This is a genomic window from Desulfobacterales bacterium (assembly GCA_021647905.1).
Taxonomy (GTDB): Bacteria; Desulfobacterota; Desulfobulbia; order Desulfobulbales; family BM004; genus JAKITW01.
This window is the reverse complement of record JAKITW010000005.1, coordinates 1-55,906: the sequence shown is the minus strand read 5'-3', so window position 1 is coordinate 55,906 and position 55,906 is coordinate 1. Positions and strand designations below refer to the sequence as shown.

The window sequence follows — 55,906 nt, the reverse complement described above, 5'->3', positions numbered from 1 at the left end:
GAACATATAGGTCAGGCACATGATCCCGGTCCAGGCACCGCCCGCGGCGCTGGGGCCTGACTTGACAAACTGGATCACCCCGGGAATGGCGATGTAATGACTGTAACCGTCCGGGGTCCGCTTGGTATCCAGCGCGGCAAGGTGGGCAATCCCTTCATTCAGGGCGCTCCAGCCGCCGACCGCGTTCAGGGTGATGATCCCGATGGCCAGGATACCGCCGGCCAGCAGCAGACACTGCATGGTGTCAACATAGGCCACGGCGCGAAGCCCGCCGGAGGCCACATAGATGATAACCACCAGGGAGAGCATCCACATCCCGGTTTCGACCCCGAGCAGGCCGTCGGTGAGAATGTTGAATAAAAAGCCCGAGGCGCGGAGCTGGACCCCGAGATACGGAACCGAAAAGACCAGGGCCACGACCACGGTGAGAATCCGCATGGCGTCGGACTTGAAGTATTCGGCGAACATCTCGCCCGGGGTGACGAAACCGAAGCGCTTGCCCAGGATCCACTGGCGCTTTAAAAACATGACCCCGGTGAACGGAATGGTGATCGCATAAAATGATGCGTAGGCATATTGGAACCCGTCACGGTAGACAAGCCCCGGATGCCCCATGAATGTCCAGCCGGAAAAGCTGGTTGCCGTTGCCGCCAGCACAAAGACCCAGATCGGAATCTGGCGGCCGGCGATAAAGTAGTCGGAAGCGGTCTTTGCCGACCTGGCGCCCTTGATGCCCCAGAAAATGCAGTAGGCCCAGTACATGGCGACAAAGACAAATAGCCATACGGTTGCAGCTGTCAAAATTCCCCTCCTTGTTTGCTAAGGCTTGATCAACTCTTTAAAGAAACAGATCTCCCTTTCTCCCGGCCGTCCGGCGCATCCTCTTCACCTCCTCACCGCCCGGGTCCAGCCTTTTGCTTGACAGTAGAAAAAAAATAAATTCCCCAACCAAAATAAAAAAGAAACCGCGGGAATTTAAAAACGCGAAGCAGAAAACGCTTTCAGCAACCAAAGACCGGCAGGAAACCAACCACCCCGGTCAACTACCACATTGTGGTATTAATGCCAATGCTGCATGATGGCATTATGCCTGTCCGGGGCCAGGGGCGCTATAGGGCATATCCTTATATTGCCCGCTCCTTTCCCTGATATTCAAAAAAGGATCGGCTGAGGGGGGGGAATGTGAAATGTGAAATGTGAAATGTGAAATGTGAAAGGGGGAAGGGGGACATTGACAAACAATCGAACATTCGAGTTACGAACAAAAAAAATGAAAAACAACTGATTCGATAAGGCCCGTTACAGCCCTTTATTCGTCACTCGATTGTTCGCCATTCAGAACTATATCAACTACCAGCAGAGCCGACCAGCACTGACCCGGCCCTGAGCACGGGGTTGGGTTCGCCTCAAGAACAATCACGACTCCAGCGAGGTAAGCCCCTCCCGGATGGCGTACTTGGTAAGGTCGGCCACGGAATGGATATCCAGTTTTTTCATGATCTTGCGGCGATGGGTCTCCACGGTTTTGACGCTCACGTACAAGCGGCCGGCGATCTCCCTGGTGGCCCAGCCCTCGGCAATGAGCTGCAGCACCTCCCGCTCGCGGGCGGTCAACACCTGGGTGGTGGCATCGGCCACGGCAAAACGATGCACATAGTCCTCGATCATTACCCCGGCGATTTCCGGGCTCAGATAGTTCTTGCCGCTCGCCACCGCGTTGATCGCCCGGGCCAGATCCTGGGAGGCGCAGTCCTTTAAAAGAAACCCGGCGGCCCCGGCCTGGAGCATGCCGACCACGAACCGCTTGTCCGAATACATGGACAGGGCGATTATCCTGGTTCCAGGGACCGCGGCGACAATCTGCCGGGTGGCCTCAATCCCGTTCAGTTCGGGCATGCTCACATCCATGATCACCACGTCGGGTTTATGTTCAATGGTCATCTGCACGGCCCGGCGGCCATTTTCCGCCTCAGCGACCACCTCCATGTCCGGTTGTTTTTCGAGCAGCGAGCAGAGACCGGCCCGCATGATCTTGTGGTCATCGGCCAATAGTATTCGGATAGTCATGAGCTGTAATTCCCGCCAGGATTCGATTTACAGGAAAGAGGCCTGTCGCAACACTTACCACTCGGTTTTCAAGGGAGCGCTGAGCGTGACCCGGGTTCCCCGGCCGGGCCCGGATTCAAGGGAGAGCCGGCCGCCGAGCCGGCCCAGCCGCTCCCGGATATTGAACAGGCCGAAGCCGCGGTGGCGAATGGTCCGGTCATTGATCTCATTGGGGTCAAAGCCGACGCCCCGGTCAACCACAACCACCACCACCCGGTCCTCCCGCCGGTACACCGACAGGTCCACGGACCGGGTCCGGGCATGTTTGAGAACATTGGCCAGCAGTTCCCGCACCGAGCGGAACAGGACGATCCGCAGGTCCTCGTCCAGTGGCTTCGGTTCCCGGTCAACGGTGACAACACAGTTAATCCCGTGCTGTTCCTGAAAAACCTCGCCCAGCCATTCCAGGGCCGCTTCCAGGCCCAGTTCATACAGCATCGGCGGGCTTAACTCAAAGGTCAGGGAACGGGCCTCCCGAATGGCCTGTTTCAGGAGTTCCATGGCCTCGGCCAGGGGCCCGCCCAGATCAGGGTCAAGACACCGTTCCCGGACCTCGAAGAGCTTCATCTTGATCACCGACAGGGTCTGACCGATCTGGTCATGGAGATCGGTGGCGATACTCCGCCGTTCACGCTCCTCGGTCAGGCAAAGCTCGGAGGTCAGGTCCTTCAACTGCTCCTGGTAGGCCAGCAGCTTCTCCTCGGCCTGTCGCCGCTTGGTGATATCCTCGTAGACATCGATGATCTCACCGGAAGGGAGCCGGTAGATGTAGTTCTCCTTCCAGGTCCGCAGCCGTCCGTGCCGGAAGATCGCCACCGGGTGGTGTTCCGGCTCGCCGGTGCGCCACACCCGGCGAAACACATCCGACAGACCGCGCTCCTCGGCCGCAGTGAAAACCGCTGACACGCTCCGGCCGACCACCTCGTCCCGATACACCCCCTCGATCCGCTCCGCGGCCCGGTTGAAATCAACGACCACGAAATCGTCGCCATCCTCCAGGGCCTTGAATACCGCCACCCCATTACTCATATTGTTGAAGAGTTCACGAAACCTGGCCTCGCTGACGGCAAGGGCCTCTTCGGTTTTCTTGAGAACATCGATATCCCGGATAACGGTAAGGACATGGGGCGTGCCCTGGAGGTTCATCACCATGGCACACACCGTGCCGGTCCGCAGTTCACCGGTACGGCCCCGGAACCGGACCTCCATGTTCATCAACGAACGTTCCTGCTTAAGCGCATCAATTATCCGGGCCCGGGTCTCCCCGTCACCCCAGATATCAACCTCCGCGCTGGTTTTGCCAATCACCTCGGCCCGGCCGAAACCGGTTATCGCGGTAAACCCCTCATTGATGTCCACATAGCAATCATCCTCGAGCCGGTTGATCTGAACCGCGTCGAGACTGGTCTTAAATGCAGCGGCGAACCGTTCTTCGCTCAACCGCCGGGCCTCCTGCCGGCGGGAAAAATCCGCGTCCGGCGCGGCCGGGTCGGCCCGGCCCCTGAACTTCCAGCGCAGCAGATTATGAACCGATTCCTTGACCCGCATTTCTCACCAGCGATTCGCGGCATCAGCGCAATGACCTGCGTCTGCCGCTTTGTGCTCGAAAAACGTCCCGGCAATCCAGCAACGGTCGCCGGGGCCCCATCTTCGGCCCCCGTTCCCCTCCGGCCGGATCCGGCAACCGATGCCCATGATAAAAATACCACAATGTGGCATAGCTGTTTCTCTTTGCCGCTTCATGTCCATATCCTTGCATAACCGTGTCCTTTCGGCTACCATTTTATAAGTTTAACGGAAAACTCCGCGCCCTGCGACCTGTTCCCGGCGTTGGCCAGCGGCCTTTCGACAACATGCCGCCGGTTGGCGCCCGGATTCTTTGTCCGGGCATTAACGACCATTTCTTAAAAAAAGGGGGGGGTGACCCGTGGCACACAGTATTCTGGTGGTGGACGACGCTCCGAACATCATCCTGTCCCTGGACTTTCTCATGCGCCAGGCAGGATACAAGGTGCGCACCGCTACCAACGGTGAGGAGACGCTTCTGGCGGTAAGAGAAAACCGGCCCGACCTGATCCTGCTCGATGTAATGATGCCCAAGCTGGACGGGTATGAGGTATGCCAGGCCATCCGCGCCGACCCGGCCCTGGCGGACATACGGATAATCATGCTCACCGCCAAGGGCCGGGCGATTGAGCAGGAAAAAGGACTCGCCCTGGGCGCCGACGCCTACATCACCAAGCCCTTCAGCACCCAGGAGGTGCTGGATACGGTCAAGGCGCTCCTCAAGGGGGAATAGAAGTAATCCCTATGTATTGTCTCGTCTTCCATCGATGCCCTCAAAAAACATCTCCGGTCCCTGTCCATGCCGGCTAGCCGAAAAAAATTCTGGGGCCTGGTGGCGGGAATCATCCTGGCCGTGCTGCTGATCTCGGCCGGCGCGCTCTGGCGGCTGAGCTTTTTTTTTCCGGCCCTTTCCCCGCAACAGGAGGTTGCCCTGGCCTTCTACCTGGGCGGGGCGGTACTGTTGCTGATCACCGCGATGGCGATATTCGGGATCCTGCTCGACCAGGCCCTGTTCCGGCCCCTTGGGGCCGTAATCCGCGGGGTGGGAATAATCACCGAGTCCAACCCCACCCACCGGCTGGAAATCCCCGGCTTCAACCTTCTCGATGAACTGCCGGATGCCCTGCACCGGTTAGGCGACCGGCTCCACAACAGCCGGCGCGAGGTCGGCGAGGCCCTGGCAACCGGGGCCACCAGGGTTGAGGAACAGAAGGCCTGGCTGGAAGCAGTGGTCCGGGAGATCCACGAAGGGGTGGTGGTCTGCCACCACCAGGCCCGGATCCTGCTCTATAACCCGGCGGCCCAACGACTGCTGGACAATCACGAGGCCCTCGGCCTCGGCCGTTCCCTCTATGCGATCTGCGCCCGGGGACCGATCGAACATACCCTGGGCATGCTTCTCCAGCACCGGCGGGACAACCTCTCCCAGCCGGCCGCCGGCATTGAGGGCCGTTTCCTCTGTCCCACTGTCAACGGCGCCAAGCTCCTGCAATGCCAGATGGAGTTGATCCCCGGCCGCTCGGCGGCCGGGCCGGTTTTTGTAATCACCTTTGACGAGGTAGCCTTGCAGACCGAATCGCCCGGACTGACCGACATCTCGCTCCGCGGGCCGATAGAGGCCCTGCGCGGACCGCTGGCCAGCCTGCGGGCCGCGGCCGAGAACCTGGTCGCCTTTCCCGACATGGCCCCGGTCATGCGGAGCGCCTTTGAGAACGTCATTGCCCAGGAAAGCTCGGAGTTGACCGACCGCTTTGAAAAACTGGTCCGCGACTGCCGGCTCTTGACCTCGACCCACAACTCCTTAACCGATATCAACTCCGGGGATCTTTTCAAGTTCGTCTCCCGCCGGCTGCGGGAGACCGGCGGACCGGAACTGGCCAGCAGCGGGATGCCGCTCTGGTTCCGCGGCGACAGCCATTCCCTGATGCTGGTCCTGACCTTCCTGGCCCAACGGATAAAGGAGTCCAGCCAGGTCACCTCGCTCAGCGCCGAGGCCCTGCTGGGCGACCGGCGGGTCTACCTCGCCCTTGCCTGGCCCGGCAAACCAGTATTGCCGGCCGAGATCGATAAATGGCTGCAACAACCACTGCCCGGCAGTGTCGGCGATCTTAAGCTGGCCGACATCCTGGCCCGGCACGGCAGCAATCTCTGGAGCCAGTCCCATCGCCGGGAGGGCTGGGCCACCTTGCGCATCCCGGTGCCAATCTCGCCCCGTCAGTGGCGGCAAACAACAGAGCAAGCGCAGCCGGCCCGGCCGGAGTTCTACGATTTCTCCCTGGCCGAGATGCACGGCGGCCTGGGAGAGTTGGCTGATCGGCCGCTCAACCAATGCACCTTTACGGTTTTTGATACCGAGACCACCGGGCTTGAGCCCTCGGCCGGCGACGAGATCGTCTCCCTGGGCGCGGTCCGGATCGTCAACCAGCGGATCGTCAAGGGCGAGACCTTCACCCGGATGGTCAACCCGGGCCGGACGATCCCCAAAAGCTCGGTGCGCTTCCACGGCATCACCGACGAGATGATCAAGGACCAGCCGTTGATAACCGAGATCCTGCCCCTGTTCAAAAACTTTGTCGGCGAATCGGTGCTGGTGGCCCACAATGCCGCCTTTGACATGAAGTTCATCCAACTCAAGGAAGACGCGGCCGGGGTCCGGTTCGCCAACCCGATCCTCGACACCCTGCTGCTGTCGGTCTTTCTCCATGACCACACCCGGGACCATTACCTGGATGCCATTGCCGACCGCCTGGGGGTGGAGGTCCGCTTCCGCCACACCGCCCTGGGTGACGCCACGGTCACTGCCGAGATATTCATCCGGCTGCTGGACCTGCTGAAGCAGCGCGGCATCCTTACCCTGGGCCAGGCGATGGCCGCGGCAGACAAGATGATCGCGGTGCGGAAACAGCAGACCATGTTCTGAAAGACCCGCACCCGGATCGCGGACCGGCCAGGCCCCCGGCCATCGCCATAAAAAAAACAACATTCCGCCATGCCCGCGCCCAAACCTAAAAAAGAACTGCTTATCGCCCTGTTCATCCTGGGCTGCCTGGCGTTCAATTATCCGCTCCTGGCCCTGTTCAGCAGGCCGTCCATCTGCTTCGGCCTGCCGACCCTGTTCCTTTATCTCTTTATGTTCTGGGCCTTCTTTATCCTTGTCCTGGCCCTGGTAATGGAAAAAAGAAAAAAAACCAGGCCCGTTCCATCGGCCGAGGCCCAATCCTCCGATCCCAGGGACCCGACCTGACATGCTGCCCGACTGGCTCATCATCCTTATCGCGTTCAGTTACCTGAGCCTGCTGTTCGCCATTGCCTATTTTGCCGACCAGCGGGCCGATGCCGGCCGCTCGGTAACCAGCAACCCCTATGTATACACCCTGTCCATCGCGGTTTACTGTACCGCCTGGACCTTCTACGGCAGCGTCGGCCGGGCCGCCTCCACCGGGGTCGGTTTTCTCCCCATCTACATCGGCCCCACCCTGATGGCGGCCCTGTGGTGGTTCGTGCTCCGCAAGATCATCCGCATCTCCAAGGCACACCGGATCACCTCGATCGCCGACTTCATCGCCTCCCGCTACGGCAAATCCACCCGGATCGGCGGACTGGTCACGATCATCGCCGTGGTCGGAATCATGCCCTATATCTCCCTGCAACTCAAGGCGGTGTCCACCAGTTTCCAGGTGCTGCTCCACTTTCCGGCGGTCCAGTTTCCCCAGGCCCACACCGGCCTGTCCCTGTGGTCGGATACCGCGCTCTGGGTAAGTCTGGCCATGGCCCTTTTTTCCATTCTCTTCGGCACCCGGCACATCGATGCCACCGAACGGCACGAGGGCATGGTGGCGGCCATTGCCTTCGAGTCCCTGGTCAAACTGCTCGCCTTTTCCGCGGTGGGCATCTACATCACCTTCTTCCTGTTCGACGGACCCGCCGAACTGTTCAGCTGGATTCCCCAATACCCGAAACTGGGAGAGCTGCTCCAACTGGAAGCGCTGCCCGGCGGCTATGCCAACTGGCTGTCACTCACCTTTCTGTCAATGATGGCGATCCTCTTCCTGCCCAGACAGTTCCAGGTCCTGGTGGTGGAAAACGTCGACGAACAACATCTCAAAAAAGCAATGTGGCTCTTCCCCCTTTACTTGCTGGCCATCAACATCTTTGTCCTGCCCATCTCCTTTGCCGGGCTGATGCTGTTTCCCGACGGCAGCATCGATCCGGACACATTCGTGCTCATCCTGCCGCTTACCGAGGGCCAGAACCTTCTCGCCCTGTTTGCCTTTCTCGGCGGCCTCTCCGCGGCAACCGGGATGGTGATCGTGGCCACGGTGGCCTTGTCCACCATGGTATGCAACGACCTGGTGATGCCGATCCTGCTCCGCACCCCGGCCCTGCAGCAGCGCAAGGAGTTAAGCGGGCTGTTGCTCGCCATCCGGCGGGGCAGCATCGTTGCCATCCTCTTCTTGAGCTACCTCTATGTCCGGTTGATCGGCGAGTCCTATGCCCTGGTCTCCATCGGCCTGGTCTCTTTTGCGGCGGCGGCCCAGTTCGCGCCGGCGATCCTGGCGGGCATCTACTGGAAAGGCGCCAGCCGCCAGGGCGCCATTGCCGGGCTGATGGCCGGCTTCATCGTCTGGGCCTATACCCTGCTCCTGCCGGCATTTGCCAAAACAGGCTGGCTGCCCGGCTCCTTTCTCGAACAGGGCCCGCTGGCAATCCAGGCCCTGCGGCCCTATGCACTCTTTGGCCTGGATATGTTCGATCCGATTACCCATGCGGTGTTCTGGAGCATGCTCGCCAACATCGGCCTGCTGGTGGGAGTCTCCCTCTTCACCCGGCAGAACACCATCGAACGGATCCAGGCAACCCTGTTCGTCGACATCTTTGAACAGGACATTGACAGCGATGACGTCTTTCTCCATCGCGGTACCGCGATGGTCGCTGATCTCAAGGGGCTGGTGACCCGCTTCATCGGCCGGGGCCGGGCGGAAAAGGCCTTTACCGGCTACGCCCGGACCAGGGGCATTGAACTGCCCGCCGACGTCCAGGCCGACGCCAACCTGATCGAGTTTGCCGAAAGGTTACTCTCCGGCGCCATTGGCGCGGCCTCGGCCCGGATCATGGTCTCCACGGTAATCCAGGGTGAAGCCGAGGCCTTGAGCATGGAAGGGGTGATGAAGATCCTTGACGAGACCTCCCAGGTCATTGAATACAGTCACCGGCTGGAGGAAAAATCCCGGGAACTGGAGGCAGCCACCCGCAAGCTCCAGGCAGCCAACGAACGGCTCAAGGAACTGGACCGGATGAAAAACGAGTTCGTTTCCACGGTGAGCCACGAACTGCGGACCCCGCTGACCTCGATCCGGGCCTTTTCCGAAATCCTGCAGGACAACCCGGATATCTCTCCGGAGGAGCATGGTAAATTCCTGGGGATCATCGTCAAGGAGAGCGAACGGCTCACCCGGCTGATCAACCGGATCCTGGACCTGGCCAAGCTCGAGGCCAACCGGGTCGAATGGAATCCCGAGTCCACTGACCTGCGCGGGGTGGTGGAAGAGGCCCTGTTGGCCACCAGCCAGTTGTTTCAAGAAAAATCGGTCCGGCTCGACAAACAACTGCCGCCCTGGCCGGTGCCCATGCTGGTGGACCGGGACCGGATCATGCAGGTGGTGATCAACCTGGTCTCCAACGGGGTCCATTTCTGCCCGCCGGAAAAGGGCCGGGTGCTGGTCCGGATGTATGAGTTGAGGGAAACAGTGCAGGTGGAGGTCACTGACAACGGCCCCGGCATTCCGGCGGAGGAACGGAAGCGGATCTTTGAAAAATTCCACCAGCTCAAGGACCGGGATGACGGCAAGCCCAAGGGCACCGGTCTGGGCCTGGCAATCTGCAAGGGAATCGTTGAACATCACCAGGGCCGGATCTGGGTAAGGAACCGGCCCGGCCCGGGGACCACCTTTGTCTTCAGCCTGCCCCGGCCGACCGGGGAGCAGGGCGACGGCAGCCCGATCACTTCCCCGGAAACAGTGATGCCGGCCTGACTCCCCTCCCTCCCTTCGACCCGGGTGATCACTCATCCATCAACAGATGCCAGCTGGTACAGCATCCGGGACCACTCCCTGCGGTCCAGCCGAATGAGGCCCGCCTCCCGGGCCAGGGCCAGGGCCTGTTCATACTCCTGTCGGCTGGTGCGCCGGTCCAGGGGCGGGAACTCATCGGCCCGGCCGCAGGGACGGTACTGGTCCATCACATTGACATAGGTGTTTTTTGAAATGTCCCGGGCCAGGAAACCAAGGATCGCCCCGGTCTGGTCAAGCCCGCCGGGCATGACCAGGTGCCTGACCAGAAGCCCCTGCACTGCCAGGCCCCGGTCATCGATAACCAGATCGCCCACCTGGCGGTGCATCTCCCTGATCGCGGCCCGGGCCCGGTCCGGATAATCAGGTGCCTTGGTGTAACGCATGCCTGTGGCTGGATCCCAGAACTTGAAATCCGGCATGTAGATATCAATGACCCCGTCCAGAAGCCGCAGGGTAGCCACCGAGTCATAGCCGCCGGAGTTGTAAACCAGGGGCAGCGACAGGCCGTGCTCAGCGGCAATAACCAGGCTGGCCAGGATCTGGGGCACCAGGTGGCTGGGGGTAACGAAGTTGATATTATGGCAGCCCTGTTTCTCCAGGCTGAGCATGATCGCGGCCAGTTGGCCGCTGTCAACCTCCACCCCTTCACCGAGGTGGGATATCTCGTAGTTCTGACAGAAGACGCAGCCCAGGTTGCAGTTGCTAAAAAAGATGGTTCCCGAACCGCCCGTTCCGACCAGGGGGCCCTCCTCGCCAAAGTGAGGAGAATAGCTGGCAACCTTGGCCCGGGAACCGGTGCAACAGAAGCCGGCCTCATCGGCGACCCGGTTCCTGCCGCAGGCACGGGGACAGAGGCGGCACTCCTTAAGCTGTTCAAGGGCCGCATCCCTTCTTGCGGCTAATTCCCCGCTGGCATACAGTTGGCGGTAACGTGGCTCGGATATTGTCATTTTTTCTCTTGTCTGTTAGGCTTTGCAACGGTAATCACAATTCGTAACCGTTCACCGGGGGTATGGATTTACGGTAATCTCATGCCCGTAAGCGTTTACCAGTGGCTTAGATTCGTTCATTCGGGACTGCGAAGCATACTGGTGCTATTCGAGCAGGCCGGAATGGGCGAAGATGAGGTGCTGGTGAACGCTTACCACAATTCCATAATCCAGGGAGCGATCCTTCTGGCAACTTACTTCAAAATCAGACCGATCTGCAAGGAATGGTATGCTGCGGCTCCTTAGGGGGATCATCTCCACCCCGCTTGGCAAAAAAGGGTTGATGGCGCTTTCCGGCGCTGGTCTCGGGTTTTTTTTACTGATCCACCTGCTCGGTAATCTCACCGCCTTCATGGGCCGCCAGGCCTTTCTCTCCTATGCCGAACACCTGCACCGCCTGGGCCCGCTGATCCAGCTGTTCGAGGCAATGCTTGTTTCGCTGTTTGCGGTCCACGTCATTCTGGCCGCGCTCCTCTATCTGGAAAACCTCAGAGCCCGGCCGCAACGCTATGCCGTCTACAAACGGCAAGCCGGCCACTGGGGAGCCCGGACCATGCCCTACACCGGACTTGTCATCCTGGTCTTTGTGCTGGTCCATCTTGCCAATTTTCACTTCACCAACGGAGAGGTGGAGATCGCCGACCTGGTCCGCTCGACCCTGCACCAGCCCGGCTACGGACTCTTCTATATCCTGTCCATGGCCGCGCTGGGGCTTCATCTCAGCCATGGTTTCTGGAGCATGTTCCAGAGCCTCGGCCTCAGTCATCCCAAGTACGAGCCGCTGGTAAGAAACGGGGCCCTGGCGATCAGTCTGCTGATCGGCGCGGTCTTCATCCTGATCCCCACCCTGGCCATGCTGTCGCAACGGTTTCTTTTGGAATAGTTCCGGAATAAACCGTGGAACCGGCAAGTACCGCTATTCACAAGACTGGAAGACAAAGAAACAAATGATACTGGATGCCAAGATACCCGCCGGCCCGCTGGCTGAAAAATGGGACAGCCACCGGTTCGCCAGCCGGTTGGTCAGCCCGGCCAATAAAAGAAAATTCAAGATCATCGTGGTGGGCACCGGCCTGGCCGGGGCCTCGGCCGCGGCCAGCCTGGCCGAACAGGGCTATAATGTCAAGACCTTCTGTCTCCACGACAGCCCGCGGCGGGCGCACAGTATCGCGGCCCAGGGCGGGATCAACGCGGCCAAGAACTATCCCAACGACGGCGACTCCATCTTCCGCCTGTTCCACGATACCATCAAGGGCGGCGATTTCCGGGCCCGGGAGGCCAATGTCTATCGGCTGGCCCAGATCAGCAACAACATCATCGATCAATGCGTGGCCCAGGGCGTACCCTTTGCCCGGGAATACGGCGGCCTGCTGGCCAACCGTTCGTTCGGCGGGGCCCAGGTGTCGCGCACCTTCTACGCCCGGGGCCAGACCGGCCAACAACTGCTGCTCGGGGCCTACGGTGCCCTGATGCGCCAGGTGAAAACGGGCCGGGTCCGGCTTTTTCCCCGGCGGGAGATGCTGGAACTGGTAAAGGCCGGCAACCGGGCCCAGGGGATCGTGGTCCGCGACCTGCGCACCGGACGGTTGGAATCCCATGGCGCCGATGCAGTGGTCCTGGCCACCGGCGGGTACGGCAACGTCTATTTCCTGTCCACCAACGCAATGAACTCCAATGTCTCGGCCTGCTGGCGGGCCCATAAACAGGGGGCCCTGTTTGCCAACCCCGGCTTTGTCCAGATCCATCCCACCTGTATCCCGGTGCATGGCGACTACCAGTCCAAGCTGACCCTGATGAGCGAGAGCCTGCGCAACGACGGCCGGGTCTGGGTGCCGAAACAAAAGGGCGACCGCCGGCCCCCGGACGAGATCCCGGAGGAGGAGCGGGACTATTACCTGGAGCGGAGATATCCCGGTTTCGGCAACCTGGTGCCCCGGGACGTGGCCTCGCGCAACGCCAAGGAGCAGTGCGACCAGGGCAAGGGGGTGGGCAATACCGGCCGGGCGGTGTACCTTGATTTTGCCGAGGCGATCCGCCGGCAGGGCGCTCCGGAGATCGAACGGCAGTACGGCAACCTCTTCCAGATGTACGAAAAAATCACGGCCAGCGACCCGATGCGCGAACCAATGCTGATCTATCCGGCGGTCCACTACACCATGGGCGGCCTTTGGGTGGACTACAACCTGATGACCACCATCCCCGGTCTTTTCGCGCTGGGCGAGGCCAACTTCTCCGACCACGGGGCCAACCGGCTGGGCGCCAGCGCCCTGATGCAGGGGCTGGCGGACGGCTACTTCATCATCCCGGCCACCCTGGGCAATTACCTGGCCGAGGCCGGGCCCGCGCCCCGGGATGTTGAGCAGGATGAATTCAGCGCGGCCCGCAGATTCGCTACCGAGATGACCGACAGACTGCTGGCAATCAACGGCAGTCGCACGGTGGACGATATCCACCGGGAATTGGGCATGCTGCTCTGGGACCACTGCGGCATGGCCAGAAACGAACAAGGCCTCAACCAGGCCTTGAAAAAGATCCCGGAGATCCGCGCGGAGTTCTGGCAAAACGTCCTGGTGCCCGGCCGCGGCGAGGAGCTGAACCAGTCCCTGGAACGGGCCGGCCGGGTGGCTGATTATCTTGAGTTTGCCGAACTGATGGTGCGGGACGCCCTGGCGAGAAAGGAGTCCTGCGGTTGCCACCTGCGGGAGGAGAGCCAGACCGAGGACCATGAGGCCCTGCGCAACGATGAAGAGTACGCCCATGTCTCGGCCTGGGAATATACCGGCGTTGACCAGGAGCCGACCCTGTACCGGGAACCGCTGGTCTTTGAAAACGTCCGGCCCAGCCGGAGGAGTTACAAGTGAGCACCATCCGCTTAACCCTGAAGGTCTGGCGGCAGCCGGATCCCGGGGCCAGAGGCTCCCTTGCGACCTACGAAACCGGCCCGGTCTCCACTGACATGTCCTTTCTGGAGATGCTCGACGTGGTCAATGAACAGCTGACCCTTGAGGGCCGCGATCCCATTGCCTTTGACCATGACTGCCGCGAGGGTATCTGCGGCATGTGCGGAACCATGGTCAACGGCCAGGCCCATGGCCCGGAAAAGGGGACCACCCTCTGCCAGTTGCACCTGCGTCATTTCCAGGACAACGACATCCTGGTGATCGAGCCCTTCCGGGCCCGGGCCTTTAAGGTGGAAAAAGATTTGATCATCAACCGGAGCAGCCTGGACGATATCATTGTCAAGGGCGGCTATATCTCGGTGAATACCGGCGGCGCCCCGGACGGCAATGTTGTTCCCATTGCCCGGCAAGTCGCTGAAAAGGCCCTGGACGCCTCGGCCTGCATCGGCTGCGGCGCCTGTGTGGCCGCCTGTCCCAATGCCTCGGCCATGCTCTTTGTCGGCGCCAAGATCTCGCATCTGGCCCTGCTGCCCCAGGGCGGGCCGGAGCGGGCCGCGCGGGCACTGGGGCTGGTCAACGAGATGGGCGAACTCGGTTTCGGCAACTGCTCCAATGAACGGGAGTGCGAAAAGGCCTGTCCCAAATCCATTTCGATTACCAACATCGCCCGGCTCAACCGGGAATACTTTCGCGCAGTCCTCTGTTCGGACGAGGAGTAGGAAAGAATGTATCCCCTGACAGTGATCATCAAAAAAGACCGGACCGTGGATATCAGCTGCCCCCGGTGCCGGGGCACCCGCACGGTCCCGGTTGCCGAATTCAGGGATCTCCATCTGGACAAAACCGTCCGCTGCAACTGTGCCACGATCTTTAAGGTGCGCCTTGAGGCCCGGGGCCTGTTCCGCCGGGAGACCATGCTCAAGGGCGGGTATACCAACCTCACCGTTGAACAGCCCCGGGCGCCGATGCTGGTGACCAACATCTCACTGCAGGGTATCGGATTCATGGACTGCAGCGACCAGCCCCTTGGAATCGATGACCGGCTCAGGGTGGCCTTTGTCCTGGACGATCCCCGGGGCACGCTGATCAGGACAGAGGCCAGGGTGGTCTCGACCCGCGGCCGGGACATCGGCTGCGAATTCATCAACAATGAAGAATACGCCAAACAACTGGCCGGCTATATCCTGTCCTAGTGTCCTGTTGACGGTACCGTTGCCATGGAATATATACAAAAACCTCCAACCTCGGCCCTGACCCGGGAACAGGCCCTGGCAAAAATTGAAGAGATGCGGAGCAAGGGCGGGCAGCCCCCTGTTGCCGGGCTGAGTTTCCGGGGCGTATCCCTGACCGAACAGGACCTGAGCGGCCTTGATTTTTCCGGGGCGGATCTTTCGGAATCAGATCTGACCAGGGCGGATCTCTCCGGGGCCCGTTTCTTTAAAGCCAATCTGCGGAATGCCAGCCTTTTTCAAGCAAAACTCCGCCGCGCCGATTTCACCGGAGCTGATCTCGCCAATGCCAACCTTGAAGAGGCCGACTGTCAAGCAGCTGGTTTCGGCATGGCAAACCTGGATGATGCCCGTCTTTTCAATGTTAATCTTGAAGCCAGCACCCTGAGCAAGGCAAGGCTTATAAATGTGGATCTGCGCTGTGCCGTCATGAAGAACGCCCGGATGCGCGAGACGACCGTTACCGGGACGGATCTTACCGGGGCCGATCTCCGGGGCGCCGATCTTTCCCGCTGTGATGTGAGCGGGTCGATTTTCAATGACGCGGACCTGCGCAACGCCCGGCTCCGGCTGGTGAAAAACTTCGAAAAGGCGAAATGGATCGGCGCGGATATCAGGGATATCAACTTCGCCGGGGCCTACCGGCTGCGTCGTTTTGTCGTCGATCAGAACTATCTCAAGGAGTTCAGGGACCGGAACAGCTTCTTCAGGGCACTTTATTTTCTCTGGTGGGTGACCAGCGACTGCGGCCGGAGTATCCTGCGCTGGTGCGTCATGATTGGGGCGCTGGCCCTGATGTTCGCCTGGCTCTATTCCTTTGTCAACATCGCCCTGGGCGAAAACGACTCCTGGGGAACACGGTTGTACTTCAGTATCGTCACCTTGACCACCCTGGGGTACGGGGATATCGTGCCGCTCTCGCCAACGGCCCGTTTCGTTGCCATGCTGGAGGTAATGACCGGCTATATCATGCTGGGCGGTCTTCTCAGCATATTCAATAACAAGATAGCCCGCCGGGGCGAATAATCCATCCATATCATGTTGAATTTCTGGCGCAAAAAAAACAACGACCCCAAAAAAGAACTCAAGGGCCTGCTGGGCAATTATGAACTGCACAGTTTCCCGGCCGTGACAACCAGGGTCCTTGCCATGCTTCGAAATCCCGAGTCATCCGTGCTTGAGATCGCCGGACAGATCCAGATGGACCCGGGCATGCATGTAAAGATTCTCAGGCTCGTTAATTCGGTATCATTCGGTTTATTGAAAGAGGTTGGCAACCTGGATCATGCGGTTACCCTCCTGGGTCGCGCCCGGCTTGAATCCATGGTACTCTCTTTTGCGGTGACGGAGTCCCTGGCATCATCAACCACCTTCTGCCTTGACACCTCCCGTTTCTGGCTGGTGGCGGCAAGACGGGCCGGCCTGGCCAGGATGCTCGCCCTGCATCTCCATGCCGCCACCCAGGGCGAATGTTTCACCGCCGCTCTCCTGCAGGATATGGCCATCCCGGTCCTTTCCACCGCAAAAAAAGAGACCTATTGCCAACTTTTTCAGAGGTGGGATGAAGATCCCGGCCTTGATCTTGCCTCCCTTGAAAGGGCGGCCCTGGGTTACGATCATGCCCGGGTCGGGGCCCTGATCGCCGAGAAATGGGGCCTGCCGGGTTATCTGGTCAACGCCATAGACGGCCACCACGGCCCAACCGACAGCAGCCGGATCGATCCGGCGGTCAGACTGGTCGCCCATCTTCGCTACAATGATGAAAACGATGGCACGGAAAAACTGCTGGCCGCCTGCCGGGAAGAGTTTCAGATGGAAACCGGCCTGGTCGGCAACATGATTGATGCTTCCTTTGCCGAGGCGGAAAAGATCGCGCTGATATTCCGGTAAGGGTTTGACAAGAAGAAGGACTGTCCCGCCATGACAAATAAGAATGGCATTGATTTTAATGAAAAGGGGGAAGAGGGGCCCGGCAAGGTGACCGGGTATTCTGCCCGCCGGCCCCGGAGTTTCCTGTCACGCTCACTGTTGCTGGTGCTGTTCCTCCTGCTGTTATGTCTGGCGGCCGGCTATTATTTTCTGGGCAATTCGTTGCCCCCGGTTGCCGAAAAACAACCGCCCGCCCTGGTGCCGACCCCGGCTGGTCCCAGCCGGCAACCGGCCCCGGTCCCCCTTGAGACAAGGCCGGCTGAACGCCCGTTGCAAAAGGAAAACAGCGAAAAGCCCGTTGCCCGGGGCCGGGCCGCAACCGGCCCGGCCCTGGTTGCGCCGGCAACCGGGCCGGAGCCAATGGAGTTGTCCGCGCCGGTTGCCCGGCCGGACAAATACGTCCTGCAGGGAGGGCCCTTTCTCGTTCCCGAAGACCTGGCCAGGGCGGAAAAGACCATCCGTTCCCTCGGCTTTGAGCCTCGCCTGGAAAAGGGCCGGCAGACCACGAAGATGACCCGGCTGCGGGTCGGCCGCTATCCCCTTGAACAGGCCCGGGCCAGGGCGCGCGAACTAAAGGCCCTGGCCCCTGATGTTTTTTTGCTGCCAAAGGGGGACCGGACCGCGGTCTATGCCGGTTCCTTTTCCGATACCCGCAGGGCCCGTGACCTTGCGGCGCGGTTGGCTCGACAGGGGGTGCGGGTTGAGGAAGAACCGGTGCAGGTCACCTTGCCGGTGACCACCCTCACTTTTGGCGGTTACGCCGATATGGCCACGGCCCGGCAGGCGGCGGAGCGGGCCCGGGCAAACGGACTGGCGGTGCTCATCGTCCAGCGCCCCTGAGCATAACCGGCCACCGGCGGCCGGCAACGACCCGCTGCACCGGATCGCCCGGAAATCGGCCGGCAAGGTAAAGAAACAGGAAAAGTCTGACGATAGTAGGTTATATGAAAATCTCTCCGGACCAGGCGCTTTGTCCGGGGCGGAATTCATCCAGAGAATATATCTCCGAGGCATGCCATGACCCGCGAGGAAGTTCTTACCCAGGTACTGCAGTCGAAATCCCTGCCCACTCTCTCCAGTGTGGCCTCCAAATTGATCAGTATCACCGGCCGGGAGGAGACGACCATTGCCGAGATCACCGGCCTGATCACCCAGGACATCTCGCTCTCAGCCAAGGTACTCAAGCTGGTCAACTCCGCCTTCTACAACTTTCCCAACGAAGTCGGCAACATCCAGCAGGCCGTGACAATCCTCGGCACCAATGCCGTGCGCAACCTGGTACTGTCGTTTTCCTTTTTAAACATGGAAAAGACGCGCCGCGACGGCGGCTTTGACTATCACAGGTTCTGGGAACAGTCGCTGGCAACAGCGGTGTCGGGCAAGATGCTCGCCGAACGGATCAAGATCAGCATGGACTCCGAGGAGGTGTTTACCGCCTGTCTGCTGCAGAATATCGGGATACTGATCCTTGCCCAGACCTATCCGCGGATCTATGACGAGCTGCTCGCCGAGGCTGACCAGAGCGATGACCGGGATTCGCTGGTCGCGCTGGAAGAGGCCCGGATCGGGGCCGGGCATCCCTTTATCGGAAATGCGGCAACGCGGCACTGGCAGTTCCCGGCCTCCCTTTCCGAGCCGATCCTCTACCACCACGCGCCGGATAAATACCCTGGCAGGGACCCGGAGATGGTCAAGGCGATCCGGATATCCCACCTGGCCGGCCTGGTGACCCGGATCCTCTACTCAGACGACCCGATCAACTCGGCCGACCGGTTTCGCAAACAGGCCGACAGGCTGCTCGGCCTCTGCGGAAACGATATCGATCGGGTCCTGGAAAACGCTGGCGACGAAGTGGCCCGGGCCGCTGATTACTTTCACCTGAAAATCGCCGGGATCCCGTCGATTCCGGAGATCCTGCAGAAGGCCAATATCGAACTGAGCCTGCTTAACATGTCCTACGCGCAGATCAACCGGGAACTGGTCGAGGCCAAGGTGGCCCTGAAGAAACTCAACGCCGAACTGCAGGAAAAGAACCGCTACCTGGAGAACATCGCCAATCTGGACGGATTGACCGGGATCTATAACCACCGGTACTTTCAGGAGAGCCTGGCCCGGGAACTGAGCCTGGCGATCCGCTCCGGCCGCCCCTTGAGCCTGGTGCTGGTCGATCTCGACAAGTTCAAGGAGACCAACGACTTATACGGCCACCAGGCCGGTGATTTCGTGCTCCGCGAAGCATGCCGGGTCTGGCGTGGCCTGCTGCGCGAATACGACCTGCTGGCCCGCTACGGCGGCGATGAATTCGCCGTGCTGCTGCCCGAAACAGCGGCGGACCAGGCCCTGAGCGTTGCCGAACAGCTGCGGGCGGCGGCCCGGAGTCATGATTTCCGCAAGGGCCGGGAAACGTACGATGTCACCGCCAGCTTCGGCGTAGCGACCCTTACCGCTGATGAGCAGAAGATGGGCAAGGATGTCTTCCTTGCCCGCGCCGACGCGGCCCTGTACGAGGCCAAGAAAAAGGGGCGCAACCGGGTCGAGGGGTATGAACCGGAGCGCGGCAAGTGGTACCAGAGGATCGGCTTGCTGGGCGGATGAGCCCGGCCAGGGGGCCGCCCGATTCCGGCAACCTGTATATGCAAACTGTTCAATATGAGGTCAGCGCCATGCTTGATCCGGTGACTGCTGATCGTCTTTTCCGGGAATATAATAAATGTCTCAAGATCAAAACAGGATAACGTCGGCAGCGCCTGCCGTTAAAAAGACCGCCGGCTGGCTCTGCGTCGGCCTGAGCGTGATCAACGGCCACGGCAGGGCCCCCTGCAATCTGTTCAGGAACGTGGGGCCGCATCGCTACGTTCTGCTGGCCCAGAAAGGGCTGCCCCTTGACCGGTCCCTGCCCGAGAAACTGGCGGACCGGGGCCAGGCGAATCTCTATATCCAGGAAGAGGAGGCTCCCCTTTACTTCAAGTACCTGCGCGAGGTCTGTCTGAAGATCGTTGCCGACCCCCATGTCAGCGCCCCCAAGAAGGCGGCGGTGGTCTACAACTCCTGCCGGGACATCCTGGAACGGATCCACGAAGATCCCCGCGCCTCTTTTATCGCCACGGCAGTGGATGCCATCTCCCCGACCATGGACCTGATCATCTCCGACAACGTGGCCACCAAATGTCTTTTCAATCTCACCAGTTACGACCAGTCGACCTATACCCACTCCACCAATGTCGGCATCTTCAGCATCGCCCTGGCCCGCCATTTCTACGGTCACCAATCGGTCGGCAAGCTCAAGGCGTTCGGGGCTGGATTTTTTCTGCATGATATGGGAAAAAGCATGATCCCCCTGGAGATCCTCAACAAGCCCGGGCCGTTGACACCGGCCGAGCGGGTGATCGTCAACAGGCACCCTGACGACGGCTTCAATATCCTGCAGAAATGCGGGATAATGACCGAGGAGATCAAGATAATCACCCTGCAGCACCACGAACGGGACGACGGCTCCGGCTATCCCAACGGGCTCAAGAGGAAGGAAATCCATCCCTATGCCCGCATCTGCCGGCTGGCCGACATCTACGAGGCCCTGACCGCAAAACGACCCTACAAAAAAGCGCGGACCTCTTTTGCCGCCCTCAAGCTGATGAAGGAAGAGGTTGTCTCTGACATTGATCAGGAGTTGTTCGAGACCTTTTTAAAGCTTTTCAAACGCTGATCCAGACTCTTCATTACCCTGCGGATCATCCTCCTTGTGTAAGGTTTCGGTAAACCCCGTACATTTGAGGTTGGACCGGGAAAGGGGTTTTCTTATACCGAACGGCGTAGCGGACCCTGAGCCGCGGCCGTGACGGCAAAAACGGAAATTGAAACAACTTCGGCATGATATGCTTATGGCTTCCGAATCGCCGCCGCGGCGAAGCGAGTTCCTGTTTGATAGCCTGTTTATGAACAGCCGGCCCTTCTCAATGGAGCGGCCGTTGGTAGAAGAAGACCCCTTTCCCGACAGGAGGGGGTTTACTGAATGTTTACCTCCTTGTTGAGCTGGTACACGAAAGACAATACCTCGGCAACGGCCTGATAAAGCTCGGCCGGGATTTCCGAACCGAGCGGCACCCGGGCCAGCAGTTCAAGTAATCCGGTATCCTCGGTCACATGGACCCCGGCCTCCCGGGCCAGTTCCAGGATGTGCAGCGCAACCTCCCCCTGACCGCCGGCCACCACCCGGGGCGCGCCATCATTGCCGCGATCATAGCGGAGCGCCACGGCCCTGGTTAATTTCGCCCCATCGTCCATCATCTCATCTAAACCCTTTCATCAAGCACGCCGTCACCGGCCAGGAGTTGCGCCAGAACAGTTGCCGGCGCCGGCGCCCCCACGGAAAAGGCGGCGCCCTTCAGCGGCAGGGCCGTAACCGACCGGCCCAGTTCCGCCCGGCGGCCGGACAGGAAGCTGGCCTGCGCCTGGGTTGCACAATGGAAACGCAGGAACAGGCCGGACCGCTCCCAGAGGAAATCTACCTGGAGCGGCCCAATACCGGACATTTGCAGGTGTACAGTAACCCTCCAGGAACGTTCATCCTTCCCCTTGTCATCAGGCACGGCACCCTCGCCGCGCTCGGCGAGCAGAAATCCCTGCTCGATCCGGGGCAGCGGCAGGGGCTGGAACTCAACCGACCGCTGCGCCAGCTTCAAACGGATCAATTGCCACAGTTCAAAAAGGCCGGAAAAAGATTCGATCTTTTCGCAACTCGACTCTTTTTCCGGCCTGTTGCCGGACTTCCGGGCATCTTCCAGCAGCCGTTTCAGGGTTGTTGCCGCGCCAGCGGCCTGCCCTTGCGCAAGCAGGGCCTCGTAATCCAGGCCGAGCCGGGCCGACAGCCGGGCCAGTTCACCGGCAACGGCCTGGTCGGCGGCCCCCCGCAGCTCCAGGAACCTGGCCCAGACCTCACGACTGCCGGGGCTTGACACCTCCGGGTCGGACATCAACGCCGACAGCCCGTCAAGGGACCAGGGTCCTTCGAGCAGATGGAGTTTCTGCCGGATGCGGCTGTCAAGAGGGTCCGCCAGCACCTGGAACTCCAGGCGAGGGCTGGTCCTGCTCACCAGGAGCGTCAGGTTCATCCCGGTCTTGAGAGGAATTTCCGTTTTCGCCAGAAAGCGCTGGCGGCCGATATTCAGCCACACCCGCTCATGACCGCCTTCGCTGACCGTGGCCCGGACCACCTGGTCAACCCGCAACTGCTGCTCGCGGCTCTCCCGCGGGGTGAAGCCTGCCTGGGCCGCCGGCAACGGAATATTCGGCGTAATCGGGGTAATAGTGCTCATAACTCTCTTTTCGGCTGAATCAGCGGATTTCTTTATCAGCCAAGGCCCGGCGAAAAATTAACTGCTAAAGTTTCCGCGGCAAACGCCGACAAGTAGCATAAATACTTCTTTCTAATCTCAAGGTGAGGCGGCCATGTCGACTGCATTGTTTATATCCCACGAATTACCGCGATCCCGGGCCAACGACTGCCGGTGTACCCTGGAAGGCTGGGGCCTGTTCAAGGACCTGCGGGTCTGCTCCGACGAGGCCAGCGCCCTGGATCTGCTGGAGCAATCGCCGGCAGACGCGGTATTTTACGCCTGGTCGGAAAACGATACCGCCGGCCTCTTTACCTTCCTGCGGACAATACAACAACATGATGCCTGGCCGGAACTGCCGGTACTGGTGATGACCGAAAAAAATCAGCTGCTCGCCAGCCTGACCGCCCTTGAGCACGGCGCGGCCGACTGTCTTCCCTGGCAATTACCAGTCGCGGAATGTCAGGCCCGGGTCAAAACCCATCTCAATCTGAGGGAACGGCTGACCAGGTTGCGCAAGGCCAACAAACGCCTGGCCCGGGTGGCATTGACCGATATGCTGACCGGCCTCTACAACCGGGCCTACTTTGACATGGCCCTTGAAAACGAGGTCACCCGCAGCAAACGCACCGGTCAACCCATCTCACTGTTACTGGTTGATCTGGACCACTTCAAGCGGATCATCGACACCTTTGGCCATCAGGTCGGTGACCGGGTCCTGCAGCTGGTGGCCGAGAGCTTTAAGGTGACCTGCCGCCGGCCCGATATCGTCTGCCGGTACAGTGGCGAGGAATTTGTGCTCATTCTTCCGGAAACCGACGCACCGGCGGCCATTGTTCTGGCCGATCGCATTCGCCGGAATCTCCAGGGAGTGACATGCATTGCAGCGGAGAAACAGGTCAAGATCTCCGCAACCATTGGCCTCAGTTGCCCTGACCTGCGGGATCTCGACGCCCAGAGCCTTCTCGAACAGGCCGACACGGCCCTGTATGCCGGGAAACGAAAAGGCCGCAACCGCACGGAAATCTACTCCCGGCCGCGGCCCAAGGGCCTGGCAACGATCTTCCCCGGCCCCGGAATCATGCGGGCGGAAATCGGTTGTTCCTGAGCCCGGGGGGGCTGGCAGAGACTCACGGATCAAGGATCATATCACTCCCGGATCAAGGACCTGGACCTTGAGCCGGATCTGACGCCGCTGCTCTATCAGGCAGAACTTGATGATCTTATCCTGCGCCTCGACCGGGATCTCCACCAGGTCGATGGCCACCTCCCGGCTCCGGTTATCCTTGCCGGAACCGCTCCGCATCACCCGGCCGAGGCAATGGATCAGCTCGGGCGGCTCCCCGGGCAGTTGCATTTCAATGTCCACCTGTTCCCCCTGGTTAAAGGGCTGGATCGTCTGGAAACGCAGGCCGACCGCGCTCAGGTTGACCCTTGTCCGTTTTGCCTCAGCCGGCGCCGCCGCCGCGGCCCGCAACGGACGACACTTCAGGAACACCTCGGCATCAACCCGGAAGAACCGCCGCAGTTGCGGGTAGGAAAAGGCCTCCACAACGATCATCTGCAGGTCCTGCTCGCCGGTGATCTTGTCGATCCGGGAATAGAGATGAAAAACCGTATCGGTCCCGGCACAGTAGCAGAAAACCGTGCCGGTCGGGTCGAATGACAACGGGGTGAAGGACGCATTGGGAAAATGCGCCATGAGCAGGTTCGGGGGTTTGATCAACAACTGGCAGGACAAGCGGGTGGAGCCCTGCCCCTGGCTGGGCAAGCTGGCCTGCGCCGGGCGGGGCGTTGAAAAAAACTCTCTGATTTTACTGCTGATCACTCTACCCCTCCGATACTTCTGAAGCTCGACCGCAGCTACCCGTTCAAGCGCCCCCGCCGGGGTCTCGCCGGCCCGCCTGGCCCTGAACAGGTTACAACTTCAACCGAAAGACAACAACCACGACTCCCGGAACACCCATCAGAATACAATACCGCGATTAAATCAACAGCTTTTACTCAGTTTCCGGCCGCGCTGTTCGGACGGCGCCCGGTAACCGGACAACACCGTCTTGCCGTCCTTGAGTTCAGCAAGATCAGACCCGACCAGGGCGAGATGGGTGCGGGCCCGGTCGAGCAGATCCTGGTTCCGGGCGGCGACCTGCTGCAACAGGTCCTGGTATTCCCGCAGCAGGGGCAGGTGGTGGAAGGAGGAGGAACCGGTTGTGTCAAGGGATTCCCGCAGGGCCAGGTCCGATTCCCTGGCCGCGGCCAGGTGTGCGGTCAGCTCCGCGGCCAGGGCCGGCAGCCGGGCGCCCGCCCCCAGGTTTCCCGCCAGGTCCAGGGCCGCCAATGCCCCAAGCACCGCCTGGTAGCGCGTTATCGCCGCAACCAACAGATCCCCAAGCCCTTTCATAACCCGTCTCACAAAGCTATTGACAGGGATTTGGGACTATCCGCGGCCGCGCCGGCCCGCCCCTCCCTCTTTCCCTTGGCCGCGGCCCCCGCGGCCTGGACCTGCTCAATCGCCTGCCTCCAGGTATCGCGCAGCCCGGTCAACATCTCTCCGACCCGGACGAGCCGCTCCGCATCGTGGTGGACATTGGCCTGCAGCAGTTCCCGGTTCATGAATTCGTAGAGCCGGTCAAGATTGCCGGCGATTTCCCCGCCAGCCCCGTGGTCAAGGGTATTTGCCAACTCACAGATAATGGCCATCGCCTTGCTGATTTTCTCCAGCCTCGTCTTCCTGTTGCCGGCGGCCATTGCTTCCTGGGCCTGGCGGACAAAGCGGATGGCGCCGTCATACAGCATGATCAGAAGCTGTTCCGGCGAGGAGGTGTTTACCTGGGTATTCTGATACTGGCGCGGATAATGGTTCATTTATGTCTGCTCCATAGGTTGCTCATGTATTGCATCTGCTGGGTCAGGTAACTGCTCTGGGCGTTAAACACGCTCATCAACTGTTCCAGGGCCACGTATTGCTTGTTCAGGGTCTCTTCCCGTTTTATAAGACGTAATTCAAGCCTGGCGATATCGTTGTTCATCCGGCTGATATTGTCATCATAGCTTTTTTGCCGGACAGCCAGAAATCCATCCGTACTACTGGTAATACCCTCAAGATATTCCTGAAAACGGCTGCCCACTCCTTCAACCGCCGAAGCGCCCGAGCCGCTGCCGGCCAGCAGGGTCACCACCTCGTCCAGGTTATTGTTGATGGCATTGGTAAGGATGGAGTCATCCAGGGTCAGGGAACCGTCCCGCTGGGTTTCCAGTCCGAGTCCGGAAAGGGTTGGTATGGACAGGTTGCCGTCCACCCGGGTGGTGAGCAACCCCTGCAGGCGGCGTTTGACCATGGCAAGGGTCGAATCGCCGCTGAGGATCCCGGCAGTATCATCGCCATGGGTGGATTGATCGTTGATAAAGGCCATCACACTGTTATATCCCGAGGCAAACTCCTGTATCCTGCTTTTCAATGCTGCCTGGTCCAGGTTGACGGCCAGGTTGGTGATGGTGGCGCCGCCATCAGCAGCGTCAATGGTAAGGGTCACATCGGGGATGGCCTCGGTAAACCTGTTGGTGGTGCCGTAAATGTCAATGTTGTCAACCTCGATGTGGGCCTTCCGGGCCTGTTGGGCCAGGGTAAAGGTGGGGGCAAAATCGCTGTCAGTGCCCACGGTCAGCCCTGAGGCGTCAAAAACGATATAGGTGTTATCGTCGGCCGTCCCCAGAATATTGTCAGCCCCGTCCGGGTCGTCGGGGTCAAGGGCCGTGTAATCCGGAACCGTGTCCGGTACGCTGTCACCGGCCAGGACCAGCCGGTAAGGATTTGTTGCGGTGCCGTCGTTGATGATGGTGGCGGACACCCCGGCGCCGGCATCGTTAATGGCCTGGGCAATACCGGCCAGGGTATTATTCGTGTCGTCGATGGTGATACTGGTAAGGGTAGTGCCGACGGTCAGGTTCAGGGTGCCGGTCTTGTAGGTGGTGGTGTCCTTGTCAGCGAACAGACCGGTATCGCTGACCAGTTTTTCCACCTGGGCGAGCGAGTGGGCCTTGATTTCATAATTGCCTGTTGCCGCGGTGTCGGCAACCGAGGCGCTGATAAAATCCGTTGAACTCAGGGTGGCGCTTCTGGGCTGCAGTCCCGTGGAATCGGCCAGGGTCTTGATATTGCTTAACAGGGAGGTCAGCCTGGTATTGAGGTCGGTAAAGGCGTTAAGACGGCTGTTGAAATAGGCCTTGTCCGCCTCCAGCCGGATGATCGGCCGCCGTTCAACACCCATGATCGATTCGATTATAGCGGTGGTGTCCAGGCCGGTGGCCAGGCCGCCAAAACTGATGCTCATAGGTTCATCCTCCCTGCCGACTTACGAAATTGCCGGCATCGGGTCAGCTTTCGGTTTCAATGATCAGCCCGCGGTAATCCCGCATCCGCTCCGAGGCGGTAATCAATTCCTCCGGCGGGATCTGGCGGATCAGTTCGCCGCTTTCCTTATCAACAACCTTGATGATCAGTTTTTCTATTTCCTTGTTCATCTCAAACCGGATGCTGTAGACCCCGTCCTCGGTAAGGTCCTTGATCTTCGAGAGTATCTCTTCCGGGGCGACCTTGCTCCGGTCCTGTTCCGGCCCGGCAACAGACAATTCAGGTGCCTTGCGTTGCTCGTCGATCTTTTCCGCGGCCGGCTGCTCAACCTTGAGACCGGCACCGGCGAGAGCGATTGCTTCGATCTTCATTGGCTATCCTCACCATAAGTCGATCGCGGCGGTAAAAGTCGTTACGCGCAACAGACACGCATTGATCAACCTTTTCCCGTCACGTCTTTGATTAAATAAGTCATGGCGGGAAGCCGGGAATTATCCCGGCTTCCCTGGTCATGATTTAATTAACCTGCCGGTCCTCTATTGCAGCAGCGACAGGGCAAGCGATGGTGTCTGGTTGGCCTGGGCCAGAATGGCGACCCCGGCCTGCTGCAGGATGTTCGCCTTGGTCATGGCCGCGGTTTCCATGGCAATGTCGGCATCCATGATCCGCGAACGGGCCGCGGTCAGGTTTTCGGCAACATTGGTCAGGTTGGCGATGGTCGACTCGAAACGGTTCTGCACCGCACCGAGGGCGCCGCGTGTGGAGTCGATAGTGCCCAGGGCCGCGTCAATAACGTCAATAGCGCTGTTGGCGCCGGCCGCGGTGGAGATATCCACAGTGGAAATATTGTTGTTGAGGTTAATGGATATCCCGCCGGAACGGCCAAGCAGGGCGCCGCCCACAGTGCCGCCGAAGCTGATGTCCGCGGTTGAGGAAAGGGCTACCGAACCGCCCCAGGTCTGCTGTGCGGTATGCACGCCTGTTTCATCCACACCGCCGCCGCCGGTTGCCAGAAAGGTGTTAAATACGGTTTTTATTTCGTCGGCAACATCGGTTGCTTCGGTATAGTTAAAGGAATCCTTGATGATGATGTCCCGGCCGTCGGCCGCAGTAAGCACCAGGTCGTTGGACCCGTTCTTGCTGGCCACCACCCCGGTATCGGCGGTGTTGTTGTTGATGCTGGTGACGATCGAATCAATGGTGACATCAGCCGTACCATAGGTGAAGGTCTGGGTAAAGACGTCGTCCCCGTTGATGGTCAGGGTGTAAACTGCTGAACCATCGGTGGCACCGTCAATTATATTGTTGTCAAGAAACACCCCGGTTGCCAGGTCGGTGAAGGTCTTGGTGGTGCTGGCCGTGGCCGTCACCCCATCGACGCCGCTCGAATTGATGGCCGCGGCCTTGGCATAGGCGCTGCCGATCGTCTTGCCCGCGGCCGCATCCTCGGCCGTGGTCGCGGCAATATCCGTACCGTTGATGGTAAGATCACCCGCGGTAATGGCAGCGGTATTGACCCCGGTATAGGTGGTGGTTGTCTGGGTCATAAGAGCCGCGGTGCCGGTCTCAGTTGCTGTCGCGGTCTGGCTGACATCGGATGAGCCCGTTGCCAGGGCGCCGAGTTGCGCGCTCCGCGCCCCGGAGATTGACAGCGAGATGGTCTGGTTGGCATTGGCGCCAACGTGGAACGAGGCGGACTGCAGGGTGCCGTCCAGCAGGTTCTTGCCGTTAAAGGTGGTGGTGGTGGCGATCCGGTCGAGTTCGGAAACCAGTTGGGAGACCTCGGACTGCAGGGAGGCGCGGTCCGATGAGGTGTTGGTGTCATTGGCCGACTGCACCGCCAGTTCGCGGAGCCGCTGCAGGATGTTGGTTGATTCACTCAGGGCGCCTTCAGCGGTCTGGGCCAGGGAAATACCGTCGTTGGCGTTCCGGGCCGCCTGATTCAAACCGCGGATCTGGGAGGTCATCCGGTTGGAGATGGCCAGGCCGGCGGCATCGTCCTTGGCGCTGTTGATCCGCAGACCCGAGGAGAGGCGTGCCATTGAGGTGGCAAGTGATTTCTGTGATTTGGCTAGATTGTTCTGGGCGTTTAATGAACCAATGTTGGTGTTGACTATTAACGACATGGTAATCCTCCTTGAAGTTTTTGCGCGGGCATCCTTGCCCTGTAACTAACCTGTTTTATTGCCTTGTCTGCTCTGTTTTGCTTGACTCGCCGGCACTCACCTCCTTTATTTTTTTAGTTTTATCCGTTCCGGGTTGAGGGTTGGGTTTATCTGTTATCGGCAGGCATGGGGGAAAACTTTAATTATTTTTTTCGCAGTCCTTGCCCCTGGCCGGGCCAGCGAAGGTGGCGCCCCCCCGGAAAGTCATCGTTCCCGGACAGGGGCCAGGGCCGGCCGGGTTTATTCCATCTCCGGCAGGGGGGTGCGGACCCCGTAGGGTGAATTATCAAGGATAATCTGCAGGGCTCGGTTGGCGGCCGGCGCATAAAGGATCGGGGCCTGCAGATTCAAGGTGACCTTGCGGTCGGGCTGCACCGTAACCACTGACAGGACATGGCACACATCACCTTCCCGCATGGCGAGCCGGGCCTGCTCGTTTTTATCCGGCGCGATCCGGTAGTCGAGAAAGAAGTTGGTCGGGTCGGTCAGGACAAAGGCCACCTCCGGGTCTTCCACGCTCTGCAGCCAGAACAGGGGTCCGTCCTTTTTGTTAGGCATGACAATGTATTCATGCAGGTCTTTGAACCCCAGCATCCCCATGGGGAAATGGATGGTTTTTTCGGGATCATACTCCACCTCGCCGAACCGGGTATTGATTTTTTTCAATTGCGCCATTTTACTGTTACTCATTTTTTCCGATGAGTTGTTGCGATATTCGGATTCAATACATCCAGATCGGCAATATTCCACTTGGCTGCCTCCACATTTTCCCGGCAGATCCGGTCATAGACCTCCTGCCGGTATATTTTTTTATCCGGCGGCGCATCGATTCCGATTCGAATGCCACCTCCCTTGACCTCGAGTACGGTTACGGTGATAGTTCCGCCGATTACAATGCCTTGCCCTGCCTTTCTGGTTAATACCAGCATATCGCCCTCCCTGGCTTGAAGTCACGTCCGTCTCCCCGGACGCCGCATCTATGACGGTCCGCTACAGCCCTTTATTCGTCACTCGATTGTTCGTCATTCGATTGTTCGTCATTCGATTACCCGTAATTCAGAGGTATATAAATTATCGGCAAAGCCGACAGTCACTGACCTGGCCCTGAGGACCAGGTTTTCTACTTTGAAATAAAGAATAATTCACCCGGCGGGCGGGAGCGATCATGCCTGGAGTTGGCGCCGGTGTTCGCTTACAGTGGTTACCCCGGCCCGCCGGCCGGTTACAGATAATCAAGGATCGACAGTCTGGCGATCCGCCCGGTGACGCCCATGGCCGCCTGCAGCGCCTGTTCCTGCCGGGTCATATCAGTGATCGCCTCGACCAGGTCGACATCCTGATAGCGGGAGAGAATCTCCTGGAGATCGACCTGGATATCCCGCATCTGCTCAATGGACCGGTCCAGCCGGCCAAGGGCTGAGCCGGTCTTGCCCTGATACACCCCGATCTGCTCCTGGGCCGCGTATAGATCGTCCACCAGCGCGGTAACCCCGGCCTGGTCATTGGCCCGCATCGCCTCCTCCAGGGAGGTCAACACGGCAAACACATCGACCCGGCCGCCATCGACCAGCCCGTCGCCATCCTCATCGCCCAGAAAAACGGCATTGCCGGTGAAATTGACCGTCATCTTCTCGTCCGGAGCAATCTCCAGTTCCACTGCCCCGTTATCGCCGTTGTACAGCACCGGCCGGGGATCCAGTACCGGATCGTAGCCCGGGTTGACCGAAAAAGGGGGGGTCCGGTCCTGAAAACCGCCGTAAAAATACCTGCCGTCCATCTGGCCGTTGGCCCGGCCGAGCATTTCCGCCTTGATATCGCGGATCTCGTTGGCCATTGCCGTACGTTCGGACCGGCCGTAACCGCCGTTGCCAGCGGCGATGGTAAGTTCAATGGCCCGGACCAGCAGGTTGTCAACCTGGCCCAGTTCCGTGTCCTGGGACTTCAGACGATCCGCGGCCGCCGCACTGTTCTTGAGAAACAGGTTGGCGCTCTGCAGCTGTCCCCGCGCAATGAGCACCGGCCCGACCCCGGCCGGATTGTCCGAGGCCTTTTGCAGTTTTTTCCCGGTGGCGGCCGCGATCTGGGCCTCCTGCAGGCGCAGGCTGTTCCGGTTCATGGATTGGATCAGGGTGCGATAGGTGCTGGACTCGGTGACTCGCATGCGCTACCTCTTGATACTGAGCAGGGAATCCATCATCTCGTCGACCGTGCTTAAAAACTTGACCGAGGCCTCAAAACTCTTCTGGTAACGGAACAGGTTGATCATCTCCTCTTCCAGGGACACGCCGACCTTGCCGTCGCGCAGGTTGTTCAACTGGGTCAGGGCATCCTGGTTGCCGGCCAGGGCCAGCTCATTGCCGCGGACCTCCATCCCCAGGTTGCTGGCGATCTGGCCGTAGAATTCACTGAAACTCTGGCTGCCGTCAACCAGCGGCGCGGTGCCCAGGTCACTCAGCGCCAGGGCATTGGCATTGTCCCCCGGAGCGGCCGACCGGCCGGCGGCCACCTGGCGATAGTCGTTAAAGGCCAGGGCCAGCGAGGTCGCCGCGCCCGCCTGCTGGGCCGGGGGAACAAAAAAATCACGGGATGACACCCCGTCGAGCCCGGTGCCGAGCTGGTGGACCTGGTTCACCGCATCGGCCAGGCTGTAGGCGAGCTTGTCCAGGTCATCGACCAACCCCGGGATGAGCTGGTCACGCACCGTGAGCAGACCGCCGAACTCGCCGGCCAGGTTGTCCGCTGTCACCGCAATCTGCCGGCTCCCCAGTTGCAGCTGCAACCCCATCACGCTGCCCGCCTGGACCAGGCTCAGCGAGTAGGCATTCTGGTCCTGCACCACCGGCAGCCCGTTGATCAGGAAATAGGAAACCATGCCGTTATCGCCCTCAATGGATGTACCGCCCAGGGCATGGGAGATCTCCTGGAGCAGGACGTCCCGCCGGTCCCGGGCGGCCAGCGCGTTCGAGCCGGCGGACTCAATGTTGGCAACCGTCTGATTGAGGCTCGCCATTTCCTCGAACTTGTCGTTCAATTCGTTGACCCGGGCGGCCAGGGTAAAGTCAAGACTCTTGCGCAGGCCGGTTAACTCGTTGACCGGCCGGGCAAAGGCCTTTGTCAGCCGGATACCGCTCTGCAGCACCGCCTCCCGGGTCAGCCGGCTCCCGGGGTCAGCGCTCAGATCCTGCCAGGAGCCGAAAAAACGGTCGATTTCAGCGGCCAGGCCGTTCTCCGAGATATCAATGATGCGATCGATCTCGGCCAGGGGGGGCGCCTTGGCCGCCTCCTCCCCCAGGCCGGCGTTTTTGGCCTGTATCTGGCGGGTCAGAAAAAGGTCGTGTTGGCGCTCCACCTGGTCGATATAAGCGCCCCTGCCGGTCGAGACCCCCTTGATCATCAAGGTGGGAAAATCATTGAACACCGGGACCTCGCGTGAATACCCGGGGGTGTTCACGTTGGCAATGTTGTTGCCCACCACCTCAAGCGCCTTCTGCCCGGTGAGCAGACTGCTTTTGCCCAGACTCAATGCGCTGCCGATCCCGCCCATCTCACACTCTCCCGGCCAGGACCAGGCCGCTGCCGCTGCTTTCGATCATCCGCCCGCCGGCGCCATAGGCAGCGGGCGGGCTGACCTGGCGAGTGAAAAACGACATGCTGTCGCGGACAAACTTCAGGGACGACCAGAACAGATAGGCGTTGCGCCGGTTTTCCAATTTGATCTTTTCCGCCAGGGCCCGGAGTTCAGGTCCCCGGTCCACGGCCGGCTCCAGCCGGCGCACCAGTTCCTCTTTTTCGCGGGTAACGGCCCGCAGGCCGTCAAGATCAAGGGCCTTGGCGCATTCCCGCTCACGCAGAATCAGGTCATGCAGCTGCTGCAGCTGCTCGGCAAGGGTATGACCGGACATGACTATTTCACCCCGGCAAGGAAATCAATCAGACTGACGGCGACCTTTTCCAGATCGGGCCGGTAGGAGCCGTCGGCAATCTGGGCCTTGAGCAAGGCCAGCTTCTGCACCCGTTCGCTGTCAACCGGGGCCGGGACCTCCCTGGCCCTGCTCACCTCCTGCAGAACCGAGGAAAAATCCACCCGATCAACAGGACCCTTGTCAGCCCTTGGCCGGCAGTCCGCTGTCTTCTGCTGCCCATTAATGCGGTTAATCGGCCCCAATCCACTGCCGAAGTTGATGTTATCCGTCATGGTGATCACCCCAGGCCGACATGGTTGCCTGCTGTCCGTTCATAATAAGAATTCCCCGCAATCCCCGGCCGGCGCGATACCTTGGCCGACCCGGCGGGAAACATGGCCGCTGTTCGATCCGGACCAGGACCGGTCATCGGTCCACTGCTGCCAGTCCTTGCCTGTATCTCTTATCGACTGGCTGAAACAAATATTTAGCAGCTTGGGAAAAAATATTCCGGGTAAACATTCAGTACCCCCCCTGTCCGCTACACCGTTCGCTATAAGAAAACCCCTTTCCCGGTCCAACCTCAAACGTACGGGGTTTACCGAAACCTTACAATTCCGCGATTTCCGGACAGACACTACCTCTGGTCCTGCAAATCCCGGAACAGGGCCCGGCCGATGCCGAGCATATTCCGCGAGGCCGCTGACTTGGCCAGTTCCATGTCCATGAGGTCCTGAAACATCTCCTGGTCATTGCCTTTTTCAAACAGACCGCCCTCAATGGCGGTCGCGCGCATACCCTTGAAAAGCGCTTGCAGGAAGATCGCCTCAAAATCCCGGCAGGCCTTGGCCAGGGCGGGATCATCGCCACTCTTGCGGCGCTCGGCAGGGGTAGCCGGAGCCGCCGGCTGGGGGGGAAATCGGGGATCAATGGACAGATTCATCGGCATCCTTGCATGTGGGTCAGGGTTACGGTTAAAGGACCACCAGTTCCGCATGCAGCGCCCCGGCCGCCTTGATCGCCTGAAAGATGGCGATCAGGTCACGGGGGGTGGCGCCGATGGCGTTCAAGGCCCTGGCCACCTCGCCGATACTGACCCCCCGCTGGAGCACAACCAACTCGCTTTGATCCTCGTTCACCTGGATCGTGGTCTCGGGCACGATTACCGTATCACCCTGGGCCAGCGGGTTGGGCTGGGACACCGAGGCGGACTCATTGATCATCAGGCTGAGATTGCCGTGGGAAACGGCAATGGTTGAAATCCGGACATCCTTACCCATCACGATCGTCCCGGTCCGCTCGTTCAGGACGATCCGGGCCCGGGCGTCCGGCTGCAGTTGCAGTCCTTCAAGATCAGCGATGAACAGCACCTTGTCCCGGTAGCCCTCCGGGATGACGATCCTGACCCCGCCGCCGTCCAGCGGCTCGGCGGTTCCGGCGCCGAACCGGTCGTTGATCACCCTGGTCATCCGCGCCACGGTGCTGAAATCGGCCTGGCGCAGCCGGTAGACCAGTTCACCGTTATCCGGCAGGACCGGCGGCAGCTGCCGTTCGATCAGGGCGCCCCCGGGAATCCGTCCCACGGTGGGATGGTTGGTCTGGACCTTGGCCGCCTTGCCGCCGAAGGACAGGGCCCCGACCATCAGCGGCCCCTGGGCGACCGCATAGATCAGGCCGTCGGCCCCCTTGAGCGGCGTCATCAACAGGGTGCCGCCGACCAGGCTCTTGGCATCACCGACCGAGGAGACCAGGACATCCAGGCCGTTGCCGGTCCTGGCAAAAGGGGGGAGCTGGGCGGTGACCATCACCGCGGCGACATTGGACACCTTGACCGCGTTGCGGTCAATGGTGAGGCCCATCCGTTCCATCATGTTGACCAGCGACTGCACCGTAAACCGGGTGCCGGCGCCGTCACCGCTGCCGTTGAGGCCGACCACCAGCCCGTAGCCAACCAGCTGATTGTCGCGAACCCCGGCGATATCGGCAATGTCCTTGATCCGGGTGGCCAGGCCGGGGCCCGGCCAACAGAGAATCACCAACAGGCAAAGTAGTCCGATTGTTCTGTGCATCTCCCTCACTCGAGGATTATTTTTTGAGCATGACGCCGAGATTGAGCGAAAGGGCCATTTCTGGACGGGCACTATCTAAAAAGGCCAGACCGTATCCAGGGCCCGGACCAACCAGCCCTGCCCCTGTTTATCACTGATAACACCCTTGCCGGTATAGACGATCCGGGCATCGAGAACATACTTGGAATCAACGATGTTGCCGGCAGAGACATCAGCCGGCCGGACCACGCCGGTCAGTTTGATCAACTGGTCTTCGCGGTTGACGGTCACCGTCTTGCTGCCGGCAATTTTCAGGTTGCCGTTGGCCAGCACCGCCACCACCCGGGCGGTCAGGGTTGCCACCAGGTCTTCCTTGCGGGTGGTGGCGCCGGTCCCCTTGAACCCGTTTACATAGCTGGCATTAATCAACTTGCCGGGATCAATCGCGGAATTGATCTTGCCTATCTCCGCTTCCAGGCCAAACAGGTTGGTCAGCCCGGCGGAGGCGCTGCTGTCCCTGCCGGTACTGGTGGTCGCCTCCTTGCTGGCGCTGGCCTTCTCGTAAATGGCCACGGTCAGGATGTCCCCGATGCGCCTGGCCTTGAGGTCGGCAAAAATCCCGGCGCTACCGCTGTTCCACAGGGAACCAGGGGCGGACGCGGGCCGCACCGCCGGCCCGGCGGCCATCTCGACCGGCGGCGGCGCCGGGGGCTGGATCGCCGCACACCCCCCGAGCAGCAACAGGACAACCATTAACAGCCATATTCTCGTCATCTCACATCTCCACCACCACCGTGCCGGGACCGGTCACCCGGCACAGTATTTCTTTGTGCGAGGCGTTGTTGCGCACCCGGATCGTGGCCCCGGTCACCCCGTTTTCCCGGGCCGCCCCCCGGGCGGTCAGGACCATGCCGCCACTGCGCAGGGTCATTGTTACCAGGTCGCCCCGGCGCACCACCGGCGGAGTCTTCAACAGCCCCTTCAGCAGGACCTCGCCGGCCCGCAGGGTCCGGCGCACCTTCTTGCCGACCAGGGACCCGGCGTCCAGGCATGGTTGGCGCAGGCCGCTGAGGTCCCGTTCCACCATACGCACATCTCCCGGGGCAATCACCGCGCCGCGGGGCAAACTTATGGCTGCAACCGCGACCGGGGCAAGCGCTTCCAGATCGGTGCGCAGGGCGAGGTTTTTCTTCACCCGGCCATTGACCCGGAATATCAAGCTGAACCGCCGGCTGCCGATAATCGCCGGCAGGGCCGGCACGATCTCACAGGTCGCCACTCCGGCCGGCAATTCAAAGGGCCTTATTTCTTCGACCGACTTGAAGCGGACCCGGGCCATTGGCAGCATATCGGCCCGGGCCACCAGAAAGGCATCGAGAAGCCCCCTGATCCGGGCCTGATCAACAACTTGCGCGCCACTGCTGTCAACAGCCAATGGAAACTCCAGGGCCCGGGCAGGACCGGCGCCGGCCACAGCCAGCAGCAGGCTCAGGCCGGCGATCAGCAAACTGAAAAAACCGGTTGTCATGGTTGCTCCGTTATACCAGGTTGTTGGTCATCTGCATCATCTCATCAGCCGTCTTGATCGCCTTGGAATTCACCTCATAGGCCCGCTGCCCGGCGATCATGTTGACCATTTCCTCCATGATGCTGACGTTGGAGCCCTCGAGAAAGCCCTGCGACAGCATGCCGAACCCGTTTTCCCCCGGGATGCCGGTGGATGGCGCACCCGTTGCCAGGGTTTCGCTGAACAGGCTGCGGCCGAGGCTCTTCAGCCCCGCCGGGTTGCTGAACCGGGCCAGTTCGATGGTGCCGACCTCGCTGGGGATGTTCTGCCCGTCAAGCATCACCTCGACACTGCCGTTTTCACTGATCGAGACACTGCTGGCATTGCTGGGGATCACGATCTCGGGATAAAGCGGATACCCTTCCGGGGTGGTCAGCCGGCCGGTGCTGTCCTTTTTCAGGGCCCCGGCCCGGGTATAGGCGAGATCGCCGCTCGGCAGGGTGATCTGAAAAAAGCCCTGGCCTTCAATGGCGAGATCCAGTTCACCCTCGGTCTTGCGAATGTCGCCCACGGTAAAGACCTTCTGCACCGACGCCACCCTGGAGCCGAGGCCCACCTGGACCCCGGTCGGTGTTTCACTGCCGGTTCCAGAGGTGGTGCCGGGCAGCTTGGCGGTCTGATACAGGATATCCTGGAAATCGGCCCGGCTTTTTTTAAAGCCCGAACTGTTGACATTGGCCAGGTTGTTGGCGATCACGTCCATGTTGAGCTGCTGGGTTTCCATGCCGGTGGCGGCGGTCCATAATGCCCTGATCATCTGACCTGCTCCTTGTGTTTGTTGCGGTGGCCGTGCAGTAATTCACCAATGGGTGAAAACATCAGTTCAACCGATAACTCCCAGTTCAATAACCTTGCGGTCGAGTTCACGGTAGTTCTTCATCATCTTCTGGCAGGCCTCGAAAATCCGCAGGGACTCCATCATCCGGCCCATCTCCCGCATGATGTTGACATTGGAATCCTCGATGTAGCCCTGAAAGACGCGCGGTCTCTCCAGCATAACAGCATCCTCGGGCCGGGCCGCCCGGAACAACCCGCCGCCCACCCGTTCGAGCATGGCAAGATCCGGGACCGAGTAGACCGGCACCCGCATCTTCTGGCCGCCGGACAGTTGCGCCATCCCCTGTTCGTCGATGGTCACCCCGTTGTCAGGGAACGACAGGGGCCGCCCATTCTCGCCGATCAGCTTCATCCCGTGCTGGGTCAACAGATGGCCGGAAGGATCGCGGCGCAGCATTCCCTGGCGGGTGAAAAATATCTGCCCGTTCCCATCCCGCACCTTGAAGAACCCCTCCCCTTCGATGGCCAGCTGCAGGGGAACGCCGGTCCGGATCAATTCACCCTGGGTAAAATCGGAGAATCCCTCCTTGATCTGCGTATAATCGATGCCCCGCGCCTGCCGCAGGTCCACCGACCGGTCGAGCATCGAGGCGAAAAAAAACCCGCCTTTCTTGAATCCGGGGGTCTTGCCGTTACTCAGGTTATCGCTGATCGTGTCCATCATCCGCAGCCGGGTCGCGGCGCCGGAAACCGCACTGTACATGCCTGAACTCATCTATACTCTCCTCCATATGGGGTCGAAACTCTCTTCGACCGCCGGGGCTGGATTCTTTAGCCCGCCCCGGGCAAAAAATCCTCTTCCCTTGTAACAGTTCACCAAGGGCGACAACCTCGGGGGATACTCAGCCCGTACGAGTTCACCAGTGCCTTGGATTCGTTCGTTTGGGGCTCCGAATCTATCCTTGGCGGATGTGAGGAGGCCCAAACGGGCGAAGATGAGGTGCTGGTGAACTTGTACCTTTCCTTAAGCCGCGGCCCGCCGGCCGACCCGGGATAGTTTCAGCAACTGTTCTGTTTCGCTGTCAGAGAACCGCAGCACGGCGCTGATATCCTGGGCCGCCAGCCCTTGCCGGGCCATTGCCGCCATCAGCCGATACCGCTCGACCACCCCGGTGGTGCGCACCGGCCCCTGCCGCAGGCGTAATCGCAGCCCGGCCTGCCCAAGCGGCCCGGCAAACGCACCTTCCCGCCGGGACCGGTCTGCCGGACCCGCCACGGTGGCCGGCGCCAGGCCGGCGGCCAGCTGCCGCTCCAGGCGCAACAGTTGCTGCTGATACTCGACCCGGGCCGCCTCTGCCTCCTGTTGCCGGCAACGGGCCTTGCGCAGCCGGCCATCGAGCCAGAAACTGAGTACGGCCAGTGTGCCGGCGCTGAACAGCACCAGCAGAAAAATCATGTCCCTTGCCATCATCCCACCATTATTCCGTCCGGATCAATCGCGTTGCCGACGCATCTTTGCCCGTAGTTTGATCAATGCCTGGCTGTGGAGCTGTGAAATACGTCCCTCGGTCAGATCAAGGAGCCGGGCAATCTCCTTCTGACTCAACTCTTCATAGTAATAGAGGCTAACGACCAGCTGCTCCTTTTCGGAGAGGCCCCGCAGATGGCGGGCGATCTCCCGGGCCAGGGCCTTGCCCTCGGCCTGTTCATGGGGACCGGGGATGCTCTTGTCCTCGATCATCTCCTGCAGCTCGACCCCTGCCGTCCCCTCGCGGCCAAAGGTCTTGTTAAGACTGACCATCCCGAGATGACTGACCTCCTGCAACTGCCGGCGATACTGTTCGAGACTGCAACCAAGGGCCGCGGCGATCTCCACTTCTTCCGGGGTCCGTCCCAGCCTCCCTTCGAGACGGGCCACAGCATCCTCGATCCGGGACTGTTTCGCCCGCAGGGTGCGGGAAAAGGCATCCATTTTCCGGGCCTCGTCGATGATCGACCCACGGATCCGCTGCTCGGCAAAGGTCTTGAACTGCACCCCCTTGGCCGGGTCGAAACGCTGGGCCGCGTCAACCAGGCCGAGGACCGCGGCGCTGGCAATATCGTCCCGGGTCATATAGTGGGGGACCTGGGCAACCATCCGGCTGGTCAGAAAATCCACCAGGGGCAGATGCGACCTGATCAGCCGGTCACGGTCCAGGACCGGCGCCGGGCTCTGATAGCAGGCAAAGGCTTGGTTCATGTCATCCCCTATTCAAACTCCATCAGGCGTTTCCAGAAGAGTTGCGTTGTGCCCTTGGGACAACCGTTCCGCAACAGGGAATCGAGCTGCCGGGCTATCTCTTCAAAGTTCCGGCTGGCCCGGGTCCCCGGGAAAAGATCGGCAATCACCCGCTGCCTGGAGATCGTCTCCCGCATCCGTCTCTCATATGGTATCCAACCGAGAAAATCGATGGAGATATCGAGGTAGCGTCCGGACACCATGGTCAGTTTCTTATAGATTTCAAGGGCCTCGTCCTGATCCTTGACCTGGTTGGCAATCAGGTTGAAACGTTTCTCGTGATACTGTTTGGAAAGTACCTTCATCAACGCATAGGCATCGGTAATCGCGGTCGGATCCGAGGTGGTGACGACCAGGATCTCCTGCGCCGCCACATTGAAATAGGTCACGTTTTCAGAAATCCCGGCCTCGGTATCGATGAGCATCAGGTCGAAAAGGCCGTGAAACACATCCATGCTTTCCAGGAAGCGCTGTTTCTGCGGGGCGCTCAGGTGGGTGAAGGACTGGACCCCGGAACCGGCCGCCAGGATCTTGATCCCGAAAGGACCCTCGATCACAATCTCTTCAAGGGTCTTTTCCCCGGAAAAAAAGTGGTTCAGGTTAAAGCGCGGGTTCAAGCCGAACACCACATCGATGTTGGCAAGGCCCAGGTCCGCATCAATGATCATCACCCGCCGCCCCTGCCTGGCCTGAACCAGGGCGATATTGGCCACCACCGCCGTCTTGCCGACCCCGCCCTTGCCGCTGGTGACCGAGATAACCGAGGCAAGCTTGGAGTCGGCCCGGGGCTGAAGCTCCGGCTTGCAGTCGCCGGCAAGGGTGCGCAGGGTGGTTGCCTGATCCATGGGGTTGTTTACCTGTTCCATGATGTTTATATCAAAGTCGTTCCGGACGAAGCTCGCTGTCCGGGGAGATTTTCATTGTTGGTTGTGGCCGCGGCCATAAAGTTTGCTCCGGCCATGCTGGTTGGATAAAGGCCGCCCCGGCCGGACCCGGCCCTGTCCAGGGGTAATATCGACCGGCTCATTTACCTGCCTGGGCCCCGAGGATAAGTTGCCCCACCCGGGCCGGTTCAGCCAGCAGCAGATCTTCGGGAACCCGCTGGCCGTCGGTCAGGTAAGACAACGGCGTATCGTGCCGGAGATGAATGTTGAGCAGCGGCCCCAGCGTGTCACACTCGTCCAGCTTGGTCAGAATCATGCTCTTGAGCGGCACCCCGGTGAAACATTGGACCGCGGTATGGTTTTCCCGCTCCCGGGTGGTGACCGACAGAACCAGGTGGTTCTCGATCCCGCTCTCCGGGCCGATCAAGGCGTGTAACGCCTCGATTCCTTCCCGGTCACGCGGACTGCGGCCAGCAGTATCGATCAGCACCAGTTCCTTGTCCTGGTGGCGCTGCATGACCCGCTTGAACTCCTGGGCGCTGCCGGCAACGTCCACCGGGATATTCATGATCTCGCCATAGACCTTGAGTTGCTCGGCCGCGGCAATCCGGTAGATGTCAATGGTCACCAGGGCCAGGCTGCGACCCTGGTTGAGCAGGTAGTCGGCGGCCAGTTTGGCCACCGTGGTTGTCTTTCCCACCCCGGTCGGTCCAAGCAGGGCGATCCGCCGGGGTTTTCCGCTCATCGGCCCGTAAAACGGCCCGCTGCAACGGATCGAACCGGCGATCGCCTGGGAAAGAAACTCACCCGGGCTTACCTTGCTCCGGTCAAGGGGCTGCTGCCGGACCGCCCGCCGGACGATCTGTTCCGCGGTTGCCGGCTCCACCCCGCGGGAACTCAGTTCGACGATCATCCCCATCAGCGGCGATTCGGCTGCCGGACCGGCGGACTGCCCGGCCGGGGCAAGGGCGGCATGGCTCTTCATCAGGTCCTTCAGCTCAAGGATCTCCGTACGCAGCGCCTCGACATCCAGGTTGGCCAGATGGCCCTTAAGTTCCAGGACCTCTTCCTCCAGGGGGTCAATAACCTTGCGCCGGCGCCAGATCCTGTCGTAGGTCAACTCTGGATCACCCTGGTCATCACCCGCGGCCGGGGTGCCGGCAACCGGCGGTTCTGACCCGAAATCCGCTGAATCGATCGCCGCGGTCACCTCAAGGGTCGATCTGCCGAGCAGGCCTAGCCCGCCCTTGCGCACGGTCCTGGTGGACAGGATCAAGGCGTCCGGGCCCAGGCTCTCCCTGACCATCTTAAGGGCCGTGCCCATGTCGTTGGCCTCAAAGACCTTAACCTTCATGGATGCTCACCGTGGCCACGGATTTGACCTTGAGATGCGCGGCAATCTCATTGTGAGACAAAACCGCCAGATTGGGCAGATAACGTTCGGTCAACTTTTTGACATGCCGCCGGATTGTTGACGGGCAGAGCAGGACCTGTTGCTGTCCGCCGCTCCAGGACTCGCCGGTCTTGCTCAGGGCGGCCAGAATCGCCCGGGCCCGGTCCGGGTCCAGGGCCAGATACCCCCCCTGCCCCGGATTCTGCACCGCTTCCTGCAGCGTCTCTTCGATCCTGCGGTCAAAGGTCAGTACCGGCAGCGTGGCCCCGTCCTCGCTGATGCGGCTGCAGATCGAGCGGCCCAGCGCCTGGCGGACATCCTCGGTCAGCACGTCGGGATCCTGGCTCTGGCCGGCATGATCGGCCAGGGTCTCAAGGATCGAGCGCATGTCCCGGATCGAGACCTGTTCGCGCAGCAGGTTTTGCAGTACTTTCATAACATTACCGAGTGACAGCAGTTGGGGAACCAGCTCTTCAACCAGTTTCGGATAACTCTTGGCAAGGTTATCAAGCAAGTTCTGTGCCTCCTGCCGGCCCAGCAACTCGTGACAGTGCCGCTTTATCGTCTCGCTGATGTGGGTGGCCATCACCGTGTTGCAGTCAACCACCGTGTAGCCGGAGATCTGGGCCCGCTCCTTGCGGTCAACGGGAACCCACAGGGCCGGGAGCCCGAAGGCCGGTTCAGTGGTCGGCGTGCCCTTGACCGGCTCGGTGGCCGTACCCGGATCCATTGCCAGAAAATGGCCGGGCAGAATTTCTCCCTGGGCAACCCGGGTCCCCTTGAGCAAGATCCCGTACTCATTGGGTTTGAGCTGCAGGTTGTCCCGGATATGGATCGGTGGAATGATTATTCCCATCTCCAGGGCGAACTGTTTGCGAATGGAGTGAATCCTCTGCAGCAACTCCCCGTCCTGCTGGGCGTCGACCAGGGGAATCAGGCCGTAGCCGACCTCCAGTTCCAGCAGATCGACACCCAGCATCTGCTGATAGTCGATCTGTTCCGGCCGGACCTGCTCGGATGCCACGGCCTGCTCTTCCGCCGCGGCCCGGCGGAAATTCTTCTGCAACTGGTAGGCCCCGGCCCCGAGCAGTGCGGCAAGAATCAGAAAGGCGATTTTAGGCATCCCGGGAATCAGGACAAAGGCGAGCAGGATCCCCGCCACCACCCAGATCGCCCGGGGATGGGGGGTGAACTGCCCCTTGAGTTCAGAGCCGAAATCACCGGACCCGGCGCTGCGGGTGACCAGGATCCCGGCCGCGGTTGAAATAACCAGGGCCGGAATCTGGCCGACCAACCCGTCACCCACCGTAAGAATGGTATAGTTCTGGGCCGCCTGGATCATCGGCATCCCCTTCTGCAGGACCCCGATGATGAACCCGGCGCCGATGTTGATCAGGGTGATAATGATCCCGGCAATGGCGTCGCCGCGCACGAACTTGCTGGCGCCGTCCATGGCGCCGTAGAAATCCGCCTCCCGGGCGATCTCCTCCCTGCGGGCCCGGGCCCCGTCGTCGCTGATCAGGCCGGCGTTGAGATCAGCGTCAATGGCCATCTGCTTGCCAGGCATGGCGTCCAGGGTAAAACGCGCGGCAACCTCGGCAACCCGGCCGGCACCCTTGGTAATGACCATGAAGTTGATCACCACCAGGATGAGAAAGACCACGATCCCGACCACATAATTGCCACCGACCACGAACTGACCAAAGGACTGGATAATGGAGCCGGCCGCCCCTGGACCCTCGTTGCCGTAGAGGAGGATCAGCCGGGTCGAGGCCACGTTGAGAGATAAACGGAACAGGGTGGTCACCAGCAACAGCGAGGGAAAAACAGAAAAATCAAGGGCCCGGGACGTGTAAAGGCTGATAACCAGGATCAGCAGGCTGACGGTGATGTTGGTTGCCAGAAACATGTCGAGCAACACCGAGGGCAACGGGATGATCATCACCATCAGGATGGCGACCACTGCCAGGGAAATGATCGCGTCGCTGCGAAAAACAAGTCGCGACCAGCGGGATTCCAGAACATCGGCTATCATTACATCACCCTCTTCAGGTTATAGACATAGGCCAGGATCTCGGCCACTGCCAGAAACAGCTCTTCCGGGACCGCACCGCCCAGTTCCACCTGGAAGAGCGCCCGGGCCACCGGAACGTTCTCCACCAGCGGTACGCCATTGTTGCCGGCGATTTCCCTGATCCGCGCCGCCACCAGGTCACCGCCCTTGGCAACGACCTGCGGCGCCTCCATCCTGTCCCGCTGATAAACAATGGCCACTGCCAGCTGGGTCGGGTTGGTAATCACCACGTCCGCGGTGGGCACCTCGGCCATCATCCGCCGGCGGGCCATCTGGGCCTGCAGGGAACGGATCCGGGCCTTGAGGAACGGATCGCCCTCGGTCTCCTTGAACTCCTCTTTCTGCTCCTGCTTGGTCATCTTCATTTTCTGTTCCATTTCCCAGCGGACAAACAGAAAATCGACCCCGGCGAGCAGAATCAGCACCCCGCAACTCTTGAGCAGCACCAGACCCGATACCCGGCCGAGAAAACGCAGGGTATCGACCACCTCCATATTTATCAGCATGGCGGCCGACGCCAGTTCAGGCCGCACGGTCCGGTAGGCCACCCAGCCCACCAGCAGGATCTTGGCCAGCGACTTGAGCAGTTCCACCAGCGAGCGGATCGAGACAAAACGCTTCAGCCCCTGGACCGGATCGAGCTTGCTGAAATCAGGGGCCATGGGCTTGGTGGTGAACAGCCAGCCGATCTGCAGAAAGCTTGACAGAAAACCGACCACCAGCACCAGCAGCAGCAGCGGCCAGAGCAACAGGGCGAGCCGGCCGAGCAGAAAAGCGAGCAGGTCGCCGGCCGAGAGCGGGCTCAGCGCAAAACCGCCGGCAATGCCGAAGAGATGCGCCAACAGCTGGTTCAGGGACTGCCAGAAAGTTGACCCGTAGGCGTACCAGATCAGGACGGCGCCGGTCATCAGGGCCGCGGTCTGCACCTCGCGGCTCTGGGCCACCTGCCCCTTTTTACGAAAATCATCCCGCCGCTTGGCAGTCGCCTGTTCTGTCCTTTCCTGTCCCGGATCTTCCGCCATTGCCGCCCCCTACAGCCGGTTGAACAGTTCCAGGACCCGGCCGCCCAGGTCGACGAACTCGCGGCTGAGCAGCCCGGCGACCAGGTTGAGGGTCAGCCCCAGGAGGATGAACGCCAGGCCGATGTTGACCGGAAAGGACAACATGAAGACGTTCAACTGCGGAAAGACCCTGGACATGATCCCCATGATCAGGCTGGACAGGAGCAGCACCGCGAGAATCGGCGCGCTGAACTTGACCCCCAGGATAAACATGTCGCCGGTGAGTTCCATCAGGTATGGGACCACCTCCCGGTTGAGGAGTTCGGCGGCCGGGGGCACCAGGCGGAACGATTCCACCATGGCCCGCAGCAGCAGATGATGACCGTCCACGGCCAGGAAGATCAGGATGGCGAAGACGTTCTGGAACTGGGACATCAACGAGATCTGCCGCTGGTTCTGCGGGTCAAACACCTCGGCCACGGCAAAGCCCATCTGGTAACCGATGATCGTGCCGCCGAATTCGACCGCCGTGAAGATCAGCCTGGCAATGAAACCGACCATGACCCCCAGCATGACCTCCCGGGTCAGCAGCAGGCCCAGGGTGAACGGCTCAAAAACAAACCGCGGCAGCAGGGGATCAACCACCGGGAAGACCACCAGGGAAAAGGCAACCGCCAGGGCTGTTTTGAACCGCATCGGCGTCTGGCCGCCGCTGAAGACCGGCAGGCTTCCGACCAGGGCGCCGATCCGCGCCACGCAGATCAGAAAACGCTGAAAGGTTTCAACGGAGAGAAAGGTCGGATCCATGCCGGGTCTCAGCCGCCGACCCTGGCGATCTCTGCAAACACCTCGTTGGTAAAGGCAAGCATGATCTTGATCAGCCAGGGAGAGAACAGCAGCAGCGCCAGCAGCACCGCCACGATCTTGGGGATAAAGGTCATGGTCTGCTCGTTGATCTGGGTGGCTGCCTGAAAGATGCTCACCAGCAGGCCGATCACCAGCCCGGCCAGGAGCATGGGCGCTGCCAGCAGCAGGGTGGTCTCGATTGCCTTGCGGGCCAGATCAACCACGAATTCAGGGGTCATGGCGAAAAAACCTCCTATCTTGCCGGAAGGAGAACAAGGTCAGGCAAAGCCCCTTATCAGCGAGGCAACGGTCAGGGTCCAGCCGTCGACCAGGACGAACAGCAGCAATTTAAAGGGCAGCGAGATGATGACCGGCGGCAGCATCATCATGCCCATGGACATCAACACCGAGGCCACCACCATGTCGATCACCAGGAACGGGACAAAGATCATGAAGCCGATCTGAAAGGCACGCTTCAGTTCCGAAAGCATGAAGGCCGGGATCAGGGTCATGGTTTCGATCTCTTCCGGGGTTGCCGGCCCGGGCTGCCCGGATATGTCGACAAGCAGTCCCAGATCCTTTTCCCCGGTCTGCCTGAGCATGAAGTCCCGCATTGGCTGCACTGCCTTTTCAAGCGCATCCCCCTGGGAGATCTCCTTATTCAGAAAGGGCTGCAGGGCCGTGTCGTTGATCTGGTGCAACACCGGGGACATGACGAAAAAGGTGAGAAACAGGGCCAGGCCGATGATCACCTGGTTAGGGGGCATCTGCTGGGTCCCGATCGCCTGGCGGACAAAGGAGAGAACAATGACGACCCGGACAAAGGAGGTTGTCATCAACAGGATGGCCGGCGCCACCGAAAGCACGGTCAGGATCAGCAGAATCTGCAGCACCGGAACGGCCTGCCCGGGTCCGGCGGCCTCGCCGATGCCCAGGGTGATGGTCGGCAGGCCGGCCGCCTGAAGGCCGGCCGGGACAACCAGCCCCAGCACAACCAGCCCCGGGACAATCAGCCACTGATGGAACCGTTTGCCGTTCATGGCTGCCCCTGGCCCTGGGCCTGGGCCAGGTCAAGTTGACGGGCAAAGCCCTTGGCTGCCGCGCCCGGCTCCAGCCGGGCCAGACACTCGATCCGCTCCGGGCCGAACCCCAGCAACAGTTCCTGACCGCGGACCTCGACCAGGCACAGCCCCTTCCTGCCCCCCAGGGACCGCACCTCAACGATCCGGATCAGCCCCTGCTTGGCCCCGGGCATCATAAACAATCCCTTGCGCGACAGGGCATGGAGAAGGTAGAGCAGCCCCAGCACCACGGCCAGACCGGCCACCATTTTAAGCCCCGGGACCAGCAGCCCGGAGGGGCTCCCGGCCGCAAGGGCCGGAACCGGCGTTGCCAGGACAACAACAAAAATCAGCAGCTGTTTCATCCCAGTTTCTCGATCCGTTCGGAGGGGCTGACCACATCGGTCAACCGAATGCCGAACTTGTCATTGACCAGCACTGCTTCGCCCTTGGCGATCAGTCGCGAGTTAACGTACACGTCGAGCGGGTCCCCGGCCAGCTTGTCCAGTTCGACAACGCTGCCCTCGCGCATCTGCAGCAGATCCTTGATCATGATCCGGGTGCGGCCCACCTCCACCGAGATGTTCAGCGGGATGTCCAGCAGAAACTCGAAGTTCTTCATGCCCTGCTCACCCTCCTGCGCAACCGCTTGTTTTTTTTGTGACGGCTCGGTCACGGCCGCAACATCAGCTCCATCAGCTTGGCTCATTGTCTGCTCCATTTAAAAGGATTTCATTGATCCGCACGGCCTTGCCGCCGTTACGGACCCCGGCCACGCCGTTGAACTTGTGCCGTCCCTCGACCAGGACCCTTATCCGGGAGTTCCGGGGGGCGCTGAACTCGATGACGTCGCCGACCTGAAAGTTGATGATATCGCGCAGCCGCAGCCTGACCTCGGCGACCTGGCCGGCCACGGTTGAGTGCAACTGGCCGACCCCCTGCCGGAGACGCGCTGACCAGCCGTCGCTGCGCTGGAACGAAAGCGACAGGATGGTGTCCCGCAGACGCTCGCGCATCGGCTCCAGGGACACATGGGGAATGACCAGGGTCATGGGTCCGGAAAACTCGTCGATATCCACGGTAAAACCCGCGGCCAGGACCCCGGTGTCCGGCTCAACGATGTTGACCAGCCGCGGATTGTTCTCAACCTTGAGCAGTTTGACATGGACCGGCTCAATGGCGCTGAACGCCTTCTGCAGGTCCGGACAGCAATCGCTGATAATCGCCGACAGGATATTGGTCTCAATGGTCGTCAAGGTCCGGTTCAGGGTTGTCATCTTGCCCGCCGCGGTCCCGCCCAACTGCATCTCCAGCATCACAAAGGCCAGCCTTTCGTCAAAGATCAGCAGTCCACCGGACTTGAACGGCTCCAGGCTGAGGATGCCGATCGCCCCGTAAGGGGTCAGCTTCGCCAGGATCGGCTCAAACTCGCCGGACTCGATTTCCGCCAGTTTGATGGTCACCGACCGCTGCAGCCGGTTGGTCAGGGAGGCGGCAAAATGACGGGCAAAGGCCTCAAGGACGATATCGAGATTAGGAATCTTCCAGTGCCCGGGACCGGGCAGACGGACCAGGTCCAGCCGGGCCACGCTCCGCCCGCCGTCGTTGCCCTCCGGCCCGCTGCCGGTCTCGACCTCACCCTCCTTAACGGCCGAGAGAAGCTCGGCGATCTCTTCCTTGCTCAGGATCCGTTCCACGCTCCCCCCTATTGCACGACAAAATCGGTAAAATAAATGGTTTTCACCTTGCCGGTCTGCAGAAACCCGTTGATCCGCTCCAACAGTTCCGCCCGGAGCTGCAGCTTGCCCTGCAGGTCGCGCAGTTCGGCAAAGGTCTTGCTGCTCATCAGCAGCAGAACCGCATCGCGCACCTGGGGCTTGCGCTGCTCGACCTCCTCGGCCACGGCCGGGCTGTCCAGCTCCAGGGTGATGGCCGCCTTGAGGTAGCGGGTCTCGCGATCGTCAAGGAGGTTGACGATGATATCGTCAATGGCCAGCAGCGAACCGATGCCGGCGCTGGCCGCGGCCGCCGTGCCGGACGCCTGTTCCAGCCCGGCGGCGTCGGCTGCCGCGGCCTTGCCGCTGTTCTTCACCCCGAAAAAATAGCCGCCCGCCCCGCAACCGATCATCAACAGGAGCACCACCCCCCCGATGATGATCATTGTCCTTTTGCCACCCTTTTGCTCAACCGCTGCCTCAGCTGCCTCAGCCATGGTTATCTCCCTGTTCGATATTGAAAAAATGCGGGTTAAAAGGCCATCTGGTCCTTGACATTGATCAGGTAGGGCAGCTCATCCCGGTTGCCGCCGATACTCTCCAGAACAAAATCGACCCGCCGGTTCATCGCCCGGGCCTCGGCGCTGTCTCCTGCCGCCACCGGTCGCTGCGAACCGTAGCCCACCGCGGAAAGCCGATCCAGCGGCAACAGCCGCTTGCTGACAAAATATTTGAGAACAGAGACCGCCCGGGCCACGGAGATGTCCCAGTTGCTGACCCCCTCGGCCCGGACCGGGGTATTGTCGGCATGGCCCTCGATCCGCAGGTGAAGCGGCAGGTCCTGCACCAGCCTGGCGATGTCGGCCAGGGCCGGGTAGGCTTCGGGCCGGAGCCGCGTCTGCCCGGGCGCGAACAGCAGAGATTCGTTGACCCGCAGGACCACCGCGCCCCGGTCCTTGACCAGGGTAATCCGCGCATCGATCTTCAGCCGCTTGAACTCGGTTAACATCCGCTGGTAGAGCCGGCTGACAAAATCATCGCTGATCGGTACGAACTCCACCACCTTGGGTTTGGTGATATCGGTCATGTTGCTCCCGTTCATCACCCCGAAGGCGTTGCGCAGCGAACCGGCCGCATCCTCGAACTTCATCTTGTCCAGGCTGGCCATCGACAGCATGAGTACGAAAAAGGTCAGCAGCAGGGTCACCATATCGCTGAAGGTGACCATCCATGCCGGGGCCCCGGGGGCCGCTTTTTTGGATTTCCTGGCCATGGCTATCCTTTTTTGCCGAAGCTGCTCTCCCGCAGCCTGGGGGCGAGAAAAACATGGAGCCGCTGTTCCATCAGCCGCGGATTCTCGCCCACCAGCACACAGCGCATGCCCTCGACGATCAGGGTCTTGCGCAGAATCTCCTTCTGGGACCGGTTGCGCAGCTTGCCGGCAATCGGCATGCAGATGACGTTGGCGATGATCGCCCCGTAAAAGGTGGTCAACAGGGCCACGGCCATGGCCGGGCCAATGGTCGATGGATCGTTCATGGTCTGCAGCATCTGCACCAGGCCGATCAGGGTGCCGATCATCCCCATTGCCGGGGCATAGGTTCCCATGGCGACAAAGATATCCGCCCCATCCTCATGCCGTCCCTGGATATACTCAATCTCCCTTTCCAGCATCTGCCGGAGGTCTTCGGCCTCCAGGCCGTCGATGGCCATCTGCAGCGACTTGAGGAAAAAGGGGTCCTGGATCTCGCCGGCCACCTCCTGCAGGGCGAGTATCCCTTCCTTGCGGGCCTTGCCGGCAAAACGGACCAGTTGCGCAACCGTTTCCCGCAGGGTCGGCTCACGATGAAAAAATGCCTTCTTGCACACTGCGGCGGCCCCGAAGATATCCCGGAACGGATAATGGATAAAGGTCGAACCGATCGTGGCCCCGACCACGATGATCACCGACGGGACATTGAAAAACAGAAAAATCGAGCCGCCCGACAGAATGGCCAGGATCATCAAGGTAAATGATGCAACGATTCCCAGGAGGGTGGACAGATCCATAAATGCCTTACCTTAAAAGTGATGAACTCGTAACAACCCGAAAGGCTTCAAATGCCACCCAATAAAATCAACAAGTTACAAGACGAATCACGTCCGTCGAGCGGGTTGTTGCGAGACCGACAAAAGTAGTATCACCCCCGCAAGAGGGAGAAGATCATTCCCGGAGGGGAATAGCAAACCGTGTGCCATGCTTTCCGTAAAAAAACATCCACCTGTTTACAGCAGGTTACACCCGCGACGATAAAAAAAAGGGCCGGTCTCGAAAGACCGGCCCGAACAAGTCAAAAATTTGACCAGCCCTAACGCTTGAGATTGATCAGGTCGTTGAGCATCTCGTCGGTGGTGGTGATGATCTTCGAACTGGCCTGAAAACCGCGTTGGACCGTGATCATGTTGATGAACTCCTGGGCAATGTCCACGTTGGACTGTTCAAGGGCATTGGTAAAGATCTTGCCGATGCCGGAACCAACGGTGCCGACAATGGCGTTACCCGACTCGGTGCCGTCGGCGAACATGTTGTTCCCCTGCTTTACCAGGCCGGCCGGGTTGCTGAACCTGGCCAGGGCGAGCTGAAATAGCTTGCGGGGCTGGCCGTTTGAGTAGTTGCCCAGGACATTGCCCTGGTTGTCAATGGACAACTGGGCGATGCTGCCGGTGGTGTAGCCGTCCTGGGACTGGGAAATCACCACCGAGGCGCTGGAGTACTGGGTGGTTTTGAACGTCAGATCGAGTTGCTGGGTCTGATCGGAATTGTTGTCCCAGGTCAGCACGCCCGCCAGGGTCGACTGGGTCGGGGGATTGGCCGCGGTCATCTCACCGTTGATATCAAAAAGCAACGTACCGCTGCCCACCACCACCGGGCCGGCGGCCCCGCCCAGTTCGGCGCCATCCACGGTCGCGTTCCACTCCCATTCCAGGGGATTGGTCGCCGGGTCCATTTTGGTGAAATAGGTCTGCAGCAGGTGCGCATTGCCCAGGGAATCGTAGATATTGAGGGAGTTGGCGTAGTTGCTGGTATTGCTCGGATCCAGGACATCGAACGGCCCCAGGTAGGGCGCACCGGAATCGAGATTAGTCGCCAGCGCGATGTTTTCGGTCTCCTTGGGCGCGCTCAGGGACATGGTGTCCACCTGGATATCGGTCAAGGCGCCGGAGATATTGCCGAGGCTGTTCAGCGCATAGCCCTGGACGTGCAGCCCTTCCGGGTTGGTCAGATAGCCGTCGGCGTTAAAGCGAAAGGCCCCGGCCCGGGTATAAAGAGTACCGCCGGTGATCGGTTCCTTGACCATGAAGAAGCCATCGCCCTCAATGGCCAGGTCAGTATTCTGCTCGGTATTTTCCAGGGTTCCCTGGCTGAAGATGTTGTCAATGCAGGAAAAGCCGACCCCGCGGCCCACCTGGCTGGTGCCGCCGGAACCGGACACCGAACTGGAGAGCAGGTCGGAAAAGAGCATCCGCCCGGTCTTGAAGCCGATGGTGTTGTTGTTGGCGATGTTGTTGCCGATCACGCTCATGGCGTTGGCATTAATGGCAAGGCCGCTGACACCACTGTAGAGAGAAGATAGAATGCCCATGATTGTCCTCCGTTAATTTTGATGAACTCGTAACAACCCGAAAGGCTTCAAATGCCACCCAATAAAATCAACAAGTTACAAGACGAATCACCTCCGTCGAGCGGGTTGTTGCGAGACCGACAATTTTGATGAACTCGTAAAAAGCTCAACTTTTTCAAATGCCACTGTGCGAAACCAACCGGTTACAAGTGGTACCGGCACCATTTCATCAATCGTAACTGATCACTGGGTGTATAACTCTGTGATATTATTACCCCCAAACCTGTAAGTGACCACAGGTGCCGCAGATTTGCGCAAGCGTGACCGGCCGCTATAGTCCGCCTATGCGGGCAGGAGCGATCGTGCGAAGATGGGGTGCCTGTGATCACTTACCATCAATCCGTCACGCTTACGACCTCCGCCAGGCCGAACTCGCCGGCACTGGTCGCCAGGATACTGCCCTGGCTGTCCAGATCCACACCAGCCACCACCCCCCGGATCCGGGTTGGAACAGCGGTGGCCGATTCCCTGTCGACCCGCTCCACCTGCAGCCGGTAATCCCCGGGCGGCAGGGAGCGCCCGGCCAGTCCGTCTCCGTCCCAGGAGGAATAATGGCGGCCCGGGCCGGTCTGGTCCTGCGGCAGGACCGCCACCACCTGGCCGCTGGAGTCCAGGATCCGCGCCCTGACCGCTGCCGCCGGGGCGTCAAGGGTATACCCGAACTCGACCGGGGTGTCGCGGTAATGAAAATCCGCCCCAGCGACCTCGACCCGGCGGCCGATCAGCCCCACGGCCGACAACCGGCCCAGTTCCTGATTATCCCGGCTGGCCTGGACCATCCGGGAGAGACTCTCGTTGGCGCTGAACAACTGCTCAAGGGAACTGAACTGGGCCAACTGCGCGGTAAACTCCGTCGGGTCAAGGGGTTTTAGCGGGTCCTGGTTCTGTAACTGGGCCACCAGGAGTTGCAGGAACTGATCCTTGCCCAGAATCGAACCACTGGCAATGGTTCCGTTACTCGAAGCGCCGGCAGGCGCGATATCAGCTACACTGACCACCATCAGCTTTTACCTCCTTCTTGAATTTCTATATTCGCAGGCTGAAGCCTGACACGCCTGACCAGCCGGTGGCAACCGGGAACGGTTCAACCGGCCGATCCGGTTCGGCCCTGTTGGCCGCGGCAACGGCCGGGGCAACACCGGGCCGGGAATAATAGGATGGCCCCTGATCGGGCCTGGAACCGGTATCAGCGTCACGGCGGGCATCGCCGCCGACCTGGAGATCATGTATCTTCAGCCCCTGCTGCTCAAAGGCCTCGCGCAACCGGGGCAGGTGCCTTTCCAGGACATCCTGGACCTGCTGGTTCCGGGAATAGAGATGCGCCTGCAGGCCGTCCTTGTCAGCGACCAGTTCAATACGGACCTCGCCGAGTTCCCTGGGATGAAGGGTCAGGACCAGGCTGGTACCCTGGTTTGAACGGGAAAAGATCACCCGGTTCACCAGTTGGTCAATGATTCGGCGGTCAGGACCGGTCAGGCCATGGTTCGGATGCAACGGCGGATGGGCCGGGCCTGGGCCGGGCCTGGGCCCGTTGCCGGACAAGGCCGCGGCTGCCGGCAAAACAGTGGTCAACTCCCGGCCCGCGGGGCCCGGCGGCTCTTCCCCGGCAGGCCGTGGAGCCTGCTCGAACGGGCCGGCCGGCCGCGATTCCAGCCCGGCAACAGTGGGGACCGGGGTGGGCGGGGTTCCCAGCCGCCGGGCCGGAGAATCGCCGGCAGCCTGAAAAACAGCGGCGTCAATCTGGTTCCGCTGGCCTGGGGCCGGGCCATGGCCGGACGGAACATTGCCAGGGACAAGGGCCGGCCGCGCACCGTCCGCCGGCTGTACGCCGGACAACAATGTTACCCCGGCGCTGCTGCCGGCAACAGTGGGGGGAGGAAACGGCCCGGCCAGATGCCCGGTACCGGCTGGCAACGGTTGCAAGGGAAACCCGCTTCGCGCCGGCCGCCCGGATTGCGGCCGATTGAGACTCCCGGCAACCGCTGACGCGGGATAATCATTTTCCATAACCCGCCGGGCCACCTCCAAAGCGGAAAGCGAGTCATGTCCGGATGTCAAAATATTGTCTTTACCGGATTCGCCGGCCAGACCCGCGGCAAACGGTGAGGAATGTCTTTCGCCCTGGCTGTTCAAGGCCGCGGGCGTCATCGCCCCATTGAAATCCCTGGAAAACAACAGCGGGATGGCGGCCCCGGCGATGCGCGACTGCAGAGGCCGGGTGATGTCGTTGGTGACTGGCCGGGACCGGTCATGCCCCGCTGCCGGACCGGGCAACACCGTTGCGGCAGCAACAGGACCAGGATTCGGAGCAGTCTCAACCAATGGCCGGGACCGGTCATCCCCCGCTGCCGGACCGGGCAACACCGCCGCGGCAACAGAACCAGGATTCGGAGCAGTCTCAGCCAATGGCCGGGACCGGTCATGTCCCTCTGCCGGACCGGGCAACACAGTTGCGGCAGCAACAGAACCGGAAACCGGAGCAATCTCCCGGCCGGCCGCGATCAAACCCGGGGCCAGGGGACCAGCCGGATCGAATTCGACCGGGCCGCGGTCATCGGAAGAAGACTCCGGGCAACCCGGGCCAAGTCCATCTGCTTCAAGCAGTGCCGGCCCGGCCGGGCCGGTGGGCCGGACCCCGGCTTCCGTTGCCAGCATTACGGCGAAATCAACTCCCGGCTTCTCCGCAACAACCGATCCAGCATCTTTGGCCGGCGAGTTCAGGGATGGGCCAGGCATTACGGACAGCACGGGGATATACCCTCCTTTCATATCTGTTGTAAGCGGCCACCAGGATTGCAGGCCTTATTGCCCAATGACCGGTTGCCACCTGTCTGCCGGGCCACCCGGACAATCCTTTCACTGTTTTTCCAGCGAGGAGTACGCCACTGAAAGGGTGGTTGCGATCTTGACCGGCATACTGTCCAGAATCTTTGCTCCCGACTTGGGAGCCATGCCCGCCAGGATAGCGACCGCCAGGTCCTGCTCCAGGCCGGTCAGCAGATTGGCGGCCTGGGCCGGCGCCATCTTGGCGTACATCTTGCTGAGACCCTTGATCCGCCTGGCTTCAACAGCGTTCTTTACCGCCAGGAGCTGTTGCACCGATTCCCGGAGCTTCTTTAATTCGTTTAGTTTCTTCTCGACCTCACCGGCCAGAGTCTTTAGCTCAATTTCACGCAGGTCAAGTTGTTGGAGCCGTTGTTGATATTCGGCCTGCAGGCGGGCCTGTTCCCGGCCCATGTCATAAAGCAGCCGCCGCTCTTCCACCGACTCCGGCACTGCGGCCGCCGGAGTTTCCCGGGCAGCGACCGCCACGGAATGAATCAGAGCAGGGAGGAGCAGAAGCGCTCCGAACAGCATGGCAGTGGTCGCGGGAAATCTTAAACGCATCACATCACCTCGTAACCATTCATTTATTCATCCGGGGACTCAACCCTGGAACTTCACCGCCCGCTGTTATGGAATTGCCGGATGGCGATCTCGTCCAGGATGTTGTTTTCCTTGCGGAGCAATTCCCGGCGGAACTGCCGGTCCTTTTTTTCCTTAAATTTTTCCAGCAGGCGTTTATCCATGCTGGCCGCGATCAGCAGGTCCCGGCGCGAGTCAATATCCCGGCGGACCAGTCCCCGGCGTTCCTGCAGTGCAGCCAGATGTTCGGCCTGGCGGCCGAGGTGCTCCTGATGGAGGATCAACTCCTGGGAGGTCAAGCCGGCCCGCTTTAACCGCTCGAATTCCTGGTCACAGGCAGCCAGACGCCTCCGGGCCGCGTCAACTTCCAACAGGATCTCTTGTTCCAGCTGCTGGGCCGCGGCCAGTTCCTGCCGGGCCATGGTCTCCAGGGTACGCCGGTGGGTCAGCACCTTTTCGAGGCGGAATCTCTCCATATCTGTTTCTTGTGAGGTCAAGGGGTAAGGGAATGTTTAGTTGTTGGTTATTGGGTAAGGTTTCGGTAACCCCCGTACGTTTGAGGTTGGACCGGGAAAGGGGTTTTCTTATACCGAACGGTGTAGCGGACCCTGAGCCGCGGCCGTGACGGCAAAAGCGGAATTTGAAACAACTTCGGCA

The 55,906-nt window shown here is 60.6% G+C and carries 58 protein-coding genes and 4 pseudogenes (1 of these 62 cut by a window edge); 16 read left to right on the top strand and 46 right to left on the bottom strand.

The features are described 5' to 3' along the window. From L3J03_01680 to L3J03_01670, 3 genes are all read right to left on the bottom strand, one after another. A protein-coding gene (locus L3J03_01680; GenBank protein MCF6289704.1) for a sodium:solute symporter crosses the window boundary here: on the bottom strand, window positions 1–801 show its beginning. It extends 1,152 nt beyond the left edge of the window; 801 of the gene's 1,953 nt are visible here — the first part of the coding sequence; its start codon is at window positions 799–801; its stop codon lies off the left edge, out of view. A 615-nt stretch (window positions 802–1,416) separates the two neighbouring features. Then, on the bottom strand, window positions 1,417–2,067 hold the full coding sequence (locus L3J03_01675; GenBank protein MCF6289703.1) for a response regulator transcription factor: 651 nt from the start codon (window positions 2,065–2,067) through the stop codon (window positions 1,417–1,419). Window positions 2,068–2,121: 54 nt separating this feature from the next. Then, window positions 2,122–3,654 (bottom strand): PAS domain-containing sensor histidine kinase, encoded by a 1,533-nt coding sequence (locus L3J03_01670; protein MCF6289702.1) that lies wholly within the window; start codon window positions 3,652–3,654, stop codon window positions 2,122–2,124. A gap of 379 nt (window positions 3,655–4,033) precedes the next feature. Between L3J03_01670 and L3J03_01665 the strand changes: the two genes are divergently transcribed. The 4 genes from L3J03_01665 (at window position 4,034) to L3J03_01650 (ending at window position 9,704) form a co-directional block, all read left to right on the top strand. Beyond that, the gene (locus L3J03_01665; GenBank protein ID MCF6289701.1) at window positions 4,034–4,405 is read left to right on the top strand and encodes a response regulator; all 372 of its coding nucleotides are present in this window, start codon (window positions 4,034–4,036) and stop codon (window positions 4,403–4,405) included. 66 nt (window positions 4,406–4,471) lie between these two features. Continuing rightward, on the top strand, window positions 4,472–6,592 hold the full coding sequence (locus tag L3J03_01660; GenBank protein MCF6289700.1) for a hypothetical protein: 2,121 nt from the start codon (window positions 4,472–4,474) through the stop codon (window positions 6,590–6,592). A 69-nt stretch (window positions 6,593–6,661) separates the two neighbouring features. Further along, window positions 6,662–6,916 (top strand): hypothetical protein, encoded by a 255-nt coding sequence (locus L3J03_01655; protein ID MCF6289699.1) that lies wholly within the window; start codon window positions 6,662–6,664, stop codon window positions 6,914–6,916. 1 nt (window position 6,917) lies between these two features. Continuing rightward, window positions 6,918–9,704 (top strand): sensor histidine kinase, encoded by a 2,787-nt coding sequence (locus L3J03_01650; protein ID MCF6289698.1) that lies wholly within the window; start codon window positions 6,918–6,920, stop codon window positions 9,702–9,704. Window positions 9,705–9,736: 32 nt separating this feature from the next. On the opposite strand, the gene L3J03_01645 is transcribed toward L3J03_01650, so the two are convergent. Next, window positions 9,737–10,693, bottom strand: coding sequence for a radical SAM protein (locus tag L3J03_01645; GenBank protein MCF6289697.1), 957 nt, complete (start codon window positions 10,691–10,693; stop codon window positions 9,737–9,739). An 81-nt stretch (window positions 10,694–10,774) separates the two neighbouring features. On the opposite strand from L3J03_01645, the gene L3J03_01640 reads away from it, so the two are divergent. The 11 genes from L3J03_01640 (at window position 10,775) to L3J03_01590 (ending at window position 20,818) form a co-directional block, all read left to right on the top strand. Beyond that, window positions 10,775–10,978, top strand: a complete 204-nt coding sequence (locus L3J03_01640; GenBank protein ID MCF6289696.1) for a hypothetical protein — start codon at window positions 10,775–10,777, stop codon at window positions 10,976–10,978. Then, window positions 10,962–11,615, top strand: a complete 654-nt coding sequence (locus L3J03_01635; protein MCF6289695.1) for a succinate dehydrogenase cytochrome b subunit — start codon at window positions 10,962–10,964, stop codon at window positions 11,613–11,615. The genes L3J03_01640 and L3J03_01635 overlap by 17 nt, the downstream gene beginning before the upstream one ends. Before the next feature lie 64 nt (window positions 11,616–11,679). Then, window positions 11,680–13,593, top strand: coding sequence for a fumarate reductase/succinate dehydrogenase flavoprotein subunit (locus L3J03_01630; protein MCF6289694.1), 1,914 nt, complete (start codon window positions 11,680–11,682; stop codon window positions 13,591–13,593). Beyond that, window positions 13,590–14,351, top strand: a complete 762-nt coding sequence (locus L3J03_01625; protein MCF6289693.1) for a succinate dehydrogenase/fumarate reductase iron-sulfur subunit — start codon at window positions 13,590–13,592, stop codon at window positions 14,349–14,351. The genes L3J03_01630 and L3J03_01625 overlap by 4 nt, the downstream gene beginning before the upstream one ends. 6 nt (window positions 14,352–14,357) lie before the next feature. After that, window positions 14,358–14,825, top strand: coding sequence for a PilZ domain-containing protein (locus tag L3J03_01620; GenBank protein MCF6289692.1), 468 nt, complete (start codon window positions 14,358–14,360; stop codon window positions 14,823–14,825). A 24-nt stretch (window positions 14,826–14,849) separates the two neighbouring features. Beyond that, a complete protein-coding gene (locus L3J03_01615) occupies window positions 14,850–15,887 on the top strand; it encodes a pentapeptide repeat-containing protein (GenBank protein MCF6289691.1) in 1,038 nt (345 codons plus the stop codon). A 12-nt stretch (window positions 15,888–15,899) separates the two neighbouring features. After that, window positions 15,900–16,751 (top strand): HDOD domain-containing protein, encoded by an 852-nt coding sequence (locus L3J03_01610; GenBank protein MCF6289690.1) that lies wholly within the window; start codon window positions 15,900–15,902, stop codon window positions 16,749–16,751. Window positions 16,752–16,781: 30 nt separating this feature from the next. Further along, window positions 16,782–17,630: an SPOR domain-containing protein gene (locus tag L3J03_01605; protein ID MCF6289689.1), complete on the top strand. Its 849-nt coding sequence runs from the start codon at window positions 16,782–16,784 to the stop codon at window positions 17,628–17,630. Window positions 17,631–17,807: 177 nt separating this feature from the next. After that, window positions 17,808–19,385, top strand: coding sequence for a GGDEF domain-containing protein (locus L3J03_01600; GenBank protein MCF6289688.1), 1,578 nt, complete (start codon window positions 17,808–17,810; stop codon window positions 19,383–19,385). A 115-nt stretch (window positions 19,386–19,500) separates the two neighbouring features. Next, entirely contained in the window at window positions 19,501–20,493 is a 993-nt protein-coding gene (locus L3J03_01595; GenBank protein ID MCF6289687.1) for an HD domain-containing protein, read from the top strand. Window positions 20,494–20,668: 175 nt separating this feature from the next. Then, entirely contained in the window at window positions 20,669–20,818 is a 150-nt protein-coding gene (locus L3J03_01590) for a hypothetical protein (protein ID MCF6289686.1), read from the top strand. Here the strand turns inward: L3J03_01590 and L3J03_01585 are convergent. Both L3J03_01585 and L3J03_01580 read right to left on the bottom strand, forming a co-directional pair. Beyond that, complete coding sequence (locus L3J03_01585; protein MCF6289685.1) at window positions 20,793–21,074, bottom strand: EscU/YscU/HrcU family type III secretion system export apparatus switch protein; 282 nt, start codon at window positions 21,072–21,074, stop codon at window positions 20,793–20,795. The genes L3J03_01590 and L3J03_01585 overlap by 26 nt on opposite strands. Before the next feature lie 5 nt (window positions 21,075–21,079). Next, window positions 21,080–22,102 (bottom strand): hypothetical protein, encoded by a 1,023-nt coding sequence (locus L3J03_01580; protein ID MCF6289684.1) that lies wholly within the window; start codon window positions 22,100–22,102, stop codon window positions 21,080–21,082. Between the two features lie 133 nt (window positions 22,103–22,235). Between L3J03_01580 and L3J03_01575 the strand changes: the two genes are divergently transcribed. Further along, window positions 22,236–23,228, top strand: coding sequence for a diguanylate cyclase (locus L3J03_01575; protein MCF6289683.1), 993 nt, complete (start codon window positions 22,236–22,238; stop codon window positions 23,226–23,228). A gap of 36 nt (window positions 23,229–23,264) precedes the next feature. On the opposite strand, the gene L3J03_01570 is transcribed toward L3J03_01575, so the two are convergent. The 40 genes and pseudogenes from L3J03_01570 to L3J03_01375 all read right to left on the bottom strand — a co-directional run bounded on the left by L3J03_01570 (window position 23,265) and on the right by L3J03_01375 (window position 55,725). Next, on the bottom strand, window positions 23,265–23,948 hold the full coding sequence (locus L3J03_01570; protein MCF6289682.1) for a PilZ domain-containing protein: 684 nt from the start codon (window positions 23,946–23,948) through the stop codon (window positions 23,265–23,267). 162 nt (window positions 23,949–24,110) lie between these two features. Beyond that, a complete protein-coding gene (locus L3J03_01565; protein ID MCF6289681.1) occupies window positions 24,111–24,521 on the bottom strand; it encodes a hypothetical protein in 411 nt (136 codons plus the stop codon). Window positions 24,522–24,529: 8 nt separating this feature from the next. After that, complete coding sequence (gene fliS / locus L3J03_01560) at window positions 24,530–24,985, bottom strand: flagellar export chaperone FliS (protein MCF6289680.1); 456 nt, start codon at window positions 24,983–24,985, stop codon at window positions 24,530–24,532. Beyond that, window positions 24,982–26,451: a flagellar filament capping protein FliD gene (gene fliD / locus L3J03_01555; GenBank protein ID MCF6289679.1), complete on the bottom strand. Its 1,470-nt coding sequence runs from the start codon at window positions 26,449–26,451 to the stop codon at window positions 24,982–24,984. The genes fliS and fliD overlap by 4 nt, the downstream gene beginning before the upstream one ends. A gap of 43 nt (window positions 26,452–26,494) precedes the next feature. After that, complete coding sequence (locus tag L3J03_01550) at window positions 26,495–26,842, bottom strand: flagellar protein FlaG (GenBank protein MCF6289678.1); 348 nt, start codon at window positions 26,840–26,842, stop codon at window positions 26,495–26,497. Between the two features lie 165 nt (window positions 26,843–27,007). Next, a pseudogene (locus L3J03_01545) lies at window positions 27,008–27,292 on the bottom strand (flagellin). Between the two features lie 339 nt (window positions 27,293–27,631). Then, a pseudogene (locus L3J03_01540) lies at window positions 27,632–28,018 on the bottom strand (hypothetical protein). A gap of 108 nt (window positions 28,019–28,126) precedes the next feature. After that, a pseudogene (locus L3J03_01535) lies at window positions 28,127–28,597 on the bottom strand (flagellin). A 279-nt stretch (window positions 28,598–28,876) separates the two neighbouring features. Then, complete coding sequence (locus L3J03_01530) at window positions 28,877–29,326, bottom strand: flagellar assembly protein FliW (protein MCF6289677.1); 450 nt, start codon at window positions 29,324–29,326, stop codon at window positions 28,877–28,879. 86 nt (window positions 29,327–29,412) lie between these two features. Next, window positions 29,413–29,565: pseudogene (locus L3J03_01525) on the bottom strand (carbon storage regulator). Between the two features lie 293 nt (window positions 29,566–29,858). Further along, window positions 29,859–30,797, bottom strand: a complete 939-nt coding sequence (flgL, locus tag L3J03_01520) for a flagellar hook-associated protein FlgL (protein MCF6289676.1) — start codon at window positions 30,795–30,797, stop codon at window positions 29,859–29,861. 3 nt (window positions 30,798–30,800) lie between these two features. Continuing rightward, window positions 30,801–32,180: a flagellar hook-associated protein FlgK gene (flgK, locus tag L3J03_01515; protein MCF6289675.1), complete on the bottom strand. Its 1,380-nt coding sequence runs from the start codon at window positions 32,178–32,180 to the stop codon at window positions 30,801–30,803. Window position 32,181: 1 nt separating this feature from the next. Next, the gene (locus L3J03_01510; protein ID MCF6289674.1) at window positions 32,182–32,538 is read right to left on the bottom strand and encodes a flagellar protein FlgN; all 357 of its coding nucleotides are present in this window, start codon (window positions 32,536–32,538) and stop codon (window positions 32,182–32,184) included. 2 nt (window positions 32,539–32,540) lie between these two features. Next, a complete protein-coding gene (locus L3J03_01505; protein ID MCF6289673.1) occupies window positions 32,541–32,831 on the bottom strand; it encodes a flagellar biosynthesis anti-sigma factor FlgM in 291 nt (96 codons plus the stop codon). A gap of 344 nt (window positions 32,832–33,175) precedes the next feature. After that, the gene (locus L3J03_01500; protein ID MCF6289672.1) at window positions 33,176–33,481 is read right to left on the bottom strand and encodes a rod-binding protein; all 306 of its coding nucleotides are present in this window, start codon (window positions 33,479–33,481) and stop codon (window positions 33,176–33,178) included. Window positions 33,482–33,512: 31 nt separating this feature from the next. Continuing rightward, entirely contained in the window at window positions 33,513–34,607 is a 1,095-nt protein-coding gene (locus L3J03_01495; GenBank protein ID MCF6289671.1) for a flagellar basal body P-ring protein FlgI, read from the bottom strand. Window positions 34,608–34,682: 75 nt separating this feature from the next. Further along, window positions 34,683–35,360, bottom strand: coding sequence for a flagellar basal body L-ring protein FlgH (locus L3J03_01490; protein MCF6289670.1), 678 nt, complete (start codon window positions 35,358–35,360; stop codon window positions 34,683–34,685). Window position 35,361: 1 nt separating this feature from the next. Then, window positions 35,362–36,114, bottom strand: a complete 753-nt coding sequence (gene flgA, locus L3J03_01485; protein MCF6289669.1) for a flagellar basal body P-ring formation chaperone FlgA — start codon at window positions 36,112–36,114, stop codon at window positions 35,362–35,364. Between the two features lie 10 nt (window positions 36,115–36,124). Next, window positions 36,125–36,910: a flagellar basal-body rod protein FlgG gene (gene flgG / locus L3J03_01480; GenBank protein ID MCF6289668.1), complete on the bottom strand. Its 786-nt coding sequence runs from the start codon at window positions 36,908–36,910 to the stop codon at window positions 36,125–36,127. Between the two features lie 66 nt (window positions 36,911–36,976). Then, entirely contained in the window at window positions 36,977–37,705 is a 729-nt protein-coding gene (locus tag L3J03_01475; protein MCF6289667.1) for a flagellar hook basal-body protein, read from the bottom strand. Between the two features lie 249 nt (window positions 37,706–37,954). Next, complete coding sequence (locus tag L3J03_01470) at window positions 37,955–38,401, bottom strand: hypothetical protein (protein MCF6289666.1); 447 nt, start codon at window positions 38,399–38,401, stop codon at window positions 37,955–37,957. A 21-nt stretch (window positions 38,402–38,422) separates the two neighbouring features. After that, on the bottom strand, window positions 38,423–39,169 hold the full coding sequence (locus L3J03_01465) for a FliA/WhiG family RNA polymerase sigma factor (GenBank protein MCF6289665.1): 747 nt from the start codon (window positions 39,167–39,169) through the stop codon (window positions 38,423–38,425). 8 nt (window positions 39,170–39,177) lie between these two features. Beyond that, entirely contained in the window at window positions 39,178–40,053 is an 876-nt protein-coding gene (locus L3J03_01460) for a MinD/ParA family protein (protein MCF6289664.1), read from the bottom strand. 178 nt (window positions 40,054–40,231) lie between these two features. Continuing rightward, complete coding sequence (flhF, locus tag L3J03_01455; GenBank protein ID MCF6289663.1) at window positions 40,232–41,446, bottom strand: flagellar biosynthesis protein FlhF; 1,215 nt, start codon at window positions 41,444–41,446, stop codon at window positions 40,232–40,234. Beyond that, a complete protein-coding gene (gene flhA / locus L3J03_01450) occupies window positions 41,436–43,520 on the bottom strand; it encodes a flagellar biosynthesis protein FlhA (GenBank protein MCF6289662.1) in 2,085 nt (694 codons plus the stop codon). Before flhA ends, flhF begins: the two co-directional genes overlap by 11 nt. Further along, window positions 43,520–44,581, bottom strand: a complete 1,062-nt coding sequence (gene flhB / locus L3J03_01445) for a flagellar biosynthesis protein FlhB (protein ID MCF6289661.1) — start codon at window positions 44,579–44,581, stop codon at window positions 43,520–43,522. The genes flhA and flhB overlap by 1 nt, the downstream gene beginning before the upstream one ends. 9 nt (window positions 44,582–44,590) lie before the next feature. Then, window positions 44,591–45,367: a flagellar biosynthetic protein FliR gene (gene fliR, locus L3J03_01440; GenBank protein MCF6289660.1), complete on the bottom strand. Its 777-nt coding sequence runs from the start codon at window positions 45,365–45,367 to the stop codon at window positions 44,591–44,593. A gap of 8 nt (window positions 45,368–45,375) precedes the next feature. Continuing rightward, entirely contained in the window at window positions 45,376–45,645 is a 270-nt protein-coding gene (gene fliQ / locus L3J03_01435; protein ID MCF6289659.1) for a flagellar biosynthesis protein FliQ, read from the bottom strand. Window positions 45,646–45,684: 39 nt separating this feature from the next. Continuing rightward, a complete protein-coding gene (gene fliP, locus L3J03_01430; protein MCF6289658.1) occupies window positions 45,685–46,446 on the bottom strand; it encodes a flagellar type III secretion system pore protein FliP in 762 nt (253 codons plus the stop codon). After that, window positions 46,443–46,832 carry a flagellar biosynthetic protein FliO gene (locus L3J03_01425; protein MCF6289657.1) on the bottom strand — a complete coding sequence of 130 codons (390 nt, stop codon included), beginning with the start codon at window positions 46,830–46,832 and terminating at the stop codon, window positions 46,443–46,445. Before L3J03_01425 ends, fliP begins: the two co-directional genes overlap by 4 nt. Beyond that, a complete protein-coding gene (gene fliN / locus L3J03_01420; protein MCF6289656.1) occupies window positions 46,829–47,176 on the bottom strand; it encodes a flagellar motor switch protein FliN in 348 nt (115 codons plus the stop codon). Before fliN ends, L3J03_01425 begins: the two co-directional genes overlap by 4 nt. Then, complete coding sequence (locus L3J03_01415) at window positions 47,163–48,164, bottom strand: FliM/FliN family flagellar motor switch protein (GenBank protein ID MCF6289655.1); 1,002 nt, start codon at window positions 48,162–48,164, stop codon at window positions 47,163–47,165. The genes fliN and L3J03_01415 overlap by 14 nt, the downstream gene beginning before the upstream one ends. 8 nt (window positions 48,165–48,172) lie before the next feature. Further along, entirely contained in the window at window positions 48,173–48,679 is a 507-nt protein-coding gene (locus tag L3J03_01410; protein MCF6289654.1) for a flagellar basal body-associated FliL family protein, read from the bottom strand. A 35-nt stretch (window positions 48,680–48,714) separates the two neighbouring features. After that, complete coding sequence (locus L3J03_01405) at window positions 48,715–49,455, bottom strand: flagellar motor protein MotB (GenBank protein MCF6289653.1); 741 nt, start codon at window positions 49,453–49,455, stop codon at window positions 48,715–48,717. A gap of 2 nt (window positions 49,456–49,457) precedes the next feature. Continuing rightward, window positions 49,458–50,231 (bottom strand): MotA/TolQ/ExbB proton channel family protein, encoded by a 774-nt coding sequence (locus L3J03_01400; GenBank protein MCF6289652.1) that lies wholly within the window; start codon window positions 50,229–50,231, stop codon window positions 49,458–49,460. Window positions 50,232–50,530: 299 nt separating this feature from the next. Further along, window positions 50,531–51,805 (bottom strand): flagellar hook protein FlgE, encoded by a 1,275-nt coding sequence (locus tag L3J03_01395; protein ID MCF6289651.1) that lies wholly within the window; start codon window positions 51,803–51,805, stop codon window positions 50,531–50,533. A 374-nt stretch (window positions 51,806–52,179) separates the two neighbouring features. Continuing rightward, complete coding sequence (locus L3J03_01390; GenBank protein MCF6289650.1) at window positions 52,180–52,845, bottom strand: flagellar hook assembly protein FlgD; 666 nt, start codon at window positions 52,843–52,845, stop codon at window positions 52,180–52,182. Between the two features lie 25 nt (window positions 52,846–52,870). Beyond that, window positions 52,871–54,499 carry a flagellar hook-length control protein FliK gene (locus L3J03_01385; protein MCF6289649.1) on the bottom strand — a complete coding sequence of 543 codons (1,629 nt, stop codon included), beginning with the start codon at window positions 54,497–54,499 and terminating at the stop codon, window positions 52,871–52,873. Window positions 54,500–54,700: 201 nt separating this feature from the next. Beyond that, window positions 54,701–55,231 carry a hypothetical protein gene (locus L3J03_01380; GenBank protein MCF6289648.1) on the bottom strand — a complete coding sequence of 177 codons (531 nt, stop codon included), beginning with the start codon at window positions 55,229–55,231 and terminating at the stop codon, window positions 54,701–54,703. A gap of 53 nt (window positions 55,232–55,284) precedes the next feature. Further along, entirely contained in the window at window positions 55,285–55,725 is a 441-nt protein-coding gene (locus L3J03_01375; GenBank protein ID MCF6289647.1) for a flagellar FliJ family protein, read from the bottom strand. Between the last annotated feature and the right edge of the window lie 181 nt (window positions 55,726–55,906).

Excerpts from the sequence above, each read along its gene's own strand:
- L3J03_01620 (MCF6289692.1), top strand. The coding sequence starts at position 14,358 with ATGTATCCCCTGACAGTGATCATCAAAAAAGACCGGACCGTGGATATC.
- L3J03_01510 (MCF6289674.1), bottom strand. The coding sequence starts at position 32,538 with ATGTCCGGTCATACCCTTGCCGAGCAGCTGCAGCAGCTGCATGACCTG.
- L3J03_01655 (MCF6289699.1), top strand. The coding sequence starts at position 6,662 with ATGCCCGCGCCCAAACCTAAAAAAGAACTGCTTATCGCCCTGTTCATC.
- L3J03_01675 (MCF6289703.1), bottom strand. The coding sequence starts at position 2,067 with ATGACTATCCGAATACTATTGGCCGATGACCACAAGATCATGCGGGCC.
- L3J03_01640 (MCF6289696.1), top strand. The coding sequence starts at position 10,775 with ATGCCCGTAAGCGTTTACCAGTGGCTTAGATTCGTTCATTCGGGACTG.
- fliR (MCF6289660.1), bottom strand. The coding sequence starts at position 45,367 with ATGGATCCGACCTTTCTCTCCGTTGAAACCTTTCAGCGTTTTCTGATC.
- L3J03_01425 (MCF6289657.1), bottom strand. The coding sequence starts at position 46,832 with ATGAAACAGCTGCTGATTTTTGTTGTTGTCCTGGCAACGCCGGTTCCG.
- flhB (MCF6289661.1), bottom strand. The coding sequence starts at position 44,581 with ATGGCGGAAGATCCGGGACAGGAAAGGACAGAACAGGCGACTGCCAAG.
- L3J03_01600 (MCF6289688.1), top strand. The coding sequence starts at position 17,808 with ATGACCCGCGAGGAAGTTCTTACCCAGGTACTGCAGTCGAAATCCCTG.
- fliP (MCF6289658.1), bottom strand. The coding sequence starts at position 46,446 with ATGAACGGCAAACGGTTCCATCAGTGGCTGATTGTCCCGGGGCTGGTT.
- L3J03_01475 (MCF6289667.1), bottom strand. The coding sequence starts at position 37,705 with ATGAGTTCAGGCATGTACAGTGCGGTTTCCGGCGCCGCGACCCGGCTG.
- L3J03_01495 (MCF6289671.1), bottom strand. The coding sequence starts at position 34,607 with ATGCACAGAACAATCGGACTACTTTGCCTGTTGGTGATTCTCTGTTGG.
- L3J03_01670 (MCF6289702.1), bottom strand. The coding sequence starts at position 3,654 with ATGCGGGTCAAGGAATCGGTTCATAATCTGCTGCGCTGGAAGTTCAGG.
- L3J03_01615 (MCF6289691.1), top strand. The coding sequence starts at position 14,850 with ATGGAATATATACAAAAACCTCCAACCTCGGCCCTGACCCGGGAACAG.
- fliQ (MCF6289659.1), bottom strand. The coding sequence starts at position 45,645 with ATGACCCCTGAATTCGTGGTTGATCTGGCCCGCAAGGCAATCGAGACC.
- L3J03_01650 (MCF6289698.1), top strand. The coding sequence starts at position 6,918 with ATGCTGCCCGACTGGCTCATCATCCTTATCGCGTTCAGTTACCTGAGC.
- L3J03_01605 (MCF6289689.1), top strand. The coding sequence starts at position 16,782 with ATGACAAATAAGAATGGCATTGATTTTAATGAAAAGGGGGAAGAGGGG.
- L3J03_01390 (MCF6289650.1), bottom strand. The coding sequence starts at position 52,845 with ATGGTGGTCAGTGTAGCTGATATCGCGCCTGCCGGCGCTTCGAGTAAC.
- L3J03_01590 (MCF6289686.1), top strand. The coding sequence starts at position 20,669 with ATGGCTTCCGAATCGCCGCCGCGGCGAAGCGAGTTCCTGTTTGATAGC.
- L3J03_01465 (MCF6289665.1), bottom strand. The coding sequence starts at position 39,169 with ATGAACCAAGCCTTTGCCTGCTATCAGAGCCCGGCGCCGGTCCTGGAC.
- fliD (MCF6289679.1), bottom strand. The coding sequence starts at position 26,451 with ATGAGCATCAGTTTTGGCGGCCTGGCCACCGGCCTGGACACCACCGCT.
- L3J03_01400 (MCF6289652.1), bottom strand. The coding sequence starts at position 50,231 with ATGGATCTGTCCACCCTCCTGGGAATCGTTGCATCATTTACCTTGATG.
- L3J03_01660 (MCF6289700.1), top strand. The coding sequence starts at position 4,472 with ATGCCGGCTAGCCGAAAAAAATTCTGGGGCCTGGTGGCGGGAATCATC.
- L3J03_01500 (MCF6289672.1), bottom strand. The coding sequence starts at position 33,481 with ATGAATCTGTCCATTGATCCCCGATTTCCCCCCCAGCCGGCGGCTCCG.
- L3J03_01530 (MCF6289677.1), bottom strand. The coding sequence starts at position 29,326 with ATGAGTAACAGTAAAATGGCGCAATTGAAAAAAATCAATACCCGGTTC.
- fliS (MCF6289680.1), bottom strand. The coding sequence starts at position 24,985 with ATGAACCATTATCCGCGCCAGTATCAGAATACCCAGGTAAACACCTCC.
- L3J03_01645 (MCF6289697.1), bottom strand. The coding sequence starts at position 10,693 with ATGACAATATCCGAGCCACGTTACCGCCAACTGTATGCCAGCGGGGAA.
- L3J03_01490 (MCF6289670.1), bottom strand. The coding sequence starts at position 35,360 with ATGACGAGAATATGGCTGTTAATGGTTGTCCTGTTGCTGCTCGGGGGG.
- L3J03_01630 (MCF6289694.1), top strand. The coding sequence starts at position 11,680 with ATGATACTGGATGCCAAGATACCCGCCGGCCCGCTGGCTGAAAAATGG.
- L3J03_01405 (MCF6289653.1), bottom strand. The coding sequence starts at position 49,455 with ATGGCCAGGAAATCCAAAAAAGCGGCCCCCGGGGCCCCGGCATGGATG.
- L3J03_01635 (MCF6289695.1), top strand. The coding sequence starts at position 10,962 with ATGCTGCGGCTCCTTAGGGGGATCATCTCCACCCCGCTTGGCAAAAAA.
- L3J03_01550 (MCF6289678.1), bottom strand. The coding sequence starts at position 26,842 with ATGAAGATCGAAGCAATCGCTCTCGCCGGTGCCGGTCTCAAGGTTGAG.
- flgL (MCF6289676.1), bottom strand. The coding sequence starts at position 30,797 with ATGCGAGTCACCGAGTCCAGCACCTATCGCACCCTGATCCAATCCATG.
- flgK (MCF6289675.1), bottom strand. The coding sequence starts at position 32,180 with ATGGGCGGGATCGGCAGCGCATTGAGTCTGGGCAAAAGCAGTCTGCTC.
- L3J03_01395 (MCF6289651.1), bottom strand. The coding sequence starts at position 51,805 with ATGGGCATTCTATCTTCTCTCTACAGTGGTGTCAGCGGCCTTGCCATT.
- L3J03_01380 (MCF6289648.1), bottom strand. The coding sequence starts at position 55,231 with ATGCGTTTAAGATTTCCCGCGACCACTGCCATGCTGTTCGGAGCGCTT.
- L3J03_01585 (MCF6289685.1), bottom strand. The coding sequence starts at position 21,074 with ATGATGGACGATGGGGCGAAATTAACCAGGGCCGTGGCGCTCCGCTAT.
- L3J03_01470 (MCF6289666.1), bottom strand. The coding sequence starts at position 38,401 with ATGATGGCAAGGGACATGATTTTTCTGCTGGTGCTGTTCAGCGCCGGC.
- L3J03_01375 (MCF6289647.1), bottom strand. The coding sequence starts at position 55,725 with ATGGAGAGATTCCGCCTCGAAAAGGTGCTGACCCACCGGCGTACCCTG.
- L3J03_01385 (MCF6289649.1), bottom strand. The coding sequence starts at position 54,499 with ATGCTGGCAACGGAAGCCGGGGTCCGGCCCACCGGCCCGGCCGGGCCG.
- flhA (MCF6289662.1), bottom strand. The coding sequence starts at position 43,520 with ATGATAGCCGATGTTCTGGAATCCCGCTGGTCGCGACTTGTTTTTCGC.
- flgA (MCF6289669.1), bottom strand. The coding sequence starts at position 36,114 with ATGACAACCGGTTTTTTCAGTTTGCTGATCGCCGGCCTGAGCCTGCTG.
- L3J03_01595 (MCF6289687.1), top strand. The coding sequence starts at position 19,501 with ATGTCTCAAGATCAAAACAGGATAACGTCGGCAGCGCCTGCCGTTAAA.
- flhF (MCF6289663.1), bottom strand. The coding sequence starts at position 41,446 with ATGAAGGTTAAGGTCTTTGAGGCCAACGACATGGGCACGGCCCTTAAG.
- fliN (MCF6289656.1), bottom strand. The coding sequence starts at position 47,176 with ATGAGCCAAGCTGATGGAGCTGATGTTGCGGCCGTGACCGAGCCGTCA.
- L3J03_01410 (MCF6289654.1), bottom strand. The coding sequence starts at position 48,679 with ATGGCTGAGGCAGCTGAGGCAGCGGTTGAGCAAAAGGGTGGCAAAAGG.
- L3J03_01505 (MCF6289673.1), bottom strand. The coding sequence starts at position 32,831 with ATGACGGATAACATCAACTTCGGCAGTGGATTGGGGCCGATTAACCGC.
- L3J03_01580 (MCF6289684.1), bottom strand. The coding sequence starts at position 22,102 with ATGAGCACTATTACCCCGATTACGCCGAATATTCCGTTGCCGGCGGCC.
- L3J03_01575 (MCF6289683.1), top strand. The coding sequence starts at position 22,236 with ATGTCGACTGCATTGTTTATATCCCACGAATTACCGCGATCCCGGGCC.
- L3J03_01610 (MCF6289690.1), top strand. The coding sequence starts at position 15,900 with ATGTTGAATTTCTGGCGCAAAAAAAACAACGACCCCAAAAAAGAACTC.
- L3J03_01460 (MCF6289664.1), bottom strand. The coding sequence starts at position 40,053 with ATGGATCAGGCAACCACCCTGCGCACCCTTGCCGGCGACTGCAAGCCG.
- L3J03_01565 (MCF6289681.1), bottom strand. The coding sequence starts at position 24,521 with ATGAAAGGGCTTGGGGATCTGTTGGTTGCGGCGATAACGCGCTACCAG.
- flgG (MCF6289668.1), bottom strand. The coding sequence starts at position 36,910 with ATGATCAGGGCATTATGGACCGCCGCCACCGGCATGGAAACCCAGCAG.